Source organism: Methanomassiliicoccales archaeon (assembly GCA_035527755.1).
Lineage (GTDB): Archaea > Thermoplasmatota > Thermoplasmata > Methanomassiliicoccales > UBA472 > UBA472.
Genome location: DATKZX010000014.1, coordinates 1 through 57,671, shown reverse-complemented (window position 1 = coordinate 57,671; position 57,671 = coordinate 1). Strand labels below are relative to the sequence as shown.

General features: G+C 58.4%; 57 protein-coding genes (1 of these 57 running past the window's edge). 34 read left to right on the top strand and 23 right to left on the bottom strand.

Annotated features, from left to right (window positions below):
- On the bottom strand, window positions 1–1,571 hold the 5' portion of the coding sequence (locus tag VMW85_05670) for a PAS domain S-box protein (protein ID HUT27516.1). The gene continues 1,021 nt to the left of window position 1, outside the view; the window shows 1,571 of its 2,592 coding nt (coding positions 1–1,571); its start codon is at window positions 1,569–1,571; its stop codon lies off the left edge, out of view.
- A gap of 424 nt (window positions 1,572–1,995) precedes the next feature.
- Window positions 1,996–3,030 carry an mRNA surveillance protein pelota gene (locus tag VMW85_05665; GenBank protein HUT27515.1) on the bottom strand — a complete coding sequence of 345 codons (1,035 nt, stop codon included), beginning with the start codon at window positions 3,028–3,030 and terminating at the stop codon, window positions 1,996–1,998.
- 180 nt (window positions 3,031–3,210) lie between these two features.
- On the opposite strand from VMW85_05665, the gene carA reads away from it, so the two are divergent.
- Window positions 3,211–4,290: a glutamine-hydrolyzing carbamoyl-phosphate synthase small subunit gene (carA, locus tag VMW85_05660; GenBank protein HUT27514.1), complete on the top strand. Its 1,080-nt coding sequence runs from the start codon at window positions 3,211–3,213 to the stop codon at window positions 4,288–4,290.
- Entirely contained in the window at window positions 4,287–7,478 is a 3,192-nt protein-coding gene (carB, locus tag VMW85_05655) for a carbamoyl-phosphate synthase large subunit (protein HUT27513.1), read from the top strand. The genes carA and carB overlap by 4 nt, the downstream gene beginning before the upstream one ends.
- 6 nt (window positions 7,479–7,484) lie before the next feature.
- Here carB and VMW85_05650 read toward each other — a convergent pair whose 3' ends face one another.
- The gene (locus VMW85_05650; GenBank protein ID HUT27512.1) at window positions 7,485–8,366 is read right to left on the bottom strand and encodes a DMT family transporter; all 882 of its coding nucleotides are present in this window, start codon (window positions 8,364–8,366) and stop codon (window positions 7,485–7,487) included.
- A gap of 4 nt (window positions 8,367–8,370) precedes the next feature.
- Window positions 8,371–8,871, bottom strand: a complete 501-nt coding sequence (locus VMW85_05645; protein ID HUT27511.1) for a regulator of amino acid metabolism, contains ACT domain protein — start codon at window positions 8,869–8,871, stop codon at window positions 8,371–8,373.
- 202 nt (window positions 8,872–9,073) lie between these two features.
- Between VMW85_05645 and VMW85_05640 the strand changes: the two genes are divergently transcribed.
- The 13 genes from VMW85_05640 (at window position 9,074) to VMW85_05580 (ending at window position 22,361) form a co-directional block, all read left to right on the top strand.
- Complete coding sequence (locus VMW85_05640; protein ID HUT27510.1) at window positions 9,074–10,351, top strand: ATP-binding protein; 1,278 nt, start codon at window positions 9,074–9,076, stop codon at window positions 10,349–10,351.
- On the top strand, window positions 10,348–10,953 hold the full coding sequence (locus VMW85_05635; protein ID HUT27509.1) for an RloB family protein: 606 nt from the start codon (window positions 10,348–10,350) through the stop codon (window positions 10,951–10,953). The genes VMW85_05640 and VMW85_05635 overlap by 4 nt, the downstream gene beginning before the upstream one ends.
- Window positions 10,954–11,468: 515 nt before the next feature.
- Window positions 11,469–12,260 carry a 2-amino-3,7-dideoxy-D-threo-hept-6-ulosonate synthase gene (locus VMW85_05630; protein ID HUT27508.1) on the top strand — a complete coding sequence of 264 codons (792 nt, stop codon included), beginning with the start codon at window positions 11,469–11,471 and terminating at the stop codon, window positions 12,258–12,260.
- Between the two features lie 4 nt (window positions 12,261–12,264).
- Window positions 12,265–13,302, top strand: a complete 1,038-nt coding sequence (locus VMW85_05625; GenBank protein ID HUT27507.1) for a 3-dehydroquinate synthase II — start codon at window positions 12,265–12,267, stop codon at window positions 13,300–13,302.
- Complete coding sequence (locus VMW85_05620) at window positions 13,299–14,759, top strand: shikimate dehydrogenase (protein HUT27506.1); 1,461 nt, start codon at window positions 13,299–13,301, stop codon at window positions 14,757–14,759. The genes VMW85_05625 and VMW85_05620 overlap by 4 nt, the downstream gene beginning before the upstream one ends.
- Window positions 14,756–15,595 (top strand): shikimate kinase, encoded by an 840-nt coding sequence (locus VMW85_05615; GenBank protein ID HUT27505.1) that lies wholly within the window; start codon window positions 14,756–14,758, stop codon window positions 15,593–15,595. Before VMW85_05620 ends, VMW85_05615 begins: the two co-directional genes overlap by 4 nt.
- Entirely contained in the window at window positions 15,592–16,857 is a 1,266-nt protein-coding gene (gene aroA / locus VMW85_05610; GenBank protein ID HUT27504.1) for a 3-phosphoshikimate 1-carboxyvinyltransferase, read from the top strand. Before VMW85_05615 ends, aroA begins: the two co-directional genes overlap by 4 nt.
- The gene (gene aroC, locus VMW85_05605; protein HUT27503.1) at window positions 16,854–17,927 is read left to right on the top strand and encodes a chorismate synthase; all 1,074 of its coding nucleotides are present in this window, start codon (window positions 16,854–16,856) and stop codon (window positions 17,925–17,927) included. Before aroA ends, aroC begins: the two co-directional genes overlap by 4 nt.
- Window positions 17,920–18,996: a prephenate dehydrogenase/arogenate dehydrogenase family protein gene (locus tag VMW85_05600; GenBank protein HUT27502.1), complete on the top strand. Its 1,077-nt coding sequence runs from the start codon at window positions 17,920–17,922 to the stop codon at window positions 18,994–18,996. Before aroC ends, VMW85_05600 begins: the two co-directional genes overlap by 8 nt.
- Complete coding sequence (gene asd / locus VMW85_05595) at window positions 18,993–20,057, top strand: aspartate-semialdehyde dehydrogenase (GenBank protein HUT27501.1); 1,065 nt, start codon at window positions 18,993–18,995, stop codon at window positions 20,055–20,057. Before VMW85_05600 ends, asd begins: the two co-directional genes overlap by 4 nt.
- An 11-nt stretch (window positions 20,058–20,068) precedes the next feature.
- Window positions 20,069–21,235, top strand: coding sequence for a homocysteine biosynthesis protein (locus tag VMW85_05590; protein HUT27500.1), 1,167 nt, complete (start codon window positions 20,069–20,071; stop codon window positions 21,233–21,235).
- On the top strand, window positions 21,235–21,639 hold the full coding sequence (locus tag VMW85_05585; protein HUT27499.1) for a 4Fe-4S binding protein: 405 nt from the start codon (window positions 21,235–21,237) through the stop codon (window positions 21,637–21,639). Before VMW85_05590 ends, VMW85_05585 begins: the two co-directional genes overlap by 1 nt.
- Window positions 21,636–22,361, top strand: coding sequence for a UPF0280 family protein (locus VMW85_05580; GenBank protein ID HUT27498.1), 726 nt, complete (start codon window positions 21,636–21,638; stop codon window positions 22,359–22,361). The genes VMW85_05585 and VMW85_05580 overlap by 4 nt, the downstream gene beginning before the upstream one ends.
- Here the strand turns inward: VMW85_05580 and VMW85_05575 are convergent.
- Window positions 22,336–23,184: a class I SAM-dependent methyltransferase gene (locus VMW85_05575; protein HUT27497.1), complete on the bottom strand. Its 849-nt coding sequence runs from the start codon at window positions 23,182–23,184 to the stop codon at window positions 22,336–22,338. The two genes, VMW85_05580 and VMW85_05575, sit on opposite strands and share 26 nt — an antisense overlap.
- Before the next feature lie 178 nt (window positions 23,185–23,362).
- Here VMW85_05575 and hisG point away from each other — a divergent pair, with 178 nt between their 5' ends.
- From hisG to pheA, 10 genes are read left to right on the top strand one after another with little or no spacing between them, the layout of a single operon-like run.
- Window positions 23,363–24,226, top strand: a complete 864-nt coding sequence (gene hisG / locus VMW85_05570; GenBank protein ID HUT27496.1) for an ATP phosphoribosyltransferase — start codon at window positions 23,363–23,365, stop codon at window positions 24,224–24,226.
- A 9-nt stretch (window positions 24,227–24,235) separates the two neighbouring features.
- The gene (gene hisC / locus VMW85_05565) at window positions 24,236–25,288 is read left to right on the top strand and encodes a histidinol-phosphate transaminase (protein HUT27495.1); all 1,053 of its coding nucleotides are present in this window, start codon (window positions 24,236–24,238) and stop codon (window positions 25,286–25,288) included.
- Window positions 25,279–25,878 (top strand): imidazole glycerol phosphate synthase subunit HisH, encoded by a 600-nt coding sequence (gene hisH / locus VMW85_05560; protein ID HUT27494.1) that lies wholly within the window; start codon window positions 25,279–25,281, stop codon window positions 25,876–25,878. The genes hisC and hisH overlap by 10 nt, the downstream gene beginning before the upstream one ends.
- Entirely contained in the window at window positions 25,875–26,576 is a 702-nt protein-coding gene (locus VMW85_05555) for a 1-(5-phosphoribosyl)-5-[(5-phosphoribosylamino)methylideneamino] imidazole-4-carboxamide isomerase (GenBank protein HUT27493.1), read from the top strand. The genes hisH and VMW85_05555 overlap by 4 nt, the downstream gene beginning before the upstream one ends.
- A gap of 4 nt (window positions 26,577–26,580) precedes the next feature.
- Window positions 26,581–27,132 carry an imidazoleglycerol-phosphate dehydratase gene (locus VMW85_05550; GenBank protein HUT27492.1) on the top strand — a complete coding sequence of 184 codons (552 nt, stop codon included), beginning with the start codon at window positions 26,581–26,583 and terminating at the stop codon, window positions 27,130–27,132.
- Window positions 27,129–27,884: an imidazole glycerol phosphate synthase subunit HisF gene (gene hisF / locus VMW85_05545; GenBank protein HUT27491.1), complete on the top strand. Its 756-nt coding sequence runs from the start codon at window positions 27,129–27,131 to the stop codon at window positions 27,882–27,884. Before VMW85_05550 ends, hisF begins: the two co-directional genes overlap by 4 nt.
- Window positions 27,881–28,480: a bifunctional phosphoribosyl-AMP cyclohydrolase/phosphoribosyl-ATP diphosphatase HisIE gene (hisIE, locus tag VMW85_05540; GenBank protein HUT27490.1), complete on the top strand. Its 600-nt coding sequence runs from the start codon at window positions 27,881–27,883 to the stop codon at window positions 28,478–28,480. The genes hisF and hisIE overlap by 4 nt, the downstream gene beginning before the upstream one ends.
- Entirely contained in the window at window positions 28,477–29,136 is a 660-nt protein-coding gene (locus tag VMW85_05535) for a histidinol phosphate phosphatase domain-containing protein (GenBank protein HUT27489.1), read from the top strand. The genes hisIE and VMW85_05535 overlap by 4 nt, the downstream gene beginning before the upstream one ends.
- The gene (locus VMW85_05530; protein HUT27488.1) at window positions 29,133–30,491 is read left to right on the top strand and encodes an aspartate kinase; all 1,359 of its coding nucleotides are present in this window, start codon (window positions 29,133–29,135) and stop codon (window positions 30,489–30,491) included. The genes VMW85_05535 and VMW85_05530 overlap by 4 nt, the downstream gene beginning before the upstream one ends.
- 1 nt (window position 30,492) lies before the next feature.
- Window positions 30,493–31,311: a prephenate dehydratase gene (gene pheA / locus VMW85_05525; protein HUT27487.1), complete on the top strand. Its 819-nt coding sequence runs from the start codon at window positions 30,493–30,495 to the stop codon at window positions 31,309–31,311.
- Here the strand turns inward: pheA and VMW85_05520 are convergent, their stop codons facing one another.
- The gene (locus VMW85_05520) at window positions 31,312–31,848 is read right to left on the bottom strand and encodes a flavin reductase family protein (protein HUT27486.1); all 537 of its coding nucleotides are present in this window, start codon (window positions 31,846–31,848) and stop codon (window positions 31,312–31,314) included. It lies immediately after the preceding gene.
- 45 nt (window positions 31,849–31,893) lie between these two features.
- Window positions 31,894–32,421: a flavin reductase family protein gene (locus VMW85_05515; GenBank protein HUT27485.1), complete on the bottom strand. Its 528-nt coding sequence runs from the start codon at window positions 32,419–32,421 to the stop codon at window positions 31,894–31,896.
- Window positions 32,422–32,577: 156 nt separating this feature from the next.
- Here VMW85_05515 and VMW85_05510 point away from each other — a divergent pair, with 156 nt between their 5' ends.
- On the top strand, window positions 32,578–33,363 hold the full coding sequence (locus tag VMW85_05510) for an S-methyl-5'-thioadenosine phosphorylase (protein HUT27484.1): 786 nt from the start codon (window positions 32,578–32,580) through the stop codon (window positions 33,361–33,363).
- Here VMW85_05510 and VMW85_05505 read toward each other — a convergent pair whose 3' ends face one another.
- Complete coding sequence (locus VMW85_05505; GenBank protein ID HUT27483.1) at window positions 33,364–33,819, bottom strand: peroxiredoxin; 456 nt, start codon at window positions 33,817–33,819, stop codon at window positions 33,364–33,366. It abuts the gene before it with no gap.
- Between the two features lie 91 nt (window positions 33,820–33,910).
- On the opposite strand from VMW85_05505, the gene VMW85_05500 reads away from it, so the two are divergent.
- Window positions 33,911–34,141 (top strand): hypothetical protein, encoded by a 231-nt coding sequence (locus VMW85_05500; GenBank protein ID HUT27482.1) that lies wholly within the window; start codon window positions 33,911–33,913, stop codon window positions 34,139–34,141.
- Here VMW85_05500 and gcvH read toward each other — a convergent pair whose 3' ends face one another.
- Window positions 34,142–34,525 carry a glycine cleavage system protein GcvH gene (gcvH, locus tag VMW85_05495; protein ID HUT27481.1) on the bottom strand — a complete coding sequence of 128 codons (384 nt, stop codon included), beginning with the start codon at window positions 34,523–34,525 and terminating at the stop codon, window positions 34,142–34,144.
- Window positions 34,526–34,620: 95 nt separating this feature from the next.
- Here gcvH and hypF point away from each other — a divergent pair, with 95 nt between their 5' ends.
- Window positions 34,621–36,810, top strand: a complete 2,190-nt coding sequence (gene hypF, locus VMW85_05490; GenBank protein ID HUT27480.1) for a carbamoyltransferase HypF — start codon at window positions 34,621–34,623, stop codon at window positions 36,808–36,810.
- Window positions 36,811–36,831: 21 nt separating this feature from the next.
- On the opposite strand, the gene VMW85_05485 is transcribed toward hypF, so the two are convergent.
- On the bottom strand, window positions 36,832–37,371 hold the full coding sequence (locus VMW85_05485; GenBank protein HUT27479.1) for a DNA-deoxyinosine glycosylase: 540 nt from the start codon (window positions 37,369–37,371) through the stop codon (window positions 36,832–36,834).
- A gap of 105 nt (window positions 37,372–37,476) precedes the next feature.
- Between VMW85_05485 and VMW85_05480 the strand changes: the two genes are divergently transcribed.
- Entirely contained in the window at window positions 37,477–38,526 is a 1,050-nt protein-coding gene (locus tag VMW85_05480; GenBank protein ID HUT27478.1) for a hypothetical protein, read from the top strand.
- Between the two features lie 79 nt (window positions 38,527–38,605).
- Window positions 38,606–39,709: a TIGR00303 family protein gene (locus tag VMW85_05475; GenBank protein HUT27477.1), complete on the top strand. Its 1,104-nt coding sequence runs from the start codon at window positions 38,606–38,608 to the stop codon at window positions 39,707–39,709.
- On the opposite strand, the gene VMW85_05470 is transcribed toward VMW85_05475, so the two are convergent.
- The 10 genes from VMW85_05470 to VMW85_05425 all read right to left on the bottom strand — a co-directional run bounded on the left by VMW85_05470 (window position 39,696) and on the right by VMW85_05425 (window position 50,264).
- Window positions 39,696–40,322 carry an NTP transferase domain-containing protein gene (locus VMW85_05470; protein ID HUT27476.1) on the bottom strand — a complete coding sequence of 209 codons (627 nt, stop codon included), beginning with the start codon at window positions 40,320–40,322 and terminating at the stop codon, window positions 39,696–39,698. The genes VMW85_05475 and VMW85_05470 overlap by 14 nt on opposite strands.
- A complete protein-coding gene (gene cobS / locus VMW85_05465; protein HUT27475.1) occupies window positions 40,319–41,086 on the bottom strand; it encodes an adenosylcobinamide-GDP ribazoletransferase in 768 nt (255 codons plus the stop codon). Before cobS ends, VMW85_05470 begins: the two co-directional genes overlap by 4 nt.
- Window positions 41,087–41,091: 5 nt before the next feature.
- Complete coding sequence (locus tag VMW85_05460) at window positions 41,092–42,228, bottom strand: adenosylcobinamide amidohydrolase (GenBank protein HUT27474.1); 1,137 nt, start codon at window positions 42,226–42,228, stop codon at window positions 41,092–41,094.
- 4 nt (window positions 42,229–42,232) lie between these two features.
- Window positions 42,233–43,228 carry a cobalamin biosynthesis protein gene (locus tag VMW85_05455; GenBank protein HUT27473.1) on the bottom strand — a complete coding sequence of 332 codons (996 nt, stop codon included), beginning with the start codon at window positions 43,226–43,228 and terminating at the stop codon, window positions 42,233–42,235.
- Complete coding sequence (locus VMW85_05450; protein ID HUT27472.1) at window positions 43,221–44,366, bottom strand: histidinol-phosphate transaminase; 1,146 nt, start codon at window positions 44,364–44,366, stop codon at window positions 43,221–43,223. The genes VMW85_05455 and VMW85_05450 overlap by 8 nt, the downstream gene beginning before the upstream one ends.
- On the bottom strand, window positions 44,323–45,165 hold the full coding sequence (locus tag VMW85_05445; protein HUT27471.1) for an ABC transporter ATP-binding protein: 843 nt from the start codon (window positions 45,163–45,165) through the stop codon (window positions 44,323–44,325). The genes VMW85_05450 and VMW85_05445 overlap by 44 nt, the downstream gene beginning before the upstream one ends.
- Before the next feature lie 10 nt (window positions 45,166–45,175).
- Window positions 45,176–46,219, bottom strand: a complete 1,044-nt coding sequence (locus tag VMW85_05440; protein ID HUT27470.1) for an iron ABC transporter permease — start codon at window positions 46,217–46,219, stop codon at window positions 45,176–45,178.
- Between the two features lie 10 nt (window positions 46,220–46,229).
- A complete protein-coding gene (locus VMW85_05435) occupies window positions 46,230–47,456 on the bottom strand; it encodes an ABC transporter substrate-binding protein (protein HUT27469.1) in 1,227 nt (408 codons plus the stop codon).
- Window positions 47,457–47,557: 101 nt separating this feature from the next.
- Window positions 47,558–48,415 (bottom strand): cobyric acid synthase, encoded by an 858-nt coding sequence (locus tag VMW85_05430; GenBank protein HUT27468.1) that lies wholly within the window; start codon window positions 48,413–48,415, stop codon window positions 47,558–47,560.
- 1 nt (window position 48,416) lies between these two features.
- Complete coding sequence (locus VMW85_05425) at window positions 48,417–50,264, bottom strand: cobyric acid synthase (protein HUT27467.1); 1,848 nt, start codon at window positions 50,262–50,264, stop codon at window positions 48,417–48,419.
- A gap of 92 nt (window positions 50,265–50,356) precedes the next feature.
- Between VMW85_05425 and acnA the strand changes: the two genes are divergently transcribed.
- Genes acnA through VMW85_05405 form a run of 4 tightly spaced genes read left to right on the top strand, consistent with a single transcriptional unit; the run spans window position 50,357 to window position 55,564 of the window.
- Window positions 50,357–52,969, top strand: a complete 2,613-nt coding sequence (gene acnA / locus VMW85_05420) for an aconitate hydratase AcnA (GenBank protein ID HUT27466.1) — start codon at window positions 50,357–50,359, stop codon at window positions 52,967–52,969.
- A gap of 33 nt (window positions 52,970–53,002) precedes the next feature.
- On the top strand, window positions 53,003–53,986 hold the full coding sequence (locus VMW85_05415) for an ABC transporter ATP-binding protein (GenBank protein HUT27465.1): 984 nt from the start codon (window positions 53,003–53,005) through the stop codon (window positions 53,984–53,986).
- Window positions 53,983–54,768, top strand: coding sequence for an ABC transporter permease (locus VMW85_05410; GenBank protein HUT27464.1), 786 nt, complete (start codon window positions 53,983–53,985; stop codon window positions 54,766–54,768). The genes VMW85_05415 and VMW85_05410 overlap by 4 nt, the downstream gene beginning before the upstream one ends.
- Before the next feature lies 1 nt (window position 54,769).
- Window positions 54,770–55,564 carry an ABC transporter permease gene (locus tag VMW85_05405; GenBank protein ID HUT27463.1) on the top strand — a complete coding sequence of 265 codons (795 nt, stop codon included), beginning with the start codon at window positions 54,770–54,772 and terminating at the stop codon, window positions 55,562–55,564.
- A 30-nt stretch (window positions 55,565–55,594) separates the two neighbouring features.
- Here VMW85_05405 and VMW85_05400 read toward each other — a convergent pair whose 3' ends face one another.
- The 3 genes from VMW85_05400 to VMW85_05390 all read right to left on the bottom strand — a co-directional run.
- Window positions 55,595–55,981, bottom strand: coding sequence for a hypothetical protein (locus VMW85_05400; GenBank protein ID HUT27462.1), 387 nt, complete (start codon window positions 55,979–55,981; stop codon window positions 55,595–55,597).
- 44 nt (window positions 55,982–56,025) lie between these two features.
- On the bottom strand, window positions 56,026–56,451 hold the full coding sequence (locus VMW85_05395; GenBank protein ID HUT27461.1) for a hypothetical protein: 426 nt from the start codon (window positions 56,449–56,451) through the stop codon (window positions 56,026–56,028).
- 48 nt (window positions 56,452–56,499) lie between these two features.
- On the bottom strand, window positions 56,500–57,671 hold a 1,172-nt coding region (locus VMW85_05390; protein HUT27460.1), incomplete at its 5' end, for a PAS domain-containing protein.

Genomic DNA, 57,671 nt, shown 5'->3' with positions numbered 1-57,671 from the left:
TTCTCCTTCTCCTGCAGCTCTCTCTCCGACCGGATCCTACTGGTGACGTCGGAGAACGATACCACCGCGGCGTGGATCTTTTCCCCTTTCATGTAAGGCCGGGTGTTGTTCGACACCCATCTTATCTCCCCGTCACGGGCCTTGATGCCCCGCAGGGTATTGGTCAGGGGAAGACCGGTACGAAAAGTGATGGACGAGGGCAGGTTATCGAAGGTACAGGGCGACCCATCTTCCATCACCACCTCCGATTCAGCTATTGATCTTGCCATGAGGAGCTCACCGTGGGGGAGATCGAACATCATGGCCGCCTCATCGTTGCATAGGATTATCTCCCCGGTGCTGTCCCTGACCATCAGTCCCTCGGCCATGGTCTCGAACACGATCTGGTACAGGTCCTCCCTCTCCCGCAGGGACCGACTGACCGCTTTGGACTCGGTGATGTCCTGGACCATTCCGAGCACATATACAGGTCGACCCTCTTGGGAGGTGCTCACCTCCACGATGTCCCGGACGGTGATGACCGAACCGTCCACCCGAACCATGCGATGCTCCATGTCGAACTCCTTCTGATGAAGCATGGTCAAGGACAATGCGTCCGTCACCGCGAGACGGTCGTCCGGATGCACCATGTCAAAGAACTGATCGTGATGTGTGGCCGACCCGGGAGGTATGCCCAGAATATTTGCCAGTCCGTCGGAGAACGCTAGCTCCTCCTCGTTCACCCTCCAGACCCAGTAGCCCATCCGAGCCATGCTGGATGCCCTGACTATAGCCTTCTCCTTCTCCAGGACCGCTTGTTCAGCCCTCTTCCTCACGGTGACGTCGACGTTGGTGCTCATGTATCCGACGACATTTCCCTCGGAATCACGCATCGCTGTGACATCACCCCATATCCACCTGATGTCCTTTCCATTCCCTGAATATCTGTATTCGAAGTTGGCCTTGCCCCCTTCCTTCAAAGCATTATGCCAGCTTTCATCGAGGATGATACGATCGTCGGGGTGTATGCCGTGGGTCCACCCCTTCCCCTTTGCATCCTCCTCGCTCAAGGAGGTGATCTCCAGCCATTTGCGGTTGGAGTATATGCATTTGCCATCGAGGTCGACCAGGAATATCCCCACTGTGGAATTGTCTATCAAGGAACGGTAACGAGCCTCGCTCTCCCGTAGGGCCGATTCCGCCCTCGTTCGAGCCACGGCGTTGCGTATCTTCTGCGCCAGTTCGGCGAACACCGACCTGACGTCCCCGCCCTTCTGCGCGTAGGAGTCCGCACCGCTATCTATGACCTCGATGACCACCTCCTCCCGGCCTTTTCCAGTGAAAAGAATGAAGGGGGTGTGATTTCCTATCAGGCGTAGCTGACGAACGAACTCGATGCCGTTGGTCCCGGGCATCTGGTAGTCGGACACTATCGCGTCGTACTTTTTACAGGACAGCGCCTTCTCGGCCTCCATGGCGGAGTGTGCGGTATCCACTTCCATGTCCCACAGAGCCTCCAACATTTCCTTGGATACAACACACACGTCCGGTTCGTCGTCCACGCATAGTACCCTTATCGGAGAGCGGTTCATTGTAAGCACCTGGTCCATTCTATTTCAATCGTTAAGTCCGTTCCCTTCTAGACGATGGTCACTTGTGATGCGATCTTAAATACGGGTCGCGACCGTGAAGACAGAAATCCACCTGTATCTTCTGGCCTGGATATTGACGATCCCCTGCACCTTTTATCGATCGTCGGGTGTGCGACGCTTGTAACAAATATATAATTTTTCAATTGTATAGGTCCAAACAGGATAATATACTACATTATTTATAAAATAATACTTAGTAAATATCGATTTCATTCATCAAGTTCCCTAGCCCCTCCATTGATGACAGGAGATACTTCCTAGAAAGTGTGGCATCGTATCACGGACGAGGGTCATCTTACTTCGAGGACGTGTGCTTCGTGTTCAGCCATCGAGCCCGTTCCCGATCGAGCAGGTCTCTTCAAGATCACATACGATAGCGGAGCAGCGCCGCCATCCCACCTAGCGATTCCAGCTTCTTGCCGCCCTCGTGCATCTCGCTGACCACGGTGACCCGTCCGCGGGAATCCTCGACGGAGCGCATCAGTGATTCCACGTCCTTCTCCCGGACCATGGAGTCGAGTATGAGCAGCAGCTCCACCGCCCCGACCTTGACCGCCTCCCGGACCTCCTTGGGTCCGTAGGTGGCAAGACCGTCCTTCCCCACCGCCTCCAGGAGCTTTTCGACCATCTCCGTCTCCTCCGCCACGCGGGAGTCCTTGAGCACCTCTGCGCCCATGCCCCTCTTCATCAGCTCCTGGATCCCGGTCATGCCCGATTGTCCGGTGTGGTATAGGAATGAACGAGAGAACATCTCCGGCTCCTTTTCCTTCCCCTTCGCCAGCAAGGTCTCCTTGGCGAAACCGGGTCCAAGAACGAGGATGGGGACACCGGGGGAACAGGCCTGCTTGATCTTGGCGATGATCTCACCATAGTAGTCGCCCTCTTCCTTGGTGGCGTACATCTTGCCGTGCCCGCTGGCGATTATGTCCGCCAGGCGCTGCACGCCGAACTGCCGCATGACGGCCACCGTCGCCTCGTCGTCGTCCAGGGAGACGAATATGACCGAAGGCTTCTTGGAATCCTCTACCGCCCTCCGCACCCGTTCCAGCTGCGAGGGCTTCCATTGCGACTTGATGACCGAGAGCACCTCCCCCTCCTCCATGATAAGGGTGTGATGGGAGCCAACGTCCTGCTGCCCCTCCTCGATCACGCCCAGAAGACGCAATCGATTGTCGAACTCTCCGAACTCGATCTTTTCGAGGCGTATGCCCAGGGTCATGCGCTTCTTCTCGCCCCGTTCCGCCCGGATCTTGTCGCTCTTGGCCTCCTCGCGACGATACGTCGAAGCGTAGACCAGGTCCCCTGGGGACAGTATGTTGTAGAGGTGCCATAGATCGTCGGCGACCTCCACCTGCATCTTGATCTCTCCCTTGAAGCGGTCCTGGTGCAGTACCTTCATCGTCGAGGGATGTCCTACCCAGGATTTATGGTTGTCTCAATATTAGTCCGCAGATGGACAGAAAACCCCCGGCGATATAAAAAATATCGACTTCCTGTTGTTATCCAGACATTATCATGCCAGTTAGTTTTGGGCATTCAGTAAGGATTAAGTATCCCATAACGCTACCGTGATTTTCTGATGGCAAAGTGCTTTCTGGTTCTCGAGGACGGGACGATCATGGAGGGCACGGGATTTGGTTCCATGAAGACCGCCTCGGGCGAGGTCGTGTTCAGCACCGGAATGACCGGCTATCAGGAAGGCTTGACCGACCCCTCATTCCGCGGCCAAATTCTGACGATGTCCTATCCGCTCATCGGTAATTATGGTATTAACTCCCAAGACATGGAGTCGGACAAGGTTCAGGTCCGAGGCTTCGTGGTGAGGGAGCTTTGCGATTCACCTTCCCCGGGTTACGGAGGGAAGGACCTTAATTCGTTCTTGGAAGAGAACGACATCCCCGGCATAGCCGGTGTGGACACCCGTTCCCTCATCATTAGGATCAGGACCGCCGGGACCATGAAAGGTGCCATAGTCTACGATGAGGACCCGGTGGAACGTTTGGAGGAGCTGCGCAGGATGCCGTATCCATCGGACAGCAACCTGGTGGGAGAGGTGAGCACTCCCGATATCCTTCATTTCCCCAAGGAAGGCGCCAAGAAGGTGGCGCTGTTCGACTGCGGGGTAAAGAACAACATCGTCAGAGAGCTGAGGAAACGTTTCGACCTTTACCAGTTACCGTACGACACCCCGGTGAAGTTCTTCCGGGACCATGAGATCGACGGGCTTTTCCTATCCAATGGACCGGGCGATCCTGCCCACCCTGTGGTCCAGGACACCATCATCAGGAACTTGCGAACGTTGAAGGACGATTATCCGATCATGGGCATCTGCCTGGGCAACCAGCTTCTCTGCCAAGTGTTTGGAGGGACCACCTATAAATTAAAGTTCGGGCACCGCGGGGCCAATCAGCCGGTGAAGTATAGGGACCGGGTGTTCATCACCTCCCAGAACCACGGATACGCGGTCGACCCCGAGAGCCTCCAGGACTCCGGACTTGTGGTGGACCAGACCAACGTCAACGACGGGACGGTGGAGGGCATGCGGCACAAGGAGCTGCCGATATTCTCCGTACAATATCATCCGGAGGCTTCCCCGGGACCAAGGGACACGGGCTTCCTCTTCGATGATTTCGTGAAGATGCTGGAGGCCTGTCGATGAGCAAGGGCAAGCTGTTGGTCATCGGTTCAGGGCCGATCGTCATCGGACAGGCGGCGGAGTTCGATTTCTCCGGGTCGCAGGCCTGCCGCTCATTGAGGGAAGAGGGATACACCACCGTACTGGTCAACTCCAACCCGGCGACGATCCAGACCGATCTGGAGATGGCCGATATCGTTTACATCGAGCCTTTGAACGTCGAGAACATCGCAGAGATCATCCGCAAGGAGAAGATCGAAGGCGTGCTTTCCGGCATGGGCGGGCAGACCGCCCTGAACCTGTGCTCGGAGCTGGCGGACAAAGGATATCTAGAAAAGCTGAACTGCAAACTGCTGGGAACACAGCCTAGGGCCATCGCTCTGTCGGAGGATAGAGAGCTGTTCCGGGAGACCATGATCGGGATCGGCGAGCCGATACCACGCAGCGTCACGGTCACCAGCATAGCGGATGCCAAGAAGGCCGTGGAGGCCGTCGGTGGCTACCCGGTGCTCATCCGTCCGGCGTACACTTTGGGAGGCACGGGTGGCGGCGTCGCCTACAACGAGGAAGAGCTCATTCCCATCACTGGCCGCGGACTTATCTACTCACGCATCCGCCAGGTTCTGATAGAGGAGAGCGTACTGGGCTGGAAGGAGCTGGAATATGAGGTGATGCGGGACCGCAAGGACAACTGCGTCATCATCTGCACCATGGAGAACCTGGACGCCATGGGCATCCACACCGGCGAGAGCATCGTGGTCGCCCCCATACACACGCTGAACGACGTGGACTACCAGCTCATGCGCACTGCCTCCATCAAGATCATTCGGGCTTTGGGCATAGAGGGAGGCTGCAACGTGCAGTACGCTTTCAATCCAGTTACCAGGGAGTACCGGGTCATTGAAGTGAACCCCCGCGTCTCCCGCTCATCCGCTTTGGCGTCCAAGGCGACGGGATATCCGATCGCCAGAGTGGCCGCCAAGATCGCCATCGGTAAGACGTTGGACGAGATACCCAACAAGATCACCGGCAAGACGTTCGCGGCATTCGAACCGACCATCGATTACGTGGTGTTCAAGATACCGAGGTGGCCCTTCGACAAGTTCCGCACGGTGGAGACGAAGATCGGTACCCAGATGAAGAGCACCGGCGAGGTCATGGCCATTGGACGGACGATAGAGGAGTCGCTCATGAAGGCGGTCTGCTCGTTGGAGATCGACCGCATAGACCTGGAGCCGGAGATCTGGAGCGATGACGAGATAGAATCGGAACTGATCGCCCCCAGCGACAAGCGTCTTTACGCCATCGCCGAAGCGCTGCGCCGGGAGATACCGGTGGAGAGGATCGCCGAGCTGACCAACTGGGACCCTTTCTTCGTGCGCAAGATACTCAACATCGTCAACATGGAAAAGGAGCTGGTCGCCGGACCGTTGACCCCGGAGCTGGTACTACGCGCGAAACGCATGGGCTTCCAGGACGAGAGCATCTCCAAGTTCTCCAAGATACCTGAACCGCAGATCCGGCAGCTCAGACTGGAGAACGGGATCGTTCCGACCTATAAGATGGTGGACACCTGCGCCGCCGAGTTCCAGGCGGAGACCCCTTACTTCTACTCCACCTACGGCACGGATTGCGAGGTCCCCAGATCCAACAAGAGGAAGGTGGTGATAGTCGGCTCCGGTCCCATACGCATCGGGCAAGGCATCGAGTTCGACTACTGCTGCGTGCACGGCGTCATGGCCTGCCAGGAGGAGGGCGTGGATGCCATCGTCATCAACAACAACCCGGAGACGGTGTCCACCGACTACGACATCTCCGATAGGTTATACTTCGAACCGCTGACCCTGGAGGACGTGCTGAACGTCATCGAGAAGGAGGACGCGGACGGGGTGATACTTCAGTTCGGCGGGCAGACCTCGGTCAACCTGGCCATACCGCTGGAGGAGGCCCTCAAAGGAAAGAAGTGCAAGGTGCTGGGAACCACCCCGGACATGATGGACATGGCCGAGGACCGCAAGCGCTGGAACGTGCTGATGACCCAGCTCGGGATATTGCAGCCAGAGTCCGGCACCGGTCATTCCTATACTGAGGTGAAGGCGGTCGTCGACCGCATCGGATATCCGGCCCTATTGCGCCCCTCGTACGTCCTTGGCGGGCGCGGAATGGAGATCATATACAACGAGGATGAGCTGAAGCAGTACGTGGCCACCGCGGTAAAGGTCTCCAAGAAGCACCCGGTGCTCATCGACAAGTACCTGACGCACGCCAGAGAGCTGGACGTGGACGTGGTGTGCGACGGAAAGGACATCTTCATCGGCGGGATCATGGAGCATATCGAGGAGGCGGGCGTACATTCCGGTGACGCCACCATGGTACTGCCGGCTCACACCATCGGCCCGGAGATCATGAAGCGGGTCATCGAGATCACGGAACAGGTGGCCATCGCCCTTCAGGTGAAAGGTACGCTGAACCTGCAGCTGGCGGTCAAGGACAACGACGTTTACATGCTGGAGGCCAACCCGCGCGCCTCCAGGACAATACCTTTCATATCCAAGGCCATCGGCGTGCCGCTGGCCAAACTGGCGACGAAGGTCATGTTGGGCAGGAAGCTCAAGGACCTGGGGCACATCGGCGTGGCCCCGTTCAAGCACGTGGCGGTGAAGGCGTCCGTCTTCCCATTCCTGAAGCTCCCGGGAGTGGACTCCATCCTAGGCCCGGAGATGCGCAGCACCGGAGAGGTCATGGGCATCGACCACAACTATGGCGCCGCGGTCTACAAGGCGCTGACCTCGGCGGGCAACAAGCTGCCCATGGAGGGCGGGGTCTACATAACCGTCGCCGACGCGGACAAGAAGGAGATACTGCCGATCGTGAAGGAACTGCACTCTCTTGGGTTCACCATCTACGCCACCAAGGGGACCAGCACCTACATGCGGAACAACGGCGTCCCTATCACTACCGTCTATAAGGTGGACGAGAAGATCGCCCCGGACGCCCTGGGCCTGATGCGCCGCGGTGACATCAACCTCATCATCAATACGCCGACGTACTCCTCCGGCTCCCGCCGCGACGGATATATGATGCGGCGTTTGGCGGTCGAACTGGAGATACCGTTCCTGACCACGGTGCACGGGGCGGAGGCCACCGTCTGCGCCATCAAACGAGCGAGGCAGGGCAACATCCAGATGCGGGACATCGCCTCGTACTATTGAGACGGATCATTTTCCGCTCTCGACCTTTTTCCAGGCACGGTCCTGAACGGTGAGCAGCACCCCTATCAGGACCAGGGGTGCGGCCATTATGACCGTCCAACCGGGGACCTCGCTGAGGATGATGAACGCCAGCATGCTGGCGATTATCGGCTCTCCCAGCAGCGACGTGCTTATCACCGGTGCTGAAAGGTACCTCAGCGACCAATTGTAGATGGTGTGTCCGAATATGGTGCATACCACCGCCAGGGCCAGGAAGATCAATATCTCATCGACGGGGTACGGCCATAGGGGTACGCCGTTGAGCAGGGCGGCGGTCATAAGGACGACGGCGGCGGTGATGTACACCAGGAAGGCATAGGTGAATATGCCCAGGGAGCGCCTGATCAATCTGCCGGCCAGTATGTATATGGCCGCCATGACCCCGCCCAGCAAAGCAAGCGAATCACCGATGGCCTGTCCGGAACCGATCCCCGAAAGGGCGATGACCGCCACGCCCACGAAACCGATGGTCACGCCCACGATCGTCCTTCTGGAGGATTCTCTCAGCAGAAAGACCGAGGCCGCGCCGACGATGAGGGGATGACAGTTGACCAGCAGGGTGCTGGATGCTACCGACGTATACCGGAGCGAGGAGATGAAGGCGAAGAAATGCACGGCGAGCACGACGCCTGTCATGACCACGGTCATGATAGTACGCCGTTCCAACGGCTCGGCGACCCTCCTCTCCTGAAAGGCGAAGGGCGCCAGTATGAGCGCGGCGAAGAGCATTCGGTAGCCGGCGATGACCAGCGGGTCGGAATCGCTCCACCGGATGAATATGGAGGCGAAGGACACCGCCAGTATGGCCACGATGAGGGCCGGGTAGGCTAAACGATGCTCCTCGCTCATGGGATCAGTGAATGATTATGGAGCGCACGCCCTTGCATGCACGTATCTGAGGTATCAGCTCCGGGGGGACCACGCCCTCGGTGATGACGAACAATCGGGGGTCGGAGGACAGCACGGGATCGCTGACCACCGCCTGGCGCACGGATATCCCCTCCCGGGCGATCACCCCGGTGACCTCGGCGATGATCCCGGGGGTCTGGGCGTCGGTGGGAACGATCTCCAGGGACGTCCACCCCATGACCGGCGCCACCTCTGTCAGCAGAGCTATGGGGACCAGCTTGGAGAAGACGGTCCTGAGCTCGTTGCTCTCCTCGATGGTCATGACCGCCGAGCGCACTATGCGGCGGTCCACGCCGGCGGCGCGGCCGATGGCCATGTCGGCGACCTCGATGTCTCCGCAGAACACCCGCCCCTCGTCCACACGCAGTCCGTGCTCCAGAAGCAGCTTGGCCACCTTGGCCTGAGAGGGGTACCTGCCGAAATGCTTGGCCAACGACTTCCACATGATGGAGAGGGATGTATTGTGAGAATATAATCATTGACAATAACGTGGATTGATGTCCTAATTTGTTGCTTAACGTATAACCTCAATCAGGATAATCCGGATATGCGATGCGTAATTATTGGCATATAAAAAGTTATATACAGGCATTATGATGTAAAATATGTGATTATTTCACAACTTCTTAATTGGGAGACATGAGAACATGTTGCTAGAATTCGAGGTGGAAAATTTTCGATCCTTCGCCCAACCGGTGACCTTCAGCATGATCGCTACATCCGATAAGAGCCATCAAGACCGCTTAATCAACATAGAGGGATCGAAGGACCGCACCATCCGGTCTGCATCGATCTATGGGGCGAACGCATCTGGTAAATCCAACCTGATCATGGCGATGGGTCTCCTGCAGTCCATGGTCTTAAGGTCACATCTGGCTCAGATGGGAGAAGCCATGCCTTTTATGCCTTTTAAATTCGACAAGGCGTTCAAGGGTAAGCCGACCTGCTATAGAGTGGCCTTTCTAATGGATGGCATTGAGTATGAGTACATACTCAAGCACGATGCTACCCATGTCCTTGAGGAATCCCTGAATTATTATCCGAAGAACCGAAAAGCAATAATTTTCGAAAGGATCGATGGCCACCCCTATAAGTTCACACAGGACGCTGGAACCCTTCGGAGCATAGCTGAGAAGACGCTGACAAATGCTCTGTTCTTATCCAAGGCCGTCCAGGATAATTATGGCAAGGCGATTCCGGCCTTCAATTGGTTCAGGGAGCGTCTTATGGTGATCCTGGACATCAATTCGATAGTCGTGGAGGAGCGAGCCCTGGCCCGGATGCAGCAGGACGATCGGTTCCGCGCCTTTGTTCTCGGGGCACTAAAGAAAGCGGACATGGGCATCGTCGACCTACGTGGGAAGGTCGTCCATATGGACCAGGATGAACTGGGCAGGATGCCTCCGGAGGTTCAAGAGCAGATGCGCAGCATTGTAAACGGCAAGATCGAGCAATGGCGCAGAGTGGACATCAAGACAGTGCATCAGGTTATCGATGAGCACGGAGCGCCAATCCAACAGGAGATGGATTTTCATGGCGAGGAGTCCTTAGGCACACAGAAGACTTTCGCTGTCATAGCCCTCATCATTGAGGCGATGGAGGCGGGGAAAGTGCTGGTAATGGACGAGATGGACCTCCATCTCCACCTCTTAATCGCCCGATTTACGATCGACGTGATCAATGATCCCAAGCAGAACCCGAAAAATGCCCAGTTCGTATTCACCACCCATAACACCAACCTTATCGATCTGGACCTGTTTCGTCGAGACCAGATATGGTTCATGGAAAAGGATGAACAAGGACGCACTCACATGTATTCCCTGTCAGACTTCAAAGTACGCAAGGACCTGAGGGCTCAGAAGGCGTATGAACTGGGGCGTTTCGGAGCGGTACCGTTTGTGGAAGGTGGGAGAATCGTGGAATGAAACGGTCAAGGGGCAGAGAGCGTATTCCAAAGACTGTTAAGCCGCGCCTCCTCATCATATGCGAGGGTAAATGCACAGAACCTTACTATTTTGAGGGGTTTCGACGCACACATCGTAATGTAATCATTAAAGTCTATGAATCCCCGGGAAAAACGCCCAGACAGATAGTGAGTCATTCTCTCGAGCGAATGCGGGAGATGGATATCGGGAAGGTGAACGGAGACGCTGCATGGTGCGTCTTTGATGTCGATGATTGTACTGATGATGAATTACATAAAGCGGTGGAACTTGCTGGTAGCAAAATGTTTTTGGCAGTATCCAATCCCTGTTTCGAACTATGGTTCCTCCTGCATTATACTTTCACGGAAAATTGGATGGATAGCTGTTCGGACGTTGTTTCTGAACTACGCCGCTATATCCCAAGGTACGAAAAATCAATGGACCTCTTCGAACGGTTACAACCCGCCCTCCCGATGGCCGTGAGCAATGCGGATAGGTTAGAGAGAAGACGTAATGGATTGGGCTTTGGTCCACACGTTCGTGGGGGCAACCCTTGTACGAGTGTTCATCTCCTGGTACAGAGCATACTTGACTCGGTTTGATGATCCTGGGATATAAAAAATGGCCTGAGAGACATCATATAGGCCTTGTTTATGGATCCCCACACATCATTGATGCATTCTGTTATATGCGTATCAAAGGTCAAGCGGCCTTTGATCCACGGTCGTGGTTCGATCAGATGGTCGTGGGACTCATCACGTTCATCAATTATTAGTGAATTGGATTCTCCCTGGAAATGGTTGGCTAAACATACAGACAGTAGTTGATGATCATCGTCACACTTCTTCTCGTTGGCCAATATGGAGGGATTGATACTAGACTCGTAATATCTGGTATTCATCTTTGGCCCGACGTTTTCGGTCCACGATCTATCATTTTGGAATTGACACCATTCTTTGGTGTTCAAGGTTTGATTTAAGGCCTCAATGCAGTATATTTCGGGACTTATGATGAATGAGCCGACCTACCAGTGATTTATATCTCATGCCATACATATCCGTTAATGACGCAAATCTTATATGCGTGCTATTAATTGACACGGCAGGAAGGTGAAAAAGTGCTAGGAAAGAGCGTGAGGATGGAGCGCATAATGGACCGGGGCACCGGGAGGGCGGTCATCGTCCCCATGGACCACGGTATCACAAATGGCCCCATCGAAGGATTAGTTGACATGAGGTCGACCATAGACAAGGTGGCACAGGGAGGCGCCACCGCGGTGGTTCTGCACAAGGGGATCATACCCTACAGCCACCGGTCCTTTGGCCGAGATATCGGCCTGATCGTGCATCTCTCCGCCAGCACCAAGTTCAGCAAGCGCGCTGACCAGAAGATACTAGTGACCACTGTCGAAGAGGCGCTGAAGATCGGGGCCGACGCCGTCTCCATACACGTTAACATCGGTAATGATTACGAGAACGATATGTTGGCCGACTTCGGCGACATCTCCCGGATATGCAATGAATGGGGGATGCCGCTGTTAGTGATGATCTACCCCCGGGGCAAGGATATGAAGAACGCCTACGATCCCGACGCGCTCAAGGTATGCGCTCGGGTGGGGGCGGAACTGGGGGCGGACATCATCAAGACCAGTTACACCGGCGATATCGACACCTTCCGCGAAGTGGTGCGCGGGGCCCAGGCCCCTGTGGTCATCGCCGGCGGGCCTAAGATGGATTCTGACGAGAAGCTTCTGCAGATGGTACGAGATTCCATCGATGCCGGAGGCAAGGGGGTCTCCATCGGCCGAAATATCTTCCAGCACAAGAACGTCATCGGCATCACCAAGGCCGTGAGCGGCATCGTGCTTGAGGATATGGAGGTCGAAGAGGCCATGCAATTGCTGAAGTGATCACATGTCCGGAAAGGGCAAGATCATCTGGGTGAGGACCGACCATCTTCCGTCCGCTACGGATAGGAAGCGCATGGTCACCTCCGCCTTGGAGTCCGGATTCGCCGACATCGTGCTCAGGGAAGAGGACGCCGCCTTGCAGAAGGTCGGCAGGTACTTTCCCATCATACGACAGGGCGACGTTCTCCTGGCCGAGGGTAAGCAGATAGGCGTGGTGCTGACCATACGGAGCCACAAGGATTCAGAGAAGGCATCCGTGTTCAAGGGCAAGCACGAGTACGTGCTGGTGGAATCGCACGATTGGAAGGTCATCCCTTTGGAGAACCTCATCGCCGAGTTCCAGGGAACCAGCACCAAGGTCATCGCCTCTTGCTCCTCTTTGGAGGAGGCCAAACTGTTCGCCACCACGCTGGAGACGGGGGTGGACGGGCTGGCCATAACGGTGAACGACCCATCTCAGCTGAACCAGTTCGGTGTGCTAGGGCGATCGGGGATCTCTGAAGTGTCGTTGATGGAAGCGATGGTCAGGAGCGTTCGTCCGGTGAGCGTCGGGGACCGCGTTTGCGTGGACACCTGCTCCCTGCTGAGCGTTGGCGAAGGAATGCTGGTCGGTTCGCAATCGGCCTGCCTGTTCCTGGTGCAGAGCGAGGCCATGGACTCGCAATACGTTTCATCCCGACCGTTCCGTGTCAACGCCGGAGCGGTGCATGCCTACGTGCTGGGATCGGACGGACGTACCAAATACCTCTCTGAAGTGAAGGGAGGGGACGAACTGCTGGCCGTAGATTCTTCCGGACGAACCAGACCGGTAGTGGTCGGCCGGGCCAAGGTCGAAGTGCGACCGTTGCTGCTGTTGGAGGCGGAGGCGGAGGGTGGACGTTACACCACCATACTGCAGAACGCCGAGACCATCCGTCTTTGTACCAAGGAAGGTTCCATATCGATTTCCGACATTAAGGAAGGTGACAAGGTGCTCGTCCGCCTGGAGAGAGGAGGAAGGCACTTCGGTCACGCTGTGAAGGAGAGCGTAGTGGAAAGATGACCAAGATATGCGTGGCTATATCGGAGGTCGACGTGGCCTCGGCATTGGCGGTGGCCAAGGACGCCATTACCAGAGGCGCGGAATCCCTGGAGTTCCGATTCGATGCCATGCCGGTCCTGCCGGACGACCTTACACCTTTCAAGGAGCTGCCCGTCAGACGCATCGCCACCCTGAGGGAGAAGGACCAGGGAGGCTTCTGGGAGGGAAATATCGAAAAGAAGTGGGAGTTCCTTTGGAGGGCGGCCGAGGCCGACTTCGACGTGGACCTGGAGTTCGGTCACCCTTTGATCGCCAGGGCGCACCTTCTCAAACCGTCCAGGATCATCGTCTCCTACCACGACCTTAAGAAGACCCCTTCCACGGCCAGGGTCATCGAGACCTTGGTGGAATGCTCCGCCCGTGCCGACATGGCCAAGGCGGCCTTCACCGTGCGGACGATGAAGGACCTGGACCAGGTGGTCGAGGGGGCGATGTGGTTCGGACTGAGCCGAGAACGCTTCACCATCATAGGCATGGGGGAGCTGGGAACGGTCACTCGGGTCCTGGCGCATAATATGGGGTGCACCTTGGCCTATGCCTCTACCGGGCCGGGAAAGGAGACCGCCCCGGGACAGCTGGACCTGGAGACGATGAAGTGGCTGGGCAAGGAACCGCTGGTGACCGGACTGGTGGGATACCCGGTGGACCACTCCATCTCTCCGTCGCTGCACAATGCCGCCTTCCATGCCGCGGGAGTGCGGGGGATCTATCTTAAATGGGTGGCGCTCAGCGATGAACTGGACGAGTTCCTGGACGTGGTGGACGCCCTGGGCGTGAAGGGGTTCAACGTCACCATACCGCACAAGGAGACCATCATACCGAACCTGGACCGCCTGGACCCTGTGGCCGAGAAGATCGGTGCGGTGAACACGGTCATCAATGAAGGCGGGAAGCTGATCGGCCGGAACACCGACGTGATCGGGGTGGAGAGGACCTTCGAGAAGAACGGCGTGGACATCAACGGAAAGATGGCCCTGGTGCTCGGCGCCGGAGGTGCGTCCCGCTCGGTATGCTCCTTCCTGGCATCCAAAGGGGCGGAGGTGGACATCACCAACCGCACCATGGGCAAGGCGGAATCACTGGCCAAGGCGTTCTCCGGGACCACCGCCGTAGGAAGACGCGTGGTCGAGGAGAAGCAATACGATATCATAGTCAACTGCACACCCTTGGGCATGAAGGGGTTCCCGCAGGAGATGTCCATATCCCCCCACGTGCTGCGTGAGGGGCAGTTCGTCATGGACACGGTCTACAATCCAGCGGTGACACCGCTGTTGGCCGAAGCCTCTAGAAAAGGTGCGGTGGCCGTGAACGGAAAGGACATGCTCATCTACCAGGCCCTGGCCTCCTTCGAGCTGTGGACCGGAAAGGTCGCCGAGTACGACGTCATGGAAAGGGCCTTCCGGGAGGCCCTGCCTTGATAGGCCACGGTGAAGCGAGGGGAGCCATCACCATCGTGAACGCCATAGCCGCCGGGAAGGGCTGCGCCGTCGGCGTCGACCTGCGCACCTGGGCCGAGGTCGAACTGCTCCCGGGGAAGGGAACGGAAGTGGAGATGGAAGGACTTCCGGGTGAACCGGCGGACCTGGCGGCCATGTGCGCCTCGGCGGTGATGGATCGATTTTCCATCGCACGAAGGGCGGTCATCCGCACTCGTTCCCAGATACCGGTGTCCCGCGGCCTCAAGAGCAGCAGCGCCGCCGCCAACGCCGTCATATTGGCCACCCTGGACGCCCTGGGGGAAAAGATGGACGACCTGGAGATATTGCGATTGAACGCCGACGTTTCCATCAGGGCCGGCGCTTCGGTCACCGGTGCCATGGACGACGCCGCGGCCTCGCTTCTGGGAGGGGTGGTATACACCGATAACGGGGCGAGGGTCCTACTGAGAAGGGACGAGTGGACCCTTTGCGACCGTGTGGTCATTCACGTTCCTGAACGTATGATCCGCAAGGGCTCTTTGCCCAGGGCCCGCATCGCCCTCTACCGTCCATTGGTGGAGAAGGCCTTTCAACTGGCCTGGGAGGGGGAGCATGCCAAGGCCATGATGCTGAACGCTCTCTGCTACGGCGCCGCCCTGGGATTGGACCAGGAAATGGCCGTCAGGGCCATGGAGGCGGGCTCGCTGGCCGCCGGACTCTCAGGCACCGGTCCGGCGGTGGCCGCCCTGGTGAGCCGGGAAGACGAGAGGAAGGTCGCCGAGTCCCTGGGACCGGGGGCCTTGACGGTCGATGTCTTCCAGGGGGAGATATCATGAGATTGAAGGTCTGCGGATCGCGCACCGAGGGGCGGGTCTTGGCCTCCCCCTCCAAGAGCTATACCCACCGGGCCATGACACTTGCATTACTGTCCGAAGGGATCAGCGTTCTGCGCCGGCCGTTGCGAGGCGCGGACACGTTGGCCACCCTGGATGCGGTGAGGTCCTTCGGCGGGATCGTGAAAGAGGAGGGCGAACTGAACATCGAGGGCGGTCATCTGAGATGCCCGGACGACGTGGTCGACGCCAAGAACTCCGGGACCACCATCAGGCTGATGGCCGGTATCGCTTCCCTGATCCCCTGCGCCACCGTGCTGACCGGGGACGAGAGCATACGTCGTCGGCCGATGCAACCGCTCATCGAGGCGCTGACGATGATGGACGTCAGGTGCGAGTCCACCCGCGGCAACGGGCTGGCGCCGCTCATCGTCAAAGGTCCTAACAAAGGAGAGGAAACGAGCATCAGGGGCGATGTCAGCTCACAGTTCATCTCTTCCCTGCTCATCTCCTCGGCGGCCAAGGATGTGGACACCACCATACGTCTCACCACGCCGCTTAAGTCCAGACCATATGTGGACATCACCATGGATATGATGTCGCTCTTTGGCGCCAAGGCGGAGAGCACCTCCGATGGCTTCTTCGTGCCCGGAGGTCAAAGGTACCGACCGCGGGACTATACCGTACCGGGTGATTTCTCATCGGCGGCCTTTCCGCTGGCGGCGGGGGCTCTCACCGGAGAGGTGACCGTAAGGAACCTGGACCCGAACGACCGGCAGGGAGACCGCCGCTTCCTGGACATCCTTCAGGAACTGGGGGCGGAGGTGCTTTGGAACAAGGGCGACCTGCGTTGCGCCCGCGGCCGATTGATCGGTCGAGAGATCGACCTGGGCGACGCCCCGGACCTGTTCCCCATAGTAGCCGTATTATGCACTCAGGCGGAAGGTGAGAGCCGGATATTCAATGCGGCACATGTGCGTCTGAAGGAGAGCGACCGCATTTCAGCCACCACTACGTTCCTTAAGGCCATGGGCGCCGACGTCATAGAGAAGGAGGACGGCTGCGTCGTTCGAGGACATACCGCCCTGAAGGGTGCGACGGTCAGCTCGTTGAAGGACCACCGCATACTCATGGCCGCGGCGGTGGCGGCCTTGGTGGCCGAGGGGGATACGTTCATCAGCGATGGCGACTGCCATCGCATCTCATACCCCGACTTCGTGAAGGACATGAGGTCGCTGGGGGCGAAGATGGAGATGATATCATGAACACCATAGGCAGTGAGTTGCGCCTCACTATTTTCGGCGCCAGCCACGGACCTTGTGTAGGTGCGGTGCTGGATGGGGTGCCTCCAGGCATGCAGATAGACATCGGCAGGATACAGAACGAGGTGGACCTGCGGAGACCGTCCGCGGGGATCGGCACCCCTCGCGCCGAGGAGGACCGGGTGGAGGTGATCTCCGGCATCGTAAACGATCGGAGCACCGGCGCACCCATCACTCTGATGGTGGTCAACCAGGACACTGATTCCAGGAAGTATGAAAAGTTCAAGAACGTGCCTAGACCCGGGCACGCGGACCTTACCGCCCGCAGCAAGTACGCAGAGTGCGTGGACCTTCGGGGAGGGGGCCAGTTCTCCGGACGCATGACCGTGGGCCTCGTCGCCGCGGGAGCCATCGCCAAGATGCTCCTTGAGGAGAGAGGCATACGCGTGGCCGCCTATGTGCGCCAGATAGGAAGTGTCCGGGACGAGGTGGAACGTGACGTCACCGAGGCCTTGCTCTCCCGCTCCAACGAGATACGCGCCGCCGATCCCGAGATGGTCGAGAGGATGAGAGAGGAGATCATGCGTGCCAAGGAGGATGGTGACAGTGTAGGCGGCATCGTCCAGTGTGTCGTGGACGGTCTGCCCATAGGACTGGGAGAACCGTTCTTCGACACTGTGGAAGGAGAGATCTCCAAGATGATCTTCGCTGTGCCAGGAGTGAAAGGCATCGAGTTCGGTTCGGGCTTCGCCGCCGCCGGAATGCGCGGTTCTAAGCATAATGACCCTTTTGTTCTGGTGGACGGGAAGGTTCGAACGGCCAAGAACGACGCCGGCGGCATTCTCGGAGGGATAACCAACAGCATGCCATTGGTGTTCCGCGTGGCCATCAAGCCCACGGCATCCATCGCCAGGGGGCAACGGTCGTTGAACGTGGAGACCGGCAAGCAGACCGAACTTAAGATAGAGGGACGACATGACCCCTGTATCGCACCCCGGGCAGTGCCGGTGATCGAGGCCGGCGCCGCCCTGGTGCTGGCCGATCTAGGAATGAGAGGTGGTACTATTGACTGACGCCGTTGAAGGCATCCGCTGGAAGATCGAGGAGATCGATAACGAGATACTGGACCTGATCAGGAGGCGCATGGATATCGCCCTTTCGATGGGACATGAGAAGGTGGACAAGGCCTTGCCTGTTCGCGATCTTCGCGTGGAGGAGCAGGTACGCACCCGCTATCTGGCACGGGCCAAGGACGTGGGCATCAGCGAGGCTGCGGCCATCGAGCTATCGGCCTTGCTGGTCCGGGAATCGGTGGAGGCCCAGGCCCGATTGCCCCGCCCTATGAAACCCCGCAAGGTGCTGGTGGTAGGCGGAGCCGGGAAAATGGGTCAGTGGTTCTGCCGCTTCTTCGCTTCCCGCGGTCACGACGTGAAAGTATGGGACATGCACCGGAAGGGCGGGTTCCCGATGGTCGCCTCATTGGAACAGGGAGTGAAGGAGGCCGAGGTCATCTGCGTAGCTACGCCCATATCGATCACCGCCGACGTTCTGCACAAGATCTTCCGGCTGAAGCCGAAGGGATTGGTCTTTGACATATCGTCGGTGAAGTCCCCTATCATCGATATACTGAAAGAGGGGGCGGACCAGGGATTGCTGGTGTGCAGCGTGCACCCTCTGTTCGGTCCAGATGCCTCGTTCATTTTCGCGCGCAACCTGATCCTGTGCAATTGTGGCTCCGACCAGGCGATATCCAAGTTCATGCCTTTGCTGAATGGCACTGGCGCGAACGTCATGGAATCGTTGGTGGAGGACCACGACAAGCTCATCGCCGTGGTGCTGGGAATGAGCCACGCTTTGAACCTGGCGTTCTTCGAAGCCTTGCACAACAGCGGTTTCAAGTACAATGAACTGCGACCGGCCTCATCGACGACGTTCGAAAAGCAGATGAACACCAGCAGCAGTGTCTCCCAGGAAAGCCCGGACCTTTACTATGAGATACAGCACCTGAACCCCTACAACGCGGAGGTGCTCGATATCCTGATCTCCGCCCTCAAGGAGGTAAAGGAGGCCGGTTCGGAGGATGACCGGGCCCATATGTTCAGGATCATGCAGGAAGGCCGAAAATACTTCGAGGTGAAATGATGACGAAGATAAAGGTGGCGGTGCTAGGCGCCACAGGAATGATCGGGCAGAGATTCGTGCAGTTGCTGGAAGACCATCCCTACTTCGAGATAGGAGGCCTTTACGCCTCCGAGAGGTCGGAGGGCAAGACCTTGAACGAAGTGCTCAGGGTCAAGGACGTTCGTTTCCAGCAGAGGACGCTGGATACCAGGATCGAGCAGCTGGACGTGAAGGCTATCTCCAAACGCTGCAGGGCAGCGTTCTCCGGGTTGCCGACGGAAGTGGCCAAGGACGCCGAGTCCTCGCTGGCGGCCGCCGGAGTGGCGGTGTTCTCGAACGCCGCTTCGCACCGTATGAGAGAGGACGTGCCGCTTCTCATCCCTGAAGTGAACCCGGACCACCTGGAACTGGTCCGATCGCAGCCGACGTTCCCCAGCGGTGGTTTCATCGTCACCAACGCCAACTGCTCAACGACCGGGTTGGCCGTACCGCTGCAGGCGATCTATCAGAAGTTCGGATTGAAGGCCTGTTACGTCTCGACCTACCAGGCGTTATCCGGCGCCGGTTACCCCGGCGTGCCTTCGATGGACATTCTGGGGAACGTCGTTCCGTTCATCAGGGGAGAGGAGGAGAAGATGGAGGCCGAGATCTACAAGATGCTCGGTGCCTTGGAGGACGGAAAGGTCCGCCTGGCCGACTTCGATATGATCGCCAGTTGCGCCCGCGTACCGGTCATAGACGGTCACCTGGAGTCAGTGGTGCTCAAGCTCGGAAAGGAAGCGCCGGCCAAGGATGTGGCCAAGGCCTTGGAGGAGTTCAGGCCGGAACCGCAGAGACTGAAGCTGCCTTCGGCGCCGATACACCCCATCATAGTACGTCAAGAGGAGAACCGACCTCAGCCATCGACCGATGCGTTGGCTGGTGAGCCGGAAAGGGCCAGGGGAATGGCCGTCAGCGTCGGAAGGGTGCGCGAGAGCAAAGGATATATCAAGCTCTGGTTGCTTTCCCATAACACCCTGAGGGGCGGGGCTGGCGGATCCGTTCTGAACGCGGAGCTGGCCGTAGCCCGCAAGCTCCTCTGAGGAGGTTCCGGATGAAGCGGACGGTCGCGGAGATCAATCAGAAGATCAAGGACGGAGACGTGGTGGTCATGACCGCTGAAGAGGTCATACCATTCGTCCAGAGCGAGGGATTGGAGCGAGCGGCCAAGGAAGTGGACGTTGTTACGACCGGCACCTTCGGCGCCATGTGCTCCTCGGGAGCTTTCCTGAACTTCGGCCATTCTGAACCGCCGATCCGTATGCAGAAAGTGACGTTGAACGACGTTCCCGCCTACTCTGGCATCGCCGCGGTGGACGCTTACATCGGCGCCACGGAGCTCAAGGAGGACGACCACGCCGAGTACGGCGGGGCGCATGTCATCGAGGACCTCATATCCGGAAGACCGGTCCGGTTGAAGGCCAGGTCCAGCGGGAGCGACTGCTATCCCCGAAAGGACATCGATACCTACGTTTCTTTGAACAGCATCAACCAGGCCTACCTTTTCAATCCCAGGAACGGCTACCAGAACTACGGCGCGGGAACGAACTCCTCCGAGCGGACCCTGTTCACCTACATGGGCAAGTTGCTGCCTAACTACGGCAACATCACCTATTCCAGCGCCGGACAGCTGTCCCCGCTGCTGAACGACCCCACGCTGCGCACCGTTGGCATCGGCACCCGCATCTTCTTGGGCGGGGGTACGGGCTACGTCGCCTGGGAGGGGACGCAGTTCAAGACCAACGTGGAGACGCAGTCCGACGTGCCCATGGGCGGGGCTAGGACCCTGGCCACCATCGGCGACCTGCGGGGGATGTCATCCGATTTCATCCGGGCGCTGCGGTTCCCCGGTTACGGTGTCTCACTGGCCGTGGGCGTTGGATTACCTATCCCTATCCTGGACGAAAATGTGCTGAAGGCCACGACGATCAGCGACGAGCAGATCTTCGCCCCCATAATCGACTATTCCGTTCAATCCCGGAACCGGAAACCGATCAAGCACGCCTCCTACGCTGAACTGCGTTCCGGTAAGATCGAACTGTTCGGCAAGGAGATTCGCACGTCCTCGCTTTCCAGTTATCTAAAGGCCAAGCAGATCGCCGAGACGCTAGCTCAGCGCATCGAGAACGGTGAGTTCACATTGACGGAGCCGGTGGCCCCGCTGCCCCGGGAAAGGGGAATGGGCACCTTGGAAGTCCGCTCTAAAGAGGAGGCGATCTGATGGCCAGGAAGAAGTTCATGCTGGGATTCAGCCCTGAGCTCGTCAACGAGCCTCTCGTCTACCGGCTGGTAAGGGATTACGATCTTAAGATCAACATCCTGCGCGCCGAGGTCAAGGAAATGGGAGGTCGTCTGCTTATGGAAGTGGAAGGGAAAACGCCCAACATCAAGGACGCCGTCCGCTTCCTGAACGAGAGCAAGGTCGATGTCAAGGAACTGGTCAACTACGTGGAGAAGAACGAGGAGCGATGCACCCACTGTGGCATGTGCATCTCCATCTGCCCCGTGGAAGCGCTCACCGTGGATAGGATCACGTGGAAGGTGCATTATGACGCGGACAAGTGCATCGCCTGCGGCATGTGCATCGACGCCTGTCCCCCTGGAGCAATGACGTTCCGCATATGAGAAAACATTTTGAGTATCGCGAGAGCGCCGTGACCATCGAAGCGGCGGATGATTACATACCGATCGCGGAAAGGGCCATCCTTGACGCCAGAAAGAATATCGAGTCCTATATCGCCCTGGACCCCTTCTTCCGCACCACCTTTGACCCATATCCCCCACGCCCGGAGATGGCCCCGATCATCAGACGTATGTGCCTGGCAGCGGAGAAGGCCAACGTAGGACCGATGGCCACGGTGGCCGGGGCGATAGGCGAGGAGGCCGTGCTGGCCATGACGAAGGCCGGCTGCACCCACTGTATGGTGGATAACGGAGGGGACATCGCCATGCGGTCCTCCAAGACGATCACCGTAGGACTGTACGCCGGAGAGATATCGCCCAAGTACATCGCGCTCGACGTGCCGCCGACACGGGGGATGCTGGGCATATGCACCTCCTCCGGTACCGTCGGACCGTCCATTTCATTGGGCAAGGCGGACCTGGCCACGGTCATCTCGACGGAGGTCGCCCTGGCCGATGCCTGCGCCACGAAGCTGGGCAACATGATCGTGGACGATGACCATGAGACGATAGAGAGGGCTTTGCGCAAGGTCCTCAGCATAGAGGGCGTCCGCGGCGCCCTGACGATGATCAATGGGAAGCTCGGCATGGCCGGCGATGTCCCCCGCCTGATCAAGTGCACCGTCCCCGAGGACAAGATCACCCGGGTATGGTACGGCCGCTAGGGCCGAAAGGAGACCAGTGGAGAACGCTCACGGTCCTCTCCTCCCTAAGGGTCAGATGATCGCCCCGGACCCGGCGCGATACGCCTTCCTCTATCGCCAGCAACATCTGGGGGGTGACGTCCTGGAACAATGAGAAGTAGGAGACCAGGTGTTCCATCATGCCCTCCCGGGAGATCCGTGATTCCTCGCATACATCGAAGCTCTTGAGCACCGGGCACCGACCCATGTCCTTCAGGGCGAAGTACGGGAAGAGGGGGTCGAAACCCTCCATGGACATGCCGGCATATCCCAGTTCCTCCCAGATCTCGAAGGCCATGGTGTCCCCCGAATGACCGCCGAGCGAGACCAGGCAACATCCGCCTCTGCTCAACGCCTCCATCCTGAGGATCGAGTCGAGGCCGTCCACCGCCGGACAGAACGATGAGAACACCAGGTCAAAATCCCTCCCGCCGGAGAAGGATGTCCAGTCCTGGCAGGTCAGTTCCACGTTGTTCCAGGGCGAGCATCTCTCACGCGCCATCGACAGCATACCAGGGGATATGTCCAGGCCGACGACGACTCCCCCCAGGGAAGCGAACCTTTCCGTCAGCGCGCCGGTGCCGCAGCCGATGTCCAGCACCCTTCCCTTCGACGGAACTACCCCATCCTGGCATAATATGTCCCAGAGACGCTGATCGATAAGCCCCATGGCCTCGGAATCGTAATAGGTGGAGATGCGGTCCCAATGCTGGACCAGGCGGGAACGTTCCACCGGGAAGGCGTGGTATGGAAGCCGGGAACGAGCGGACTCCCAAGCAGAATGCCAATCGAAGTCCGTTTTCATGCCGCGGGCATGAGTGTTATGATTATTTGAAAATTATTACTGATACCGCCTAAGAGGAGAAGGAACGAAATACAGCCATTCCTGACACTTGTCCAGGACGGGCGCGCGTACATGACCAGAATGTCAGTAAATATAAGTAGCAATTGTCCATTGAAGTGGTATTGCCAAGGGTTATCATATGACACTCAGGCTGGCCATACCCAACAAAGGAAGGCTGAGCGAGCGGTCCGTAGAGATCCTCGAACACGCTGGACTGGAGATCGAGAACGGCGATGAGCGCAGGCTCTACGCCAATATCAAACGCCAAGACCTGGCGGTCATGTTCCTCCGGGCCCAGGACATCGTCAAGTTCGTGCACAGCGGCGCGGTGGACGTGGGCATCACCGGTTTGGACCTGGTGTTGGAATCTGGCCTGGACGTGGTCGTTCCCTACAAGCTCAACTTCGGCCGCTGCCGTCTGTCGATCGCAGTGCCCGATGCTATGAAGGTCAAGACGCCGGAGGACCTGCCGGACGACATCATCGTCGCCACCTCGTTCCCCAACATGACCCGCAAGTTCTTTGATAAGCTGGGAAAGAGGGTGGAGATCGCCTACATCGCCGGTGCGGCGGAGATAGCGCCCCACCTGGGCGTGGCGGACATCATCGTCGACCTGGTATCCAGCGGTTCCACGCTGAAGATGAACCACCTGCGGGAGCTGGCGGTCATCGCCGAATCCCAGGCAGTGGTGATAGCTAACCGTAAAGCGTACGAAGGTTGCGGGCAGCAGGTGGAGGAGATCATTTCCGCCATGCACAGCGTCACCGAGGCCGAGAACAAGAAGTATCTCATGGCGGACGTTCCAAAGACCTCTCTGGAGGAGGTACGGAAGGCCTTCCCGGGGATCGCTGGACCGACCATCATGAACATCATCGGCCGGGATGACGTGGTCGCGGTGCACGTGGTCATCGAAAAATCGGACGCCTACGAGGCCATCAACCGCTTGAAGCGCATGGGGGCGACGGGAATACTGCTCATCCCCATCGACCGCATGGTCCCCTGAGGTGCCCTGATGGACAAGAATTGGATACGGTCCACCTGCCGGGACCTGCAGCTCTACTACAACCCCAAGGTGGGGAGCAAGCTCCGCATGGACACCAGCACCAACGCCCTGGGCACCAACCCCGCCGGACGGAAGGCTCTGCAGGAATGCTTGAACCTGGACATGGGACAGTATCCCAGCACCTACGGAGATGGTCTGCGCAGCGCTTTGGCCGACCTCTACCGATTGAAAATTGACAATTTCGTGGTCGGCAACGGTTCCGACGAGGCCCTTGACATCATCATCAAGACCTTCGTGGAACCGGGCGAGACGGTCATCACGGCGCACCCGGCCTATGTATTGCACTCCTTCTTCGTCAAGATCAACGGCGGGAATACCGTGACGGTGGACCTGGACGATGATTTCCAGTTGGACGTCGAGGCCATCAACTCCACCAAGGGCAAGGTGGTGCTGATATGCACCCCGAACAATCCCACTTCCAACACCTTTCGCATGGACGACGTCAGGGCGATCATCGAGGGAAGCGACCGCCCGGTAGTGGTGGACGAGGCCTACGGAGAGTACACCGGCGCCTCGTTCATACCATTGGTGGAGAAGTACGACAATCTGATCGTTACCAGGACGTTCTCCAAGGCCTATGGCCTGGCCGGAATGCGCATCGGCTATCTGGCCGCCGGGCTGGATATGGCCGACGCCATGCAACGGGTGAAGATCCCCTACTCGCTGAACGCCATCGGCGAGAGGGTGGCCATGGCCGCCCTTAAGGACCGGGAGTTCCTGGAGCGCAGCGTCAATGTCGTCAAGGAGGAGAGACCCTATCTGGAAGAGGGCTTGAGAGATCTGGGCTTCCATGTCTACCCCTCCGAGGCCAACTATGTGCTCTTCCGTTCCACGATACCTTCGGACGATCTTACCAGGAAGCTCTCTGACAAGAACGTCCTCATACGCGATTTCGGCAAGGTACGCCGCCTGGAGAACTGCGTCAGGACGACCATAGGCACCAGGGAGATGAACGCCACCCTGCTGAGCAAAACGAGGGAGGTGCTGGAGGAATGTCGCTGAAGGTCACCCTGGCCGATTACGGTGTGGGCAACCTGCACAGCATCCGCAAGGCCATGGAGCTTTGCGGGGCCAAGGTCGACGTGATCGAGGACATGTCCCTGTTATCGGAAGCGGACTGCATCGTGCTTCCCGGGGTCGGGGCGTTCGATAAGACGATGGAGCGGATGCAGCCTTTCAGGGAGCGCATAGTCTCCAGACTGCAGGCCGGAGTACCTTGCCTGGGCGTCTGCATCGGCATGCAGGTCCTTTTCCAGGAAAGCGAGGAGGGTGAGAATCCCGGGCTCGGGTACCTGCAGGGGAAGGTCGTCCGATTGCACACTCCCCGCATACCGCACATGGGCTGGAACCAGGTGGTCTCAGACGACGCCATCATGAACGGCATAGACGACCCGCACTTCTACTTCGCCCACTCGTTCCATGGTCAACCGGAGGATTACTCCGATATCGGCCACACCGATTTCTACGGGAAGATACCCACGCTGTTCCGCAAGGGCAACACCTACGGCACCCAGTTCCACCCGGAGAAGAGCTCCACCGCCGGCCTGAAGTTCCTTTCAAATTTCCTGAGCTTTGCGGAGGGATGCCGATGATGATCATTCCCGCCGTGGACATCCTGGACCACCGCGTGGTACAGCTGGTCGGCGGCGTTCCGGGCACGGAGCAGGTGGTGCTGCCCTATCCCCTGAACGTGGCCAGGGACTGGGAGGGCAAGGGCGCCCCCCGCCTGCACCTGATAGACCTTGACTCGGCCCTGGGCCGGGGACATAACGCCCAGATCATCCGCAGGGTGATCTCCGCTTCCAAAGTGCCAGTGCAGGTGGGCGGGGGCATCCGTTCCACCGAAGTGGCCGAATACTACCTGGATTGCGGCGCGGACCGCGTCATCGTCGGCACGAAGGGTTTGAAGGACCTTGCCTGGCTGAGGATGATGTCCCTCAAGCACCCCGGAAGTATGGTCCTGGCCATGGATATGAAGGGCGGCAGGATCCAGACGCACGGTTGGAAGAAGGATTCCGGCCTGGAGCTGAAAGATGTCTTCGCCGACATTGCCGATATGCCTCTGGCCGGGGTGCTCTACACCAATGTGGACGTGGAAGGTCAGGTCAGAGGCATCGACGCCCAGGCGGTCAGTGGGTTCATCACCGAATGCCCGCACCTGACCATAGTTTCCGGCGGCGTGACCGACCAACGGGACATCGATCTGCTGAACGGGATGGGCGTAAAGGAGTCCGTGGTGGGATTAGCACTTTATACTGGAAAATTGAATCATCAAGTTATCTGGAGATGATGGCATGGACAGGAAAGCCGAAGTGGTTCGCAAGACACGGGAGACCGAGGTGCGCCTCAAGCTGGACCTGGATGGCAAGGGCGAGACGAAGGTGGAGTGCGAGGAACAGTTCCTGTGCCATATGCTGGAGACCCTAGGGCGATATGCCAATTTCGATCTGACGATCAGCGCCGAGGGCGATGACGAGCACCACCTGGTGGAGGACGTGGCCATCGTGCTCGGGAAGACCCTGAGGCAATGTCTGGGCGATAGCCCCATCGAGCGGATGGCCTCCTCACTGGTCCCCATGGACGATGCCCTGGTCCAGGTGGCGGTGGACATAATCGAGCGGCCGTACGCGGACATCGATTGCCCCGACACGCTCTACACTCACTTCTTTCGCAGCTTCGCCATGTCCTCGGGCATAACCTTGCACGTGATGATCATACGGGGCAGCGACGAACACCACATCATCGAGGCCACCTTCAAGGCCCTGGGCAAAGCTCTGCGATCGGCGGTTAGGCCGAGGGGCAGCGAGCTGAGCACCAAGGACCGGCCTAAGGTGAGCGGAAAATGAGTTTGACCAAGAGGATCATTCCCTGTCTGGACGTGAGGAACGGCACTGTGGTCAAGGGCGTCAAGTTCCTGGACCTGAAGGATGTGGGCTACCCACCGGAACTGGCCTCGGCGTACGAGAAGCAGGGAGCGGACGAGATCGTCTTCCTGGACATCTCTGCCAGCGCCGAAGGGAGACGCACTCTGCTTGATATCGTCGAGGAGACGGCCAAACAGCTCTTCGTCCCGCTGACCGTCGGTGGCGGTATTCGTGAGAAGAGCGACATGCGGGCCGCGCTTAACGCCGGGGCGGACAAGGTCTCGATGAACACGGTGGCGGTGCAGCAGCCGGAGATCATCTCCGAATGCGCCAAGGACTTCGGCAGCCAGTGCGTCGTCGTTGCCATAGACGCCAAACGCCAGGGGGGCTCCTGGACGGTCTATACCCACGGCGGAAGGAAGAACGCCGATCTGGACATGCTGCAGTGGGCCAGAGAGGTAGAGGACCGCGGCGCCGGAGAGATACTCCTGACCAGCATGGACGCCGATGGTACCAAGGACGGTTACGACATCGCCATGACCAAGGCGGTGGCCGAAGCGGTGAACATCCCGGTCATAGCCTCTGGAGGATGCGGTTCCCCGGAGCACATTCTAGAGGTATTACAGCAGACCAAGGCCGAGGCGGCCTTGGCTGCGTCCATATTCCACTACGGGCAGTGCACCGTAAAGGACGTCAAACAATATCTGAGGGAAAAAGGGGTGGAAGTGAGATGAACCCGAAGTTCGATGCCAACGGTCTGTTGCCAGTCATCGTGCAGGACCACGAGACCAACGAGGTCCTGATGCTGGCCTACGCCAACGAGGAAGCGTACCGAAAGATGCTGAAGACCGGGTACACCCATTTTTATTCCCGTTCCCGACAGCAACAGTGGATGAAAGGGGAGACCTCCGGCCATGTGCAGGAGATCGTATCGATACAGCTGGATTGCGATCAGGACACCTTGCTGGTCCGGGTGAAGCAGACCGGCGTGGCCTGCCACCTGGACCGCATGTCCTGTTTTGACGAAGTTGTCTACGGCGACGTGGATGGTACCATGGCCGTGCTGCCCGAACTGCTCAGGGTCGTTCGGGACCGGAGGACGAACCCGGTCGAAGGAAGTTACACCAGTAAACTGTTCGCCGACGAGGACAAGCGCCTGAAGAAGGTGGTGGAAGAAGCGGCCGAGGTGCTCTTGGCCGCCAAGAACCACCAGACGAAGGAGCAGTCCTGGGAGGTCGCCGACCTCATCTATCACCTGATGGTGGCAGTGGAGGGCATGGAGATCGGCTGGGAGGACGTTTATCGTAAGTTAGCGGAGAGGAGGAAATGAGAGCCGAACTGCACACCCACACCCTATTGAGCGACGGCGAACTGCTGCCCATCGAGCTGGCCCGCCGCGCCTTGGTCAAGGGGACCAAGACCTTGGCCTTCACCGATCACGCCTCCCTGAGCAACATGGAGCGGATCATTCAAGAAGCTCGTAGGGACGCGGAGCTGGCAGCGGATTGGGGCATGAAGGTGCTATGCGGTGTGGAGATAACCCACGTACCAGCGCGCCGCATCGACGATGTCGTCCTCCGCGCCCGAAAGCTGGGAGCGGAGATAGTGGTGATCCACGGAGAGACCATCAGCGAACCTGTGGAGAGGGGGACCAACCTGGCCGCGGTCAAGAACCCTGATGTGGACATATTGGCCCACCCCGGGTTCATCACCTTGGAGGAGGCGCAATTGGCCAGGGACAACGGTGTGGTCCTGGAGATCACCTCCAGGGGATCGCACTGCAAGACCAACGGACACGTGGCCAGAATGGCCCAGCAGGCCGGAGCGCGTATGGTGGTCAACACCGACGCTCACGCACCGGGGGACCTTATGGACCTGGCAACGGCGATGCAGATAGCCTTGGCCGCGGGACTTAGCCAGCAAGAAGCGGACCGCGCCCTGATCGAGACGCCCCAGGAGATAGTGAAGAGGAGGGGTCGCGCCTGAAGGTCCTCAAGTTCGGCGGGTCCTCGCTGAAGACCGGGGAGTCCATGCGCCAGGTGGCCGGCATCATCGTCGCGGAGAAGGAGAAGAAGGCCGTCGTTCTGAGCGCCGTCTCCGGCGTCACCGAGATGCTGGTGCAGTTCATCTCCTGTACCCATACCGAGGAGGACGTGGATTCCTTCATGAAGGCCGTCAGCAAGGTGCACACCGATCTGGTCGACGATGCCCTTACCACTGAGAAGTGCCAGGCCCAGGCCGTGGAAGAGCTGGTGGCAAAGCTGGTCAAGCTAGAACGTATGCTCTACGGCTCCTGCTACATCGAGGAGGTGAACCCTCGCATCCGTGATTACGTGCAATGCTTCGGGGAACGCCTGTCCGTCATCATCGTGGCCGCCCTGCTCAACGAAATGGGCATGAAGGCCAAGCCCGTGGACGCGGATGAACTGGGCATCATCACCGATGGTGAGTACGGGACCGCCATGGTGAACATGGAGGCCACGCGTTCGACCATACGCCCCAAGCTCATGAAGGGGCTGCAGGATGGTGTGACGCCGGTCATCACCGGGTTCTTCGGCAGAGCGCCGGAAGGCAGCGTCACCGTCTTCGGTCGCAACGGCAGCGATTACAGCGCCGCCGCCGTCGCCAATGCCATGGGCGCTTCCGTGCTGGAGATATGGAAGGACGTGGACGGGTTCATGAGCGTGGACCCCAAGATCGTTCCCTCCGCCCGATCGATACCGCAGTTGAGCTACGACGAAGCGGCGGAACTGGCTTACTTCGGTGCCAAGGTCGTCCACCCCATGACCATGGAACCGGCCCGTTCGGGCAACATCGAGATACGGGTGAAGAACGTCTTCCGTCCGGAAGCGCCGGGAACGGCCATCAAGGATTCCGGAAAGAACGGCGATCGGAGCATCAAGTCCATCTCCTGTATGAAGAACCTCTCTTTGGTCAAGGTCTTCGGCGAAGGCACTGGCTACAAGCTAGGCGTACTGGCGGACATCGCCTCCTTGCTCCGGGAAGCGGAGGTCAACATATACAGCGTGGTCACGTCGCTGACCTGCATCGCGCTGCTGGTGGACAAGAAGGACGTGGCCAAGGCCCAGAAGGTGCTGACCGAGGGAGGCGTCACCCGCATGGAGACGCACGCCAATTTCGCCCTGATGTGCATCGTCGGCGAAGGTCTGGGCCACCATAAGGGATTGGCCTCCAGGGTCTTCAATGCCGTGGCCAAGGAGAACGTGAACGTCGGACTTATCTCCGCCGGCGCTTCACTGGTCGCCTACCACTTCACCGTGGACGAGGCGGACCTGGAAAAGGCCACCAGGGCGGTGCACGAAGAACTTTTCGGGTGCTGAGATGATCGTTTCGTTCCAAGGGGTCAAGGGAGCTTACAGCGAGGACGCGGTCTTCGCCTACGATAAGAGCGCCACCACCTCGGAGTGCGCCGAGTTCATGGACCTCTTCGATGCGGTGAAGAGCGGACGTGCGGACCTGGGAATGCTGCCGGTGGAAAATTCCATCGAGGGCAGCGTCACTACCGCCAACGACCTGCTGTTCCAAAGCGACCTGCGGGTGGTCGGTGAGGTCATGGTGCGGATAAGGCATTGTCTCATCGGACATCCGGACGCGGAACTGCAGGACGTTCAGCTAGTTTACAGTCACCCTCAGGCACTGGCACAATGCCGGGACCTGTTGTCCTCACACCCGGAATGGCAGAAGGTGCCGGCGTTCGACACGGCCGGATCGGTGCGAATGGTGCGGGAGCGCGGCCTCATCGAAGAGGCGGCGATCGCCAGCCGACGCGCCGCCAGCGCCTACGGCATGAAGGTATTGCTGGAGGACGTTCAGAGCGTACAGGACAACATCACCCGCTTCTTCGTGCTGTCCAGGAAAGGCTCGCCGGTAGCTGGCAACAAGACCGCCCTGGCGTTCACCACCCGGAACCAGCCTGGAGCGCTTTTCGATTGCTTGAAGACCTTCGCCGTTCACGGTGTCAACATCACCAAGTTGGAATCCCGACCATGGCGCGGAAGGACCTGGGAGTACGTGTTCTACCTGGACCTTGACGGGGATGTGAAGGACGATAAGGTGGCCGAGGCCCTGGAGGACCTGCGCCAGAGCGCTTCCTGCGTCAAGGTGTTCGGCTCGTTCCTCAAGGCGTCCTTGCCGTCGTGATCACTCTCTTTTCTTGATCGGTCGCTCACCAGCGGTCCAATATTCCCCGTCCCGATACAGCAACGCCTTGCTGCGATCGTAATCGGAAGTGATGTCGGTGTGCTTGATCTCGCCTAAATACCAGGTGTGGTCCCCGATCTCGAAGGACTGTGTCTTCTTCAGTTCCATGTTCAGCAGGCACTCGGCTATGCGCGGAGCCTTGGTACGCTTGCCTTTGACCGGGGTGAGCCCGGTGAGCTCGAACTTGTCAGTGTCCGCTCCGCTCTTCTCCCCACAGATGATGACCTGCTCCAGGAGTTCCTTCCCCGGAATGTTGATGGTGAACTCATCGTTCTCCTCCAGGAACTTGTAGCTCTGACGAGAGGTGGTGACGGCTATGCCGACGATCGGCGGCCGCACCGAGAACACGTTGAACATTCCTACGGTGATGACGTTGATCTCCTTGCCCCCCACCCCCACCAGCACCACCGGTGCCGGAGGCAGGGACATCAAGGCGCCCATATGGTCGATATCGACCTTGTCGTCCATGTTTACCATTGAAACACCTGGGTAAACCTTGGGATTGGGCGCTAATAAAGCTTTTTAACGGCGGCGGATGACATCGCCCAGGACCCGGAACTCACCGGACCAGTACATGAGGGATTTCTCCCGGTCGGCATCCTTGGCCATTTCGGCGTGCACGACCTCGCCCAGATACCATATATGGTCCCCGGCGTCGATCCTCTGCCGCTTGATGCATTCCAGGTTGACCATGCATTCCGCGATGGTCGGAGACTTGATCTTCTTGCCAGGAGAGGCCACGAAACCGCAGTCCTCGAACTTGTCCACCTCTCGCCCGGAACGTTGCCCGCAATAAAGGACCTCCTCCACGAGATCCTTTCCAGGTATGTTGATGGAGAAATCATCGCTCGACTCCATCAACTCGAAGCTGTGCCGTGCCGGGGAGACACCTATGCCCAGTACGGGAGGGTTGAAGGAGAACATGTGCACCAGCGCTATGGTCAGAACATTATTGTTACCGTTACCGTCGCCGACCGCGGCCAATACCACGGGGAAGGCTGGAAAGGCCCGACAGGCCCATATAGGGTTAACCTCGTTCTTCTCCAACATAACTTTCCTGAAAGGGAATTATGTGGATATAAAATAAGATATGGTCGCTTGGTTCGTAGTAACGGAAGCTTTTATTCGAAGCCTATCCACATCCATAAGATCGGTCCGCGCATGCGCAATTTAATAATCCCGATGACCGTATCTCAACGGAGTAAAATGAAGGCCAGGATAGGGATCATCGGCGGTACTGGGGTATACGACCCCGAGATGTTCGAGTTGAAGGAGACCGTGCGTCCGCATACCCCCTACGGGGCGGCTTCGGACGAGATACAGATCGGTGAGCTGAAGGGGGTTCCCGTCGCCTTCCTGCCCCGGCACGGTCGCGGGCACATCATCCCTCCGCACATGATCAACTATCGCGCCAATATCTATGCATTGAAGCAATTGGGCGTGGAGAGGGTGATATCCCCTTGCGCCGTCGGGTCCCTGCAGGAAGAGTACAAGCCAGGGGAGATCGCCATCATCGACCAGTTCATCGATCTCACCAAGAGCCGCGATTATACCTTCTTCGATGGGCCAAGGACGGTGCACGTAGGGGCGGCCGACCCCTTCTGCCCCGAGGTCGGCTCCCTTTTCGTTAAGGAGGCCAAGAAGGCCAAGATACCTTGCCATGATGCGGGAACCTACGTGTGCATCGAAGGCCCACGATTCTCCACCAGAGCGGAGAGCAGGATGTACCGGGCGTTCGCCGACGTGATCGGAATGACATTGGCGCCCGAATGCGCACTTGCCATAGAGATGGAGATGTGCTACACGAGCTTGGCCATGATCACCGATTACGACGTGTGGGCGGACCACCCCGTGGATACCGCCACCATCCTGAAGACCATGGCGGACAACATGGACAAGATCAGGACACTTCTGGCGAACACCTTGCCGAAGATACCGGTGGAGAGGAAGAAGTGCCAGTGCGGGAACGTGCTGGAAGCGGCGGGCGCCTGATCACAGCGCCTTGATCGCCCTCAACGCCTCCTCGGCGTGCTCCTTGGAGCGCAGCGGGGAACTGTAGACCAGACGTATCTTCCACTCGCGATCGATGACGTAGGTGGTGCGAGCGGCGGTACCGCCGATGCCGAAGGCGCCGAACGCCTTGCGCAGCACGTTCTTCTCATCGCTCAGGAGACGGAAGGTCAGTTCGTGCTCCGTGGCGAACTCCTTGTGCGTCTGGACATCGTCCGCCGAAACGCCTATGACCTCGGCCCCGGCGGCCTGGAACTGTTCGTGCATCTGACGGAACGCCACCGCCTCCATGGTGCACACCTTGGTGAAATCCTTGGGATAGAAGTACAAAGCTAGCACCTTCTCCCCGCGTATGTCCTTGGAACTCACGGTCCTTCCATCTTGGTCAAGCATCTCAAAGTCCGGGGCCGCGTCCCCCACCTGCAACTTCGTCGTCATGTTATCCTATCAAGTTGCGTTTGAAAGCTGATTAAATGTTGTATCAGTGAGATGAAACATTTTTATTCTTAGCACGTCCATTCTATTCAGCATGACCTGCTATTTCCGGCACCTTGACGCTGTTTTTAAAAGGGCCGGTCTGACCATCGACGTAGACAATCGAAAGCGGGTCGATCTCATCATCCATGATATGGTCGGCATAGAATACAAGAATTGCACCGAGACCTGGAAGGCGCTCAAGGTTTTGCTAGAGGACGAGGAGGGTTTCACGCAGCGTCTGCGAGAGGCCTGTCTAGCCCAGAACATATATCTGGAGTACTGATCACTCACCGATGTGCTGACGGTAGGCGGCGGCGTCCATGAGCTTGCCGGGCTCCGACGGGTCGGACATCTTTATTTTGGCCAGCCATCCATTTTCGTAAGGTGATCCATTGATGAGCGCCGGATCGTCGTCCACGGGGGCGTTGACATCGACGACCTCGCCGGAGACCGGAGCGTAGACGTCGGCGGTGTTCTTGACGCTCTCTACGATCGCCAGAACGTCTCCCTTCTTGACCTGGACCCCTTTCTTGGGCAATTGTACGTAAACGAACTCGGTCAGTTCCTCTTGGGCATGGTCGGTGATGCCCACGGTGGCAACATCGCCCTCGACCTTCGTCCATTCGTGGTCCTTGGTGTAATGGAGTCCCTCAGGTACCTCGCTCATGTTATCCCTGGTAGGAACGGGATACGGATATTTATGCATCGTGCGTTCCGTTTTCAACCGAAGAGATATATATCTGGGGTAGGATGGAAAGGGGTATGCGCGTCACCGTGCGAGGAGTGGTCCAGGGAGTCGGTTTTCGTCCCACGGTCCACCGCCTGGCCAGATCAATGGGTTTACACGGTTACGTGCAGAACAACGGTTCCAACGTGGTCATCGAGATCGACGGGGACCCCCAGGAGTTCATTTCTCGATTGAAGGCGGCGCTGCCGCCCCTGGCCCGTTTGGATGACATGGTCATCTCTGAAGGGCTGCCCGATCGGCGTTTGAAGGAGATGGGTTTCGTCATCGTGCCTAGCCAGGAAGGGTCGAGGGGAGTTGGTATCCCCAACGACACGGCGGTCTGTCCATCCTGTCTCGAAGAGATGCTTAGTTCGGGGAACAGGCGTTACCTTTATCCGTTCACCAACTGCACTGATTGTGGTGCACGATTCACGGTCATCGAGGACCTTCCGTACGACCGGGAGAAGACCTCCATGCGACCGTTCCCCATGTGCCCGGAATGCCAGCGGGAATATGAGGACCCGGATGACAGACGCTTCCATCATCAGACCATCACCTGCCCGGTCTGTGGTCCCCGCTATTACCTTCTGGACGCGGAAGGGCGCAGGGACTACGAGGACCCCATAGCCAAGTTCGCCTGGGGATTACAACAGGGAAGGATCGGAGTGGCCAAGAGCTGGGGAGGCATGCATCTATGCTGTTCCCTGGACCGTTTGCGACCTCTGAGAGAATGGTATCGGAGGAAAGAGAAACCTTTCGCCGTAATGGTGCGGGACCTGGAAGCGCTCAAGCGATACGCCCGGCCTACCGCTCATGATCTGGAGCTGCTCACATCCAGCCATAGGCCGATAGTGCTGGTGGACAAGATAGAGAACGATATCACGGAACTGGTATCGCCTGGACTGGGGAACATCGGCGTATTCCTTCCCTACACCTCCATGCAGCACCTGCTGTTCCATTACCTGAAGGAGGACGCCTTGGTGATGACATCGGCCAACGTTCCCGGGGAGCCGATGGTGCTGCGGGAGAAGGACGCATTGATGCTGGGAGCGGACATGTATCTGATGCATGACCGGGAGATCATCAACCGCTGCGACGATTCGGTGGTGCGTTCATTCGGGAGCAAGACCTACTATCTGCGCAAGTCCAGAGGACATATCCCCAGTTACATAGAGCTTCCATTGAAGGGAACGGCCATCGGCGTGGGTGCCCAGGAAGGACTGGCCGGCGCTTTGGCCTTCGATGGCCGCCTTTACGCCACCCAGTACATCGGCGATGCCACCTCGCCCGGGGTGCTGGAATTCCTGGATGAGGGCTTGAAGTACCTGAGGCGATTGCTGGGAGCGGAGGGACTGAACGCCATCGGCATGGACCTTCATCCCGGACACTCCGCTCGGAGGCTGGCCAAGAGGTTGGCCGAGGAGGCTGGGATAGAGGCGGTGGAGGTTCAGCATCACCACGCCCACGCCGCCGCCCTGCTCGTCGAATCACAGCTGCCGGAGATGGTGGTCCTGACCCTGGATGGCACGGGATACGGCGATGACGGTGTGGCCTGGGGAGGGGAAGTGCTCTTCTCGGACCTCAAGGATTACCGGCGCATCGGACACCTGAGGGAGATACCGCTGTTGGGCGGCGAGAAGGCCGTCTATGACGTCCGGAGATTGGCCTTCGCCATGGCCGAGCTTACCGGAGGGGGACTGGACCACTTCCCGGAGAAGGACGCCGAACTGTTCCGTAAGATGATGCCCCGGGCCGGTACCAGCACTTCGTTCGGCCGGGTCCTGGACGCCATCTCATATTATCACGACATATGCCAGTATCGCAGCTACGACGGCGAACCGGCCATGAAGCTGGAGAAGTGGCTGGAGAAGGCGAAGCGGTCGGACCTGGTGCCGACCGTCCGCAAGGGAAACGTCATCGACACACCGGAGATGTTCCGCTGCATGATGGATTCGTCCGGTTCCGTCGCCGATAGGGCGGGAAGCATGACCTATGCCATGCTCTCTGGACTGGTGGACATCGCCGTCGAGGCGGCCGAGGACGAAGGGGTAAAGCACATCGGTCTGAGCGGTGGCGTCAGCTACAATCGTCCCATCTCCCGCTGGAGCAAGATGCTCGTTGAAAGACGGGGCCTGGAGTTCGTCTGCCACGATCGTACCCCCAACGGGGACGGATGCATTTCCACGGGACAATGCGCGGTAGCGCTTTCGAGGACCGGGAACTGATGCTCCCTGAGCGCCAGCACATCAGTTTTCAAGGACTTCCCGAACGACCTTCCAGGCATTCACCTTTTCGGATATCCTGACCGCGTTCGCTGGCGATGATGAGGGGAGCGTTGCGACGATCGGTCCATCGAGACCCGGCGGTAGCTTTTTCTGTACCAATCTTTCATAGCACCCATAGGCCTTCTTTCCATTGAGGAACACATGGCCGATGCTGGTATGTCTCCGGAACAAGGAAGCCAGATCATTGGCCACCGGATTGATTATGGAGTGGTCCTTGCTCTTATCAATGTCGCATTCACCGAGCACGTCCCAGAGGGCGATCTCCTTTTCCTTGAGGTATGTCAACCTCCTCCCATAGACAGGATCGAGCTCCGAATCGAACACCTGGTAGATGATCCTCCAAAAATGATTTTGAGGATTGCCATAATATTCCTGCTTCCTATCGGACAATACGCTTGGTATGGTCCCGAGGATGAGGACCTTCGGACCGTCGCCGATTATGAGCGGTAGGCCGACCCTATGATCTAGTCCCTCGCTCGCATCATCTCCTGAGACCGGCATGAGGTTCAGAGATACCTACTGGCACAAATAACGTTCTCAGATTGGACGATACGACCAACACATATTATATGGCCAATGCCATCCGGAACTGGCAAGGCCTGACGAATGAGGAAGCTCATCATTTTACTGGACGGCGCAGCCGACGAGCGCATATCCATCTTCAATAACCGCACCCCCCTGGAGGCGGCCCATAAGGAGTTCATGGACGGGCTGGCCCGCGAGGGCAAGGTGGGCACCACCGATGGGAAGGACTACACCCACACCTTCCTGGTCGAGCTGCTTACCGGAAAGCCGTATGACATCCCGCGCGGGGTGATCGAAGCCTACGGCCTGGAGCTTCCCATCGGGGAGGACCGAGTAGCCTACCGCATGACCCCGGCCAAGGTGCGCGACGGTCATGTGGAATGGTATTACAATATCAGCTGTGACGAGGAAATGTTCCTGCAGCGCGCCATAATCAAGAACCGGTCCAAGCTATCCCAGATGGAACCCAGGATGCTGGCCTACCAAGGTGGAAAGGGAGTGCTCACCGTGAAGGGGGAGGACATACTGGACCTGCCGAAACCTCCTGGCCCGGCGATGCTTTCCACCGATGAGCTGGGACCGTTCCAGGAGTTCGCCCAAGGCGTCAGCGAGAGCACTGGCGGCATCACCTTGATCCCCTGGGGAGGAGGGCGTGGCCGCGTCGCCGTCGACGTCCGACGGGAGATCACCAAGGTTCCGGACCTGGCGGTCATATCCAAGAGCCCTTCCGCTTTGGGCGTGGGGAAGTTCCTGGGCATGGAAACGGTACGCGTTCCCGGATTCAAAGAGGGGATCAAGGTCGCCAGCCAGATGATCGAAAAAGAAGACGTCTTCCTGCACATCGAGGAGACGGACGACGTCAGCCATAAGTGCAACCCCAAGAACAAGCTGCGTTTGATCGAGGAGATCGACCGTGAGCTGAGCCGTTATGGTAAACGTCTCCACGAATGCCAGGTGGCATTGCTGATCGATCACGGAGCATCGTCGGTGACCGGGGAGCACATGCGCATGAAGGTTCCTTTCGCGGTCCACGGTGGCAAGTGGGTGGGAGGCGGCGGTGACTCCTTCCACGAGAACGGAGGGGAACATTTCCCTCTCGGAAAGCTGCTGGAGACCATTCTTGAAGAATGATCCCAGGCATTGGCAATAGGTTAAATATTTTCTTAGCATTGAGTTGGATGATACAACCAATAGTTCTTGAGGTCACATAATGTTCAAAGCGGACATAATCTACGCATCGGAGGAACCGGCAGGGAGACAGTTCACGGAAAGGTTATGGGGCAAGCGCCCGACCTACGCCGTGGTGATCGGCAATACGGAAACGGCCAAGATCCCTGGCGTATCTGCCGCAGGCGCGGTCCCCGAGATCACCGATTTCACTCCGGCGGCCGACGTGGAGCTTCTTTTCTACGGGAGATGCAAATGCATCGACGGTGTTCCAGTGACCCCGACGGGCGTACCCACTCCAGGCATAATCACCATGAGCGCTTTACAACTGGCATCCGTGCCTCTGTACGCCATCAACGGCGGTGTTCGGGTCAGACCGCACACCCCCTTCTTCGATGTGGAGGGTACGCCGGGCGAGGACATACGCACCGGAAGGGCGCTGAAGGACCCCCGACGGGTATACGAGAACTCGGTGCTCTTGGGCAGGGAACTGGCGAAGAACAATCCATACCTGGTGATAGGGGAAAGCATCGCTGGCGGCACCACCACCGCTTTGGCCACACTGTTGGCCATGGGCTACGACGGAAAGGGAAAGGTCTCCAGCAGCATGATCGACAATCCTCATTCCGTGAAGACCGATATCGCTTTGGAAGGCGTTTCCAACTCACCTTTCAGCCAAGAGGATATGAGGACCGATCCGATGAAAGCGCTGCAGGCCGTGGGCGACCCCATGATGCCGGCCGCCGCCGGTGTCGTCGCCGGAGCCGCGGAGACCATCCCTGTCCTGATGGCCGGCGGTACGCAGATGGCCGCGGTCATGGCCATCGTCAAAGGTATGGCCCCCGGAACGTTGAGCAACCTCGCATTGGGAACCACCAAATGGATCGTGCAGGACCGTTCTTCGGACATACGGGGCATAGTCGAGCAGATCGGCAAGGTACCGATATTGGCCGCCGATCTGGATTTCTCCGCTTCCGCCCATGACGGGCTGAGCATCTATGAAAAGGGGCTGGTCAAGGAGGGTGTGGGCGCGGGCGGAATATCCGTGGCCACCTTCCTCCAGACCCAGGGAAGGATCGGCGCCCGGGAGATGCTGGAAGCGGTCGAGTCGAACTACGTCCGTCTGATGGCCATCATGGGGAAGTGAGCCGTTCGCGCAGAACGGCCTCCGCCTGCTTCAGGTCCTTCACCGTGTTGACGTTGACGACCACATCGGGCGTCCCCACGAGGATGTAACCTCCGGACAGATACTCCCGGGTCAGCATGCTAGCCTTGTTGACCACGCTGACCCCGCAGGGTATGACCGGTTGGCCGTCGACATTTTCATAGAAGGTGACGTCCACGCCGAACTCCAGCGCTTTTTCCAGGGGGATGCCGACGGTCAACGATGACTCCTGGCGCGATAGATAGTCCCGGACCACCTCGCCCACGAGTTCTGCCGTTATCAAAGGCAGGTCCGCCGGGCAGATGAATATGTGCTGTTCCGTGATGCCTTCGGCCGCTTGGATGAGATCGTGGCAGTATTCAGTTCCTGAGGTCTCCAGCACCTTGACCCCTATGCTCATGAGATGCTCCCTGGTCTTCGGCACATTATCGCTGACCGATACGTAGACGGAGGATATCTCATCCACCGCCAGGAGCTGTTCCAGCACCCGATCTATCATCGGTTCGCCGAGGATGGGGGCCATGGGCTTCTCGATGCCCAGCTCCCTGATGCGGGTCCCCTTACCACCGGCGGTGATCAGCGCGACCACGCTCATGCTAGCACCAACAACATGGCGATGAGCACCAACGGCCGGGCGATCTCGTTCGTCGCCCCGAGCACGTCACCATTCACCGCTCCGAAGTTCTTTTCCGCCAGGCGGCTCATGCCCAGCCCGGTCAAAGCGCTCACGAATGCCGCGGCGACCACCAGAACGATCATCCTCTCGATGCCCCAGGTCTGAAAGAACAGGAGGTCGATGATGAAGACCAGGCCGATGCTCAGAAGCAGGGAGAGAAGAAGCGATATCACTGCCTGCTTCTCCCCGGTATTGGAAATGAACAGGTTGCCCAGTCCCTGGCGGGCCTTTCCGCCGAAGGCGCAGAACACCACGGCGTTCTTGTTCATGATCTCGGCGATAAGCGGGAGGAACAGCAATCCGACGCCCCATAGCGAGCCCAGGGTGGCGAAGCTGAGAAGGCTGAAGACCATTACATAACCAACGCCGCCGGCACCGGTCTTGGAGTCCTTCATGGCGCTGAGCTTCCGCTCGGCGTCCCCGCCACAGACCATGCCGTCTCCCAGATCGCTCAGCCCGTCCAGATGAAGGAAGCGGTTGAGCAGGTGCAGCGCGGCGATGGCCAGGGCCGCCGCCACCAACCGGGAGAGCCATCCATCGGAAAGGTACATGATCCCTCCGACCAGCAGTCCGTAGAACAGGCCTACGAAAAGGATCAGCTGGAAGTTGCGGGAGAGATCCTCCACGTCCCTGCCATCGTTCTTCGCCGGCAATATGGTAAATAAGGTCAGTGCCGCCTTCAACGCGCCTACGATATTCGTCCTTCTCCCTCCAGTAGATCAGAATAGATTGTGGACATGGTAGCGCCGATGAGCGAAGCCACGATGTCGTCCATGAACGGTCCCAGCTCGGAGAGCACCCCGGGCTTCTTTTTGTCGTAACGAATGTACTCGAAGACACATTTGCTGCCACCGATGTATTCGGCGAGCGCGATGCCCAGCAGTTCGTCGGCCAGCAGGTGCACCGGGTCCTCCTCGAACTTCTTGACGTCCAGACCGTACAGTTGACCGTAGCGGCCTTTCTCCTCCAGGGCGATGGCCGCCTGGATCATGGCGTTGACATTGATGTCCTTGGCCAACGCCACCAGCTTGTCCTCGAACCTCTTCCTGATGGCCGACTCGTCCCAGGCAGGGTCCAGGGCGTTCATGCCTTTCACCGCCGACCACATGTGGTCGAGGGTGATCCCTCTGATGGCCAATGAACGCAGGAAGTTCTTGGAATCGCCGTTGCCCCCGTTCCACTTGGATATGGACGCCCCCACCCCTCGCCGAACGGCCATGGCCATGGAGATCCCGTGATCGGAACCGGTCCCGGACCACAGGCATCTTTCCCCGTCTGCGGGACAGACGATGAGCACCGCGTCGCTCGTCGTCCCGGTCCCCGGTACGCTGTGATCGCGCAAGGCCGCGGTCTTCGCTTCGGTCACGGTCATTATGGCGTTTGCCAGACCGCAATCGTCCAACGGTTTGTCCGTGATCACCATGATATTTATCGTACCCACCTGCCGATGAGGCACCATCCCCTCCCGTGACGATTCCCCGGCGTTGATGGCATTGGAGATGCCGGCGCTCACCATGGCGATGGCGTTCGTGCCGTTGTGCGCCACCTCCTCCACCGAAAAGGCCCGATGCAGGTCTGCGGCGGTCATGAAACAGACGGTGTCCTGTGGAAGGCCGAGCTCCAGCAGCAGCTCCTTCATGTGGGCGATCGGGTCCTTGTGATCATAATGCATGGGGACCTGAAGCATAAGAACGGAATCGCCCTCGCCCAATCCCCCGTTCAGGATAGTCGAACCGAGCATCCTCATGCGGCGGGCCAGTCGTATCGCCACGTAATTATGCCCCTTCACATTGCCCTGCTCGATCTTGATCTCGTTCAAACGCATATGATCAACCACCTATGAAGTTCCAGAGAAGATCTTCCATGTAGATCTGTATGTGCACCCCCACCAGAAGGTATAAGGGTATCACCGCCGCGAACAGGAAGAGATATGATGCCAGGGTCATGATCTTTATGGTGTCCCGCAAGACCTCCGGATCGGAGGGCAGCGGCCCGTCGCCCATGACGTACCATCCTATCTTTTCGAATCGAATGCCCAGTCCTCCGGCGAAAGCTGACATGTGCCACCCCTTGTTGGGAGAAAGGGTCTGATCGTGATACTTCTTGGAGGACGCCCAGCCTGCCTTTCCGTCCTTCCCTAACAAGGCCAACGCCAGCAGTATGAAGGGTACGGCAACGCGGGCCATCAACCAGTTGGTAGCGTCGTCCAGCTTGGCCGAGAACCATCCCACATTGCGGTACCGGTCGTTCAGGTAACCTACCATGGCGTCCAGGGTGTTGGACGCGCGATAAGCGACGGCCGCCGGCAGGCCCAGCAGACCGAAGTAGAACAGTGGGGAAAAGATACTGTCCACGGTGTTCTCCGCGGCGCTCTCCGCGGCACAGGAGATGACGTGCCCCTTGTCCAATTGGCTCACGTCCCGACTGACCATCATGGCGGCCTTTTCCCTAGCCAGTTCCAGATCGTCCTCCAGCAGCGCCTTGCGCACCGGCTCGGTATGCCGGGACATGGCATTGATGGCGAACATGGTCTTGAGCAATATGCCGCCGACGATGGCCCAGGCAAGTGGTCCCAGCGAGTTCCTCAGCGCAGCGAGCAGAAGCAACGATAGGAAGGAGAAGAGCAGAATGGTGATCATCGCCAGCGCCACCCCGGCCGCCCTTTCCCGGCGCGGCCTCCCGCGAGAGACCCTCCGATCGAGGAAGGATATCACCTTGCCCATCCAGACCACCGGATGCAAACGGTTCGGAGGCTCGCCTAGTAAAAGGTCCACCAGAACGGCCACCGTCAGCGTAAGGAGCGCGTAGAACAACAGCTCAAACATGCATCCTAACTCCAAAAGCGGTGCTGCGTATCTCCTGCGCCGTCTCCTCTATGGCATTGATCAGCATATCGTTCTTCTCCGGGGTCTTGATGCTGAAACGGACGAACTTGTCGAAGGGGCGGCCAAAGGTGGAACAATCCCGTACCAACACCTTGCGCGGCAGCAGATGTTCCATGACATCCACCGCGTTCAGGCGGACGTTGTTCACCCGGGTGAAGAAGAAGAAGGCCTGGTCCGAGAGCGGGGAGAAAAGACCGGTCCCATCGACCGCCTTCTTGATCCGTCCGCTTTCCCTAGCCATCATCTCCGCCGCTCTTTGAACATGACCCATATGCTCCTTCAGCAAGCGGGCGCCGACATACTGCTCTATCACACCCAGGTTCCAGGAAAGGCGGGCCCGGTCCATCATGTCCACGATCTCCCGGCTTCCGACGCCGTAGCCGACCCTCATGCCCGGGATGGCGAAGGATTTCGTCAGTGAGGATATTACGAAAAGGTTACTGTGGTTCTTTACCTCGGACATGCAGGAGATGTTCTCGTGTCCTTCCACCAGGTCCAGCAATGTCTCGTCCAGGAAGAACAGCTTCCCGGCGCGTTCGCATTCCTCGATCAGTTCCAGCATCCTTCGCCGAGGTTCCACCGTCCCGGTGGGATTGTTGGGATTGCAGACGTAGACCGCTTTTGCCAGCGGCAACTTCTCGAGAATGGCGTTCATGTCCAGACGGAAGCCCTCGCCCTCGCACAGCGGAACGTCCATGATGTTGGCCCCCTGCATCCGGCAGGCGTGCGAGTATTCCGAGAAGGTCGGCCGGGGGATGATGACCCGGGCCTTGCGCGCTATGAAGACCTCTGGATACAATCGTATCAGTTCGGCGGAACCGGCACCGGCGATGACGTTCTCCGGGTCGACGTGATGCAATGACGCCACCGCTTGGCGGAAGTGCGCCGAGGTATCGTCCGGATAATGGCCCAGTTGGTCAACGGCCTCCATGACCAGCTGTGGAAGTGCGGCCGGCGGTCCGTATGGATTGAGGTTGTGGCTGAAGTCCTCCACACCGGAGATCTTCCAACCTTGGCCACCGTGCACCGGTCGCTTAATCGGCAACAATTCCCTTTTCACAAGGTCTTGGATCCTCATCTTTGGTTCTCTCCGAATCCACTGGTCTTAATGGAATGACGTAAATGTCCTCGCCCTGCCGCACCACCGAGACCTCCACGCCGTAGACGGAACGTATGATCTCCTCGTTGATGATATCGGCAGGAGGTCCGTAGCTCAGGATCGACCCTTCGCTGATGACTATTACAAGATCACAGTATTTGGTGATGAGATTGATGTCGTGCGAGGCGGTGATGACTGTGACGCCTTGACGGGACAGGTCCTTCAATGCCTGCATGACCTGAAGCTTGAACTTAAGGTCCAGATGGGCGCTGGGTTCGTCCGCCAACAGTATCCTTGGCTGTTGGACCGCCCCCTTCGCCAATAACACCCGGGCCTTCTCTCCGCTGCTGAGCTCCCCCAGCTTCCGGTCCCGAAGATGGGTGACATGGTAGGAGTCCATGGCCTCACGCACCAGCAGCTCGTCCTTTTCCCCTTCCCACCAGATGCCGGTGACGTAAGGATAACGCCCCAGCGCCACGAACTCCTCCACGGACAGATGAAAATCGTCAGGGACGTCCGCCGGGATGTTGGCGCAGATCTTGGCGATCTCCATCATCTTCAGTCGGTCGACGTCCTTTCCGTCTATGTAGATGGCCCCCTCCTGTGGTTTCAGCACCTTGTTGATGCAGCGCATGAAGGTGGTCTTCCCGCAGCCATTGGGACCCATGATACCTATGAACTGCCCCTTTCCAGCATGGATGGTTATGTCCTTCAACGTCTTGGAGCAAAGATTGCGCTTGGTGCCGTAGCTGAAGGATATGTTGTCTACCTTCACCACTAGCTCATCCTCACATGACATATTCTTTTCCCATTCTGATCATCAGGTAACCGAAGAACGGCGCCCCGATGACCGAGATTATGGCACCGATAGGAAGCTCCTGCGGGGCCACTGCAGTCTTACATACAATGTCTGCCACCAATAGAATGTTTGCCCCGAGCATCATGGACGCGGGCAATAATAAACGATGGTCACCGCCGACGATCATCCTCGCCAGGTGCGGGACGATCAATCCCACGAATCCGATGATACCGGTAAAGGCCACGCAGACCGACGCGAGCGCCGACACCAACATGAACATCGTGGTCTTGAATCGCTTGACGTTCATGCCCAGCTGCCGTGCCTGCTCGTCCCCCAACAGGATGACGTTGAACTCTTTGGCGTAGAAAAGCATGGCCGTGGTCAATGCCAGCACCGTGAACAGAATGATGAGCGTCGATTCCCAGGTCAGATAGGCGAAGGAGCCGAAGAGCCAGAAAAGCACCCCATGCAGCTTGTCGCTGTTGAAGTACATCAGCAGGGTGGTGCCGGCGGACAAGGCTATGCTCACGATGACCCCGCCCAGCACATAGCTTATGGGTCTTCCTCCGGCGGATTCGGCCAGGAGCATGGTTATCAGGAAGGCCGCGCTGGCGCCGACGAAGGCCATGATGGGCAGGGCATAGTTGGATATTTCGAGCAAGGTCACCCCGGCCAACACCGCCAGGGTGGCGCCCAGGGCGGCCCCGGAGGAGACACCGGTGATATAGGGATCGACCATGGGATTGCGTATCAAGGCCTGCATGACCACCCCGGCCACCGAGAGACCGACCCCTACGGCGATGACCGCCAAGGCCCTAGGTATCCTGAGATTGAGAATTACCAGTTCCTGGACGTTATGGTGCTCCCCACCGTTGACGATGAGGTTCCAGGTGGACTCCATGGCATCCTGGAAGGAGATGTCCATGGTGCCCAAAGTAAGAGATAAGAAAAAAAGAAGGACCAGGCTTACCGAGCCCAGACCGAGTATCATGATCAGCTTGAACTTCGCCCGGCTAGCCTTGGTACCCTCCATGGTTTCGTCCTCACAGGTTCTTCAGGTGATCATCGCCGATGACCGAGGACAGCGGCTCGATTCCGAACTGTTCCAGGTATGGCCGGGGGGGTAATAAAATAACGCCCTGGGCAACGTACTCGGAGGCAGTATCGAAAATGTTCGCCGCTGGTCCGGTCAATGCGTTGATGAGATCGTTGTTCACCAGAAGGATCGCGTTGGCTGGAGCTTCGAAAGAGGCCGATCCTGAGACCCAGTCCACGTAATCGTTCTCCAACACATAGGGTATGGTGACGTTGAAGACATCGCTGTGCAGTATCTTGGCCATCAGTTCCACGCCGTCCACCATGCGGGGACCGGGGCGATTGAAGAGATTCTCGGCCTGGCCTACGAGCACGTACACCTTATCGTTCTGTACCGCTGATGTCTCGGACCACAGCGTGTCGTTCTTCAACATGTCCAGCACTGCCTGGCCCGAGGTCTCCATCATCATACCGGTGACGAACAGATATTCGGGATCACGCTCCAGCATGGATTCCATGGCGATCTCGGGATAGGAGGTCATGTCGTCATAGGCGTTCTCGCCCATGGCCTTGTACATTATTTCGCTAACGAAGGTGCCGTTGCCGCTCAGGTATATCGGTTCCAGCCAGACACAGAAGGCCAGGGTAGGTTCCTCCTCGATTTCGGACATGGTCGCCTGGATCTCATCCAAACGGTCGTTCATGGAATCGATCAGCTGAGTGGCGTTCTCGTCCTGCCAGCATATCTCACCGATCATGGCGATGTTCTCATACACCTCAGCAAAGCTCTGGCCCTTGTTCAGCACGATGACGTTCAGCTGCAGGTCCTCCATCTGAGGCAGCATATCCAGCTGGGCCTGCACACCCTGGTCCACCAGGATGATGTTGGCATCCGCCTCTACGATGGCCTCGATGCTGGGAGTCCAGTAACCGCCGATGCTTGTCAAAGAACCGTCGTTCTTCCTGACGTCGACGTCAGCGGGCCAGTCACAGTAATCAGTGACGGCCACCAAACGTTCGCCTATGCCCAGGGCATAGACGATCTCAGTTAGAGATGGCGAACAGGAAACTATGCGCAACGGAGCTTCAGCGGTCGTCACGTTCCTTCCCTCGGCGTCCAACACGGTCACCGGTCCAGCGGTCTCCCCGCCGTTGTCATTATTCAGTACGATCAGAACACCGGCACTTACGATTATCAATGCCAGTAAGATAGCTATGATCATTTTACGATCCATTCGAACACTCTCAATGGTAGTAATTGGATGATATATCCAATTCGAGTTGGATAATACATCCAAGTATATATTGACTTTTCTTCAGGATCTGAAGGGAACGTTCACCTGGATGAATGTACGATTGCTTCGATGCCAGCCCAGTTCAGATGTCCTTCCCATTGCTGTAGGAGCAGGTCGAGGTCCTTCATCCATCTTTCCCGCACGTCGTTCTCTTTCGAACCTGGACCGGTACCACGGTCCAGGTCCATGGAGTCCTCCTGAGGAGCGGTGAAGCGAACGTAGGGCAGAACGCCCAGGCAAGGGACGCCCATGCGGGATTCCAGTTCCTCGATCCCGTTCTTTAGGATGGTGCTGTCCCCGCGGAAACGGTTGATGACGAAACCTTTCAGGAGATCCTTCTCCTCATCGTTCAAAAGCAGATATGTACCGAATATGCCAGCGAAGACGCCTCCCTTCTCGATGTCCCCCACCAAAATGACCGGGGAACGGGTGGTCTTGGCCAGCCACATGTTGGAGACGTCCTTGTCCTTCAGGTTCATCTCCACCGGAGAACCCATGCCCTCTATCACCACCACTTCATGACCAAGGATGTCCTCCTCGAACGAACGCATGACCTGCTGTCTCAGTTCTTCGATCACTTCTGTGGTGCTGTCTCCCGGTCCCAGGTCCTTCCATGGACGTCCTCGGAGAACGATCTGACATAGCCCGTTGCCCTTGGGCTTGACCAGTATGGGGTTCATATCCGAGGACGGCTCGACGCCACTGGCCCAGGCCTGATACGCTTGGGAGATGGCCATCTCTCCGCCGTCGTCGGTAACGAACGAGTTCAGGGATACGTTCTGTGATTTGAAAGGAACCACGTCCACGCCTTTTTGGGAGAGATGACGGCATATCGCAGCGGTGAGCGTGGTCTTTCCCGCGCCTGACGTAACCCCCTGGACCATTATCCTATGGACCATTTCACTCACCTCCAAGCAGATCGTTCAGGTCCAGATACCTCTCGATCTCTTTGGCCAACCTTTCCAGCGATATCTCCACGGCGGCATCGTGATCGATGTCCATCACCCTGTCATCGGACGAGCCCCTGGTGAGCGATAGGAAGAAGCGGCGAAAGGCCGGGAGATCGAACAGGCCGTGAAGATAGGTGCCCATGACCAGACCTTCTGGGTCGAAAAGGCCTTCCCCATGTCCGTCCGGACCCATGCTGAACAGCGGCTGGCCGTCGCCCACTTCCGTCCGGCCCATATGTATCTCGTATCCTCGCACAGGTCCGCCTGGAGCGGGGACGAGAGAGCCGGTCACCTGCACCGTCCTTTTATCATAGGAATCGAAATGTGTCACGACGTTTAGCAGACCCAGACCGGGAACTTCGGCCGACGCTCCCCCTTCCAACCCGTGAACGTCCACGATGCTCCGTCCCAACATCTGGTAACCGCCGCAAATGCCCAGGATGGGCATCTTTCCGGCCCTCTCCATGATGGCCTCGGCCATTCCCGTCTCTCTCAACCACTGAAGGTCCTGCACCGAGTTCTTGGTTCCAGGCACGATCATGGCGCTCACCCCGTTCAGCTCCGAAGGATGGTGTACGTACACAACGCGCACGTCTTCTTCGAGGCTCAAAGCGTCGAGGTCGGTGAAATTGGATATCATGGGCAGACGTACCACCGCCACCACCGTTTCGCCGGCCTTCATCTCCTTCAGCTCCAGGTCCATGGAGTCCTCCACCGGCAGATAGAGCGATGGCAGATGGGGCATGACCGCGATGACCGGCACCCCGGTCATCTCCTCCACGATCTTCAGGGCGGGACCTATAGTGCCGCCTCCGCCGCACATGTTGTTGATGATAACGCCTCGAAATAGCCTTCGTTCCTCATCGTCCAACAGCGCCAACGTACCTACGGTGTAAGCGAACGCGCCGCCCCAATCGATGTTGACCACCAACAGACATGTCGCATCGACCAGCTTGGCCACGTACATGTTCGCTACGTCCCTTCCGCGCAGATTGATCTCCGCCGGAGAACCGGCGCCCTCGATGACCACCACATCATTGGACCGCATCAGGCGCTCCAGGTTCCTGGCTATGATGGCTGGCGCTTCATCGGGCACGAACTTTGAATAGTATTCTTGCACGGTGGTGTCCCGGTAGGGGCGGCCTTCGACCACTACCTGAGAGATTACGCCCCCCTTGGGCTTCAGCAATATGGGGTTGAGTTCTCCCCTGGGCCTCGTTCCCGCCGCCCGAGCCTGCAGTTCCTGTATGCGGGCGATCTCTTCCCCGCGCTCGGTCACCATGGAGTTCAGGGACATGTTCTGGGACTTGAACGGGGCGACGGTGAGACCGCGGTTGCGGAACGCCCTACATAACGCCGTCACCATCAACGATTTTCCGGCGCCTGACGTCGCGCCGAGCACCATGATGGCCTTGGCCCGGCGGCGGTGCTTCCTATCTAACGATGCCTTCAGGTCCCTTCGTGTCGCCAGGTCCAGACCTGCGGGTCCCACCTCCGGCATGATCTCGAAGAGCGAGGCGGCCACGTCGTCCCGGTGCATCCAAAGACAGCTCTGGCATGACCACACCCGGCCACCGGTCCGGCGGGATGTGACGAACGTACCCAACAGTGGGTCCTCACAGGGATATAGTGGACAGAAACAGAAGGTGCAGTTCTGATCGGCGTGATGACAGGGGAAGTTGGCGCACTCCCTATCCCCGCGGATGAGCCCCCTGGTCATCTGTGAGCGTAAAACACCGACGTGGTCATTGTAATTGCCCTCAGAATCGTTCTGGACCGGCTCAATTGGATTAATCATCCAATCGGTGAACCCCTCTATCGCCATAATATTCTTTGCCCGTCCCCTTGCAATCCTTTAAAAGCATGACCGCTTACTGCCAATAGAGCAAAATGGTACCACCTGTTGACTCCTTTAAGACCAAGAGCGCGCTTCAACTGAACGACGGGACGCTACAGTTCTATTCCCTGAAGAAGATGGGAGAGAAGGTGGAAGGTTTCCCCTTCTCCATCAAGGTCATTTTAGAATCGCTGCTGAGACAGGAGGACGGAGTGCTCGTCACCGCGGACGACATCCGAAAGATCATGTCCTGGACACCCGCCGGGGACGAAGGAGTGGACATACCGTTCATTCCCGCCCGGGTGGTGCTGCAGGATTTCACCGGGGTGCCTTCGGTCGTCGATCTCGCCGCCATGCGGGACGCCATGAAAGAGCTGGGCGGCGATCCCTCCCTCATCAATCCGATGGTACCTGTAGACCTCACCATAGACCACTCGGTGCAGACCGATTACCATGGCACCTGTTACGCCCAGGAGCGGAACGAGGAAGTGGAGATGCAGCGGAACCGCGAGCGCTATTCCCTATTGAAGTGGGCCCAGGGAAGCTTCGACAACTTCCGTGTGGTGCCCCCGGGGAACGGCATCATCCACCAGGTAAACCTGGAGTGCCTGGCGCCGGTGGTATGGAAGCGAAAAGGCGTTGCCTATCCCGATTCCGTATTCGGCACTGACTCCCACACCACCCAGATAAACGGATTGGGAGTGGTGGGATGGGGCGTCGGCGGCATCGAGGCCGAGGCGGTCATGCTGGGCCAGCCCTATTATATGCCCTTGCCTCAGGTCGTGGGGTTCAAACTGAAGGGCAAGCTACCGAAGGGGGTCACCGCCACCGATATGGTGCTGACAGTGGTGGAGATGCTGCGCAAGGAAGGGGTCGTAGGCAAATTTGTGGAGTTCTACGGACCGGGGATCAAGAACCTATCCCTGCCGGACAGGGCGACCTTGGCCAACATGGCGCCTGAGTACGGTGCCACCATGGGATTCTTCCCGGTGGACGAGGTGACCGTGGCCTATCTGCGGAAGACCGGCAGGAAGGACCTTTGCGAGCTGGTCGAGACCTATTGCCGGGAACAGGGGCTTTTCTACGAAGGGCAGGAACCGGATTACAGCGACTATCTGGAGCTGGACCTCAGCAGGGTGGTCAGGTCCTTGGCCGGGCCGAAGAGGCCGCAGGACCGCATCGATCTCAGCATGATGAAGGAAAAGTTCGATGAACTGGTCAGCAAGCAGGGAGGAGCGAAGAAAGGTGAGGTGATGAAGGACGGCGACGTGCTCATCGCCTCCATCACCTCCTGCACCAATACGTCCAACCCGTCGGTCATGATGACCGCTGGGCTGCTGGCCAAGAAGGCGGTGGAACGGGGTCTGAGACCTAACCCCAATGTCAAGACCAGTCTGGCGCCGGGCAGCCGGGCCGTGACCGCGTATTTACAGAAGGCCGGCCTGATGCCCTACCTGGAGGCCATGGGCTTCCATGTGGTGGGATACGGCTGCCTGACCTGCATCGGCAACAGCGGACCGACCCGGGACGATCTGGCGGCGGACATCGTCAAGCACGACCTAACCGTGGCGGCGGTGCTTTCGGGAAACCGCAACTTCGAGGGACGCATCTCTCCCTACGTCAAGGCCAATTACCTGGCGTCCCCGCCCCTGGTTGTCGCTTTCGCCATCGCCGGACGCGTCGACCTGAATATGGAGAAGGACCCGCTGGGCACCGACCCCAACGGCGACCCGGTCTACCTGAACGATATTTGGCCCTCGCCGAAAGAGGTGAACGCCGCCTTGACCAATGTTGACGAGAGGATGTATCGCCAAGCCTACTCCACCGTCTTCCAGGGCAGCGATCTCTGGAACAAGGTACCGGCGCCGAAAGGTAAAACGTTCAAATGGGAGCCATACTCGACCTATATCCGGAAGGTACCTTTCTTCGAGGGTATGACCGCCAAGGCCAAGGAACCGAAGAAGATACGCGGGGCCAGGGCGCTGGCGGTACTAGGTGACAGCATAACCACCGATCACATCTCTCCGGCGGGAGGGTTTTCGGCCGCAAGTGTAGCGGGCAAGTACCTGTTGTCATTGGGAGTGAAGGAGAATGCGTTCAACTCCTACGGTTCCCGGCGCGGCAACCACGAGGTCATGATGCGGGGGACGTTCGCCAACATCCGTCTCAAGAACGCCATGGCCAAAGGCAGGGAGGGAGACCTTACCGCCCTTCAGCCTGAGGACCAGGTCATGGACATCTTCTCCGCTGCCCGGGAATATCGGCGGAGGAACGTGCCGTTGATCGTCCTGGCCGGAAAGGAGTACGGCACCGGCAGTTCCCGGGACTGGGCGGCCAAAGGCCCGCATTTACTGGGAGTGAAAGCGGTCATCGCCGAATCCTTCGAGCGCATACACCGCAGCAACCTGGTGGGGATGGGCGTACTGCCCTTGCAGTTCACCTCTGGACAGAGCGCTTCGTCGTTAGGCTTAGATGGCAGCGAGGAGTACGATGTGGAGATCGACGAACTTAGGCCCAGGGCCGTGGTCACCGTCAAGGCCATGAAGGGGGCGAAAGTGATCGAGTTCCAGGCCGAGGCCCGTCTGGACACCCCGGTAGAGGTGGACTATTACCGCAACGGGGGCATATTACAGGCCGTGCTGCGGAAGCTGACCAGTCAGGGGTAAGGTCATTATATTGGATATATCATCCATCCCCCCATGAACGATGGGAGCGAGACGGTCATCTCCGTGAAGGACCTCACCAAGGTCTATCCGGCGGCGAGGCGTCTCCTCGGGGACGGAGGGAGAGAGAAACTTGCGGTGGACCGAGTGGACTTCGAGGTCCGCCGTGGTGAGATATTCGGGCTGCTCGGACCCAATGGTGCCGGCAAGACCACCACCATCAAGATGCTCTCCACCCTGCTGATACCCACCTCCGGCAAGGCCACCGTCCTGGGGTTGGACGTCGTCAAGGACGCGGTCAAGCTGCGGCCGAGGATCAATCTGGTGTCCGGGGGTGAGCGGGGGTTGTACTTTCGCCTGACCGGAAGACAGAACCTGGATTTCTTCTCGGACATGTACAGAGTGCCGAGGGAAAGGAAGAAGACCAAGGTCCAGGAGCTGCTGGACCAGGTCGGTCTGAGCGACGCGGCGGACATTCGGGTGGAGAACTATTCTCGGGGGATGAAGCAGCGATTGCATTTGGCGAGGGGGCTGGTCAACGATCCGGAGATGCTCTTCCTGGACGAGCCCACCTTGGGTCTGGACCCGGAGATAGCCCGGGAGACCCGTGCGCTCATACGTGAGCTGTCGCGTAAAGGCATGACCATCATGCTGACGACCCACTACATGTTCGAGGCGGACGAGCTTTGCGATCGCCTGGCCATCATTTCAGATGGTCAGATAAAGGCCCTGGGATCCCCTTTCTCCATGAAGGAATCGGTGCGCAACGATACGGTCATCGAGGTGGAGGCCCGCGATATCGGAGAAGGACAGCGGCAGGGACTTGCCGGCCTACCAGGCGTTTCAGCCGTATCCATGGAATTTCTAGAGGGGCGTCAGCTGGCCAGGATGGTCGTGGAGGAGGCGGGATCGCTCATACCCAAGGTGGCCGCGCTGCTCGAAGGCCGCAAGGTCATCAGCATCCGGGTGGACCAGCCCACCCTGGAGGACGCCTACATCAAGATGGTGAACGGAAAATGATCAGCCTGCGGGCCATGAAGGCCGCCCTCAAGCAGCAGTCCATCCACTTCTTCGTGGACCCCCAGTGGATCATTCCCAGCATCATCGCCCCCTTCATCTTCACCACCGTCACCCTTTTTCTGTTCCGACATGCCGGAGGGGACCTTCTGTTGTACGCCGTGCTTGGCGGAGGCGTCCTGGGGATGTGGGGGAACACCATTCACAGCAGCAGTTGGTCCATTGGATACGATAGAATGAACGGGACGCTGGAATCCATCATGGTCACTCCTGCGCCCCTCTCCTCCGTGGTCTTCGGCCGCTGCCTGTGGAACGCGTTCCTGGGTCTGCTGAACGCCCTAGCGGTCTTCATCGTCGCTCATTTCGCCTTCGGCATCGACGTGTCCGTGCGCGACCCATTGGGTTTCGTGACCGCACTTTTCCTCACTCTTCTCTCCCTCGCCGTCCTGGGCATGATATTCGGAGCCTTCTACGTGGTGACGAGGGCTTCCAGCGCCTTCTTCCAAATGTTGGAGTTCCCCATCTACGTCCTCTCGGGCGCGGTGTTCCCGCTGGTCATACTGCCGGAGTGGACCCGTCCGTTCTCCTACGCCATCCCGGCGACCTGGGGCGCCGAGGCCCTCAAGATATCCGCCTTCACTGGCTATGATTCCCTGAGCATCGGCTTGCCGGGCGCATTGGGGCTGACCGCCTTGACGACCATCGTCTACCTGTTGATATCATTCCAGCTCTTCACCTATCTGGAGAAAAGGGCCAAGATCAACGGCACCCTGGTGAGGTACTGACATGCTGCGCGACATCATCGGTGTCAAGGCCTCGAGCCTGGTGGCCATGCGGTCGCAGTTCGCCGTCGTGGGTCCGACGCTGTGGCTTATGCAGATCTTGGCGACCTCCCTGTTCCAGATGTGGTTCTTCGTGCTGGTCAGCGATTTCGCCGGTGATCCGGGAGCCAGCCCAGGATACGTGGCCCTGGGGAACGCCGTGGCCTCGCTGACCTATGCCGCGATATACGGCGTCTGCATGTCGGCGGGGGCGGAGAAGCACATCGGCACCATGGCGACCATAATGTCCACACCGACACGGATGTACTACGTGTTCCTGGGAAAGGGGGTCTACCAGTCGTTCATAGGTCTGTTCACCGTGAGCATGTCCCTGTTCTTCGCCTCGGTGTTCTTCGGCGTGGACCTATCCGCCGCCGAACCGTTCACCTTGGCCGCAGTGCTGCTGGTCACCTGCTTCAGCATGGTGGGCTTCGGTCTGATCATCGGCAGCGTCGGCGTATATCTGCGCTCCTCGATGGTGCTAGGTTCCATCGTGCTCTATCTGGGACTGCTGCTGTGCGGAGTGAACTTCCCCATTTCGTACCTGCCGGGTTGGGTCCAGCCGATATCATATGCCTTCCCCCTCACCTACGGCGTGGAGGCGGTGAGGGAGGTCGCCATCGGGGGATCGTTAGGTGACGTCTCCGGGCTGCTGGTGGCCATGCTCGCCCTGGGCATCGCCGCTTACGTGGCTGCCTATTTCCTCTTCTGTTTCTTCGAAAAGCTGGCCCTCAAGAATGGGTCCTTGGATGTGTTCTAGACACCTTTCCGACACTCCTTTGAGAGCTGTTCACAGCAGTCCGAGGACGATCAGTGCCATCCCGGCGATCGTGTAGGGTAGGAACGTCGCCGCGACCTTGCCTCGCAGGAACATCTGAACGCCTTCCCTGAGCCCTTTCTTCACCCATAGCGACTGGAGCGTACGCCCCAGCACGAATGTGGCCAGAACGGCCATGGCCAGGGAGAGCGACCTCGGCTCAATGAAATGAAGGTACCAGAACAAGATGATGCCGGACAGAGATCCGGTCATGGTCAGCCACGCCCATTTCGGGCGTCCTCTCTCCCGTCCAGCGTCGGCGAACATTCTCGCCCACCTTCCAGGGAAGACCCTCATGGAAAGCAGGAGGAACGAGCTGACCGACCCCAAGAAAACGCTGATGGCAGAGAGCGGCTCCATGTTATTAAATTCAGTATTGATTATTTTAACTCTCGCATCCGGACCTATTTAAGCACCTTGCCGATCTCTTCGACCAGCAACCAATCGTCCATGTTGGTGAAATGTGCGCGGGTGAACCGGAACTCCGGCAGTTCCTCGAAACCGGCGACGGTGACCAGCACCACGTAGCGCTTGCCGGCCATGCGCAGGAACTGTTTTTCAGAAAGCCAGAGGATGCGGCGGTAGCTTTCCATCAGGGAGACGCTCTCATCGTGCGTCAGTTTGGGGGAGTCGTAGACCCGGGTGACCTTTCCCCGGCCGTGGACGATCTGCTTCCCGTCGTTCTCGGTGAAGTACAGCATGTCGCCTACGTTGACCTTGCCATACGGTGAACGACGTCCCATTGCCGCCCGACCCACCATGGTCTTGTCGCCTCGGCGCATGGCCTCCAGGGCGCCTGCCGGCTTGTCAAGGTAAACAATGTGGTCCATCTAGTGAGGGAATAGCTGAAGGAAGATAAACCAATTGCTCGGAAATTCCTACAACGGCCGAAGAACTGAGATGATGCGGCGCTCTTTTCCTTTACCCATGAAGATCAGGTAACGCATGACATCGACCCTGGTCCCGTCCTTGCGCTGTAAAGTGGCGGGCGCAGAGATGCGCCCTCCGATGTTGAACCGGCGGTATGGCTCTTTATACTCGGGCGAAGGGATGATGATTTCCCGGGTGTTCCCCAAAGCGGCCAGCTCCTCCCACGAATATCCCAGCTCGGAACAGATCGATTCATTATAGAGGTACAGGTTACCATCGATATCGTGGACCAGCACTGGACGGGGGTATTTGTTTAGCGTTGCGTCCAAGGGACCTTGGGGATCTCGGACCGCCGCCTTCAACTTCGGGGCCAACTCCCAAATTCCGGTCTGGGGAAACTCGGTCACCGGCTGCTGCCGGAATATGACCACGATACGGTCCACCATGTCACCCTTGAAGACCGGCACCCGGTGAACCTGGAATTCCATTCGGTCATGTATTACCGGGACCGATTCCTCGGTGACCGTGGTGTATCCATATCGGAATATCTCCTCGTATAGGTACCAGCTCTCGGCGGGAAGTCCGATGAAAAGCTCGAAGATCGTCTTCCCCTCGAGTGCGGTGTCCAACCCTAGACCTTCCAAGAACTTCACGAAGGCGCTATTGCCCTGGGTGACCTTCAGCCCCCGGTCCACCATAAACACCATTTCCGCCATGGCGTCCAGCATGATCCTTTGATTGTTCTCCGCCTGTAAAAGGGCGAACTCCACCATCTTGCGTCGGACGATCTCCTCGTGAAGGCGCTCGTTCGCGAGAATGAGCTGGGAGCGTTCCTCCACCATCATCATCCTCTGGACGTTCTCCGTGCGTATCGTGTTCAATTGCTGGAAGAGATCGCGGGAGATGTCTGTGGACCCACCATCAGATGGTGGAAGATGGAAGTAGTTCTGACAAAGCATCCCCTGCTCGATGATGATAGGGTAAGAGGTCAGCGACCGCATCAACAGCTTCGGTGAGAGGGTGGTGTGGTCGTACATGCATACCACGGTGATCTCCAGCTCGTCCCTGATCCGGTCCAACTTTCGCCACGTTCCCTCCTCTGGTATTTGTTCAGCGAGCTCCTCGGGCACGTCCATGATCAGACGGGTCCCGGAATATCCCTGCCCCCTTGCCTGATGGA

Coding starts and splice junctions, on each gene's coding strand:
- VMW85_05665 (HUT27515.1), bottom strand. CDS start 3,030: ATGAAGGTACTGCACCAGGACCGCTTCAAGGGAGAGATCAAGATGCAG.
- carA (HUT27514.1), top strand. CDS start 3,211: ATGGCAAAGTGCTTTCTGGTTCTCGAGGACGGGACGATCATGGAGGGC.
- carB (HUT27513.1), top strand. CDS start 4,287: ATGAGCAAGGGCAAGCTGTTGGTCATCGGTTCAGGGCCGATCGTCATC.
- VMW85_05650 (HUT27512.1), bottom strand. CDS start 8,366: ATGAGCGAGGAGCATCGTTTAGCCTACCCGGCCCTCATCGTGGCCATA.
- VMW85_05645 (HUT27511.1), bottom strand. CDS start 8,871: ATGTGGAAGTCGTTGGCCAAGCATTTCGGCAGGTACCCCTCTCAGGCC.
- VMW85_05640 (HUT27510.1), top strand. CDS start 9,074: ATGTTGCTAGAATTCGAGGTGGAAAATTTTCGATCCTTCGCCCAACCG.
- VMW85_05635 (HUT27509.1), top strand. CDS start 10,348: ATGAAACGGTCAAGGGGCAGAGAGCGTATTCCAAAGACTGTTAAGCCG.
- VMW85_05625 (HUT27507.1), top strand. CDS start 12,265: ATGTCCGGAAAGGGCAAGATCATCTGGGTGAGGACCGACCATCTTCCG.
- VMW85_05620 (HUT27506.1), top strand. CDS start 13,299: ATGACCAAGATATGCGTGGCTATATCGGAGGTCGACGTGGCCTCGGCA.
- aroA (HUT27504.1), top strand. CDS start 15,592: ATGAGATTGAAGGTCTGCGGATCGCGCACCGAGGGGCGGGTCTTGGCC.
- aroC (HUT27503.1), top strand. CDS start 16,854: ATGAACACCATAGGCAGTGAGTTGCGCCTCACTATTTTCGGCGCCAGC.
- asd (HUT27501.1), top strand. CDS start 18,993: ATGATGACGAAGATAAAGGTGGCGGTGCTAGGCGCCACAGGAATGATC.
- VMW85_05590 (HUT27500.1), top strand. CDS start 20,069: ATGAAGCGGACGGTCGCGGAGATCAATCAGAAGATCAAGGACGGAGAC.
- VMW85_05585 (HUT27499.1), top strand. CDS start 21,235: ATGGCCAGGAAGAAGTTCATGCTGGGATTCAGCCCTGAGCTCGTCAAC.
- VMW85_05580 (HUT27498.1), top strand. CDS start 21,636: ATGAGAAAACATTTTGAGTATCGCGAGAGCGCCGTGACCATCGAAGCG.
- VMW85_05575 (HUT27497.1), bottom strand. CDS start 23,184: ATGAAAACGGACTTCGATTGGCATTCTGCTTGGGAGTCCGCTCGTTCC.
- hisG (HUT27496.1), top strand. CDS start 23,363: ATGACACTCAGGCTGGCCATACCCAACAAAGGAAGGCTGAGCGAGCGG.
- hisC (HUT27495.1), top strand. CDS start 24,236: ATGGACAAGAATTGGATACGGTCCACCTGCCGGGACCTGCAGCTCTAC.
- hisH (HUT27494.1), top strand. CDS start 25,279: ATGTCGCTGAAGGTCACCCTGGCCGATTACGGTGTGGGCAACCTGCAC.
- VMW85_05555 (HUT27493.1), top strand. CDS start 25,875: ATGATGATCATTCCCGCCGTGGACATCCTGGACCACCGCGTGGTACAG.
- VMW85_05550 (HUT27492.1), top strand. CDS start 26,581: ATGGACAGGAAAGCCGAAGTGGTTCGCAAGACACGGGAGACCGAGGTG.
- hisF (HUT27491.1), top strand. CDS start 27,129: ATGAGTTTGACCAAGAGGATCATTCCCTGTCTGGACGTGAGGAACGGC.
- hisIE (HUT27490.1), top strand. CDS start 27,881: ATGAACCCGAAGTTCGATGCCAACGGTCTGTTGCCAGTCATCGTGCAG.
- VMW85_05535 (HUT27489.1), top strand. CDS start 28,477: ATGAGAGCCGAACTGCACACCCACACCCTATTGAGCGACGGCGAACTG.
- pheA (HUT27487.1), top strand. CDS start 30,493: ATGATCGTTTCGTTCCAAGGGGTCAAGGGAGCTTACAGCGAGGACGCG.
- VMW85_05520 (HUT27486.1), bottom strand. CDS start 31,848: ATGGTAAACATGGACGACAAGGTCGATATCGACCATATGGGCGCCTTG.
- VMW85_05515 (HUT27485.1), bottom strand. CDS start 32,421: ATGTTGGAGAAGAACGAGGTTAACCCTATATGGGCCTGTCGGGCCTTT.
- VMW85_05510 (HUT27484.1), top strand. CDS start 32,578: ATGAAGGCCAGGATAGGGATCATCGGCGGTACTGGGGTATACGACCCC.
- VMW85_05505 (HUT27483.1), bottom strand. CDS start 33,819: ATGACGACGAAGTTGCAGGTGGGGGACGCGGCCCCGGACTTTGAGATG.
- VMW85_05500 (HUT27482.1), top strand. CDS start 33,911: ATGACCTGCTATTTCCGGCACCTTGACGCTGTTTTTAAAAGGGCCGGT.
- gcvH (HUT27481.1), bottom strand. CDS start 34,525: ATGAGCGAGGTACCTGAGGGACTCCATTACACCAAGGACCACGAATGG.
- hypF (HUT27480.1), top strand. CDS start 34,621: ATGCGCGTCACCGTGCGAGGAGTGGTCCAGGGAGTCGGTTTTCGTCCC.
- VMW85_05485 (HUT27479.1), bottom strand. CDS start 37,371: ATGCCGGTCTCAGGAGATGATGCGAGCGAGGGACTAGATCATAGGGTC.
- VMW85_05480 (HUT27478.1), top strand. CDS start 37,477: ATGAGGAAGCTCATCATTTTACTGGACGGCGCAGCCGACGAGCGCATA.
- VMW85_05475 (HUT27477.1), top strand. CDS start 38,606: ATGTTCAAAGCGGACATAATCTACGCATCGGAGGAACCGGCAGGGAGA.
- VMW85_05470 (HUT27476.1), bottom strand. CDS start 40,322: ATGAGCGTGGTCGCGCTGATCACCGCCGGTGGTAAGGGGACCCGCATC.
- VMW85_05460 (HUT27474.1), bottom strand. CDS start 42,228: ATGCGTTTGAACGAGATCAAGATCGAGCAGGGCAATGTGAAGGGGCAT.
- VMW85_05455 (HUT27473.1), bottom strand. CDS start 43,228: ATGTTTGAGCTGTTGTTCTACGCGCTCCTTACGCTGACGGTGGCCGTT.
- VMW85_05450 (HUT27472.1), bottom strand. CDS start 44,366: ATGAGGATCCAAGACCTTGTGAAAAGGGAATTGTTGCCGATTAAGCGA.
- VMW85_05440 (HUT27470.1), bottom strand. CDS start 46,219: ATGGAGGGTACCAAGGCTAGCCGGGCGAAGTTCAAGCTGATCATGATA.
- VMW85_05435 (HUT27469.1), bottom strand. CDS start 47,456: ATGGATCGTAAAATGATCATAGCTATCTTACTGGCATTGATAATCGTA.
- VMW85_05430 (HUT27468.1), bottom strand. CDS start 48,415: ATGGTCCATAGGATAATGGTCCAGGGGGTTACGTCAGGCGCGGGAAAG.
- VMW85_05425 (HUT27467.1), bottom strand. CDS start 50,264: ATGATTAATCCAATTGAGCCGGTCCAGAACGATTCTGAGGGCAATTAC.
- acnA (HUT27466.1), top strand. CDS start 50,357: ATGGTACCACCTGTTGACTCCTTTAAGACCAAGAGCGCGCTTCAACTG.
- VMW85_05415 (HUT27465.1), top strand. CDS start 53,003: ATGAACGATGGGAGCGAGACGGTCATCTCCGTGAAGGACCTCACCAAG.
- VMW85_05410 (HUT27464.1), top strand. CDS start 53,983: ATGATCAGCCTGCGGGCCATGAAGGCCGCCCTCAAGCAGCAGTCCATC.
- VMW85_05405 (HUT27463.1), top strand. CDS start 54,770: ATGCTGCGCGACATCATCGGTGTCAAGGCCTCGAGCCTGGTGGCCATG.
- VMW85_05400 (HUT27462.1), bottom strand. CDS start 55,981: ATGGAGCCGCTCTCTGCCATCAGCGTTTTCTTGGGGTCGGTCAGCTCG.
- VMW85_05395 (HUT27461.1), bottom strand. CDS start 56,451: ATGGACCACATTGTTTACCTTGACAAGCCGGCAGGCGCCCTGGAGGCC.